Origin of the sequence: Bacteroides sp. 2201st1_D9_2201SCRN_220225, assembly GCF_040928965.1 — a bacterium.
In the GTDB taxonomy this organism is placed as follows: domain Bacteria; phylum Bacteroidota; class Bacteroidia; order Bacteroidales; family Bacteroidaceae; genus Bacteroides; species Bacteroides stercoris.
The window spans coordinates 1-57,671 of sequence record NZ_JBCODG010000019.1; the positions used below are offsets into that span (position 1 = coordinate 1).

General features: G+C 47.8%; 32 protein-coding genes, 1 tRNA gene and 1 pseudogene (1 of these 34 running past the window's edge). 8 read left to right on the forward strand and 26 right to left on the reverse strand.

All coding sequences use genetic code 11. The annotated features are described in order from the left end of the window. From AB5903_RS08120 to AB5903_RS08155, 8 genes and pseudogenes are all read right to left on the reverse strand, one after another. A pseudogene (locus tag AB5903_RS08120) lies at window positions 1-452 on the reverse strand (beta-glucosidase); the annotation flags it as partial. 177 nt (window positions 453-629) lie between these two features. After that, a complete protein-coding gene (bglX, locus tag AB5903_RS08125; protein WP_368117756.1) occupies window positions 630-2,963 on the reverse strand; it encodes a beta-glucosidase BglX in 2,334 nt (777 codons plus the stop codon). Window positions 2,964-3,222: 259 nt separating this feature from the next. Next, window positions 3,223-4,746, reverse strand: coding sequence for a RagB/SusD family nutrient uptake outer membrane protein (locus tag AB5903_RS08130; RefSeq protein ID WP_117901905.1), 1,524 nt, complete (start codon window positions 4,744-4,746; stop codon window positions 3,223-3,225). A gap of 62 nt (window positions 4,747-4,808) precedes the next feature. Continuing rightward, window positions 4,809-7,847 (reverse strand): SusC/RagA family TonB-linked outer membrane protein, encoded by a 3,039-nt coding sequence (locus tag AB5903_RS08135; RefSeq protein ID WP_368117757.1) that lies wholly within the window; start codon window positions 7,845-7,847, stop codon window positions 4,809-4,811. 379 nt (window positions 7,848-8,226) lie between these two features. Next, window positions 8,227-8,308: transfer RNA gene (locus AB5903_RS08140), tRNA-Leu, on the reverse strand. Between the two features lie 72 nt (window positions 8,309-8,380). Then, window positions 8,381-9,436: a S41 family peptidase gene (locus AB5903_RS08145; protein ID WP_368117758.1), complete on the reverse strand. Its 1,056-nt coding sequence runs from the start codon at window positions 9,434-9,436 to the stop codon at window positions 8,381-8,383. Window positions 9,437-9,452: 16 nt separating this feature from the next. Further along, complete coding sequence (locus tag AB5903_RS08150; protein WP_368117759.1) at window positions 9,453-10,298, reverse strand: DUF3316 domain-containing protein; 846 nt, start codon at window positions 10,296-10,298, stop codon at window positions 9,453-9,455. Beyond that, window positions 10,285-12,999, reverse strand: a complete 2,715-nt coding sequence (locus tag AB5903_RS08155) for a DNA gyrase/topoisomerase IV subunit A (protein WP_117858008.1) — start codon at window positions 12,997-12,999, stop codon at window positions 10,285-10,287. The genes AB5903_RS08150 and AB5903_RS08155 overlap by 14 nt, the downstream gene beginning before the upstream one ends. Before the next feature lie 299 nt (window positions 13,000-13,298). On the opposite strand from AB5903_RS08155, the gene AB5903_RS08160 reads away from it, so the two are divergent. The 3 genes from AB5903_RS08160 (at window position 13,299) to AB5903_RS08170 (ending at window position 16,196) form a co-directional block, all read left to right on the forward strand. Further along, complete coding sequence (locus tag AB5903_RS08160; protein ID WP_005656180.1) at window positions 13,299-13,769, forward strand: HU family DNA-binding protein; 471 nt, start codon at window positions 13,299-13,301, stop codon at window positions 13,767-13,769. Between the two features lie 103 nt (window positions 13,770-13,872). Further along, a complete protein-coding gene (locus tag AB5903_RS08165; protein ID WP_005656181.1) occupies window positions 13,873-15,414 on the forward strand; it encodes a glycine--tRNA ligase in 1,542 nt (513 codons plus the stop codon). A gap of 110 nt (window positions 15,415-15,524) precedes the next feature. Further along, the gene (locus tag AB5903_RS08170) at window positions 15,525-16,196 is read left to right on the forward strand and encodes an FKBP-type peptidyl-prolyl cis-trans isomerase (RefSeq protein WP_016661119.1); all 672 of its coding nucleotides are present in this window, start codon (window positions 15,525-15,527) and stop codon (window positions 16,194-16,196) included. Between the two features lie 84 nt (window positions 16,197-16,280). Here the strand turns inward: AB5903_RS08170 and AB5903_RS08175 are convergent, their stop codons facing one another. From AB5903_RS08175 to AB5903_RS08255, 17 genes are all read right to left on the reverse strand, one after another. Beyond that, a complete protein-coding gene (locus AB5903_RS08175) occupies window positions 16,281-18,110 on the reverse strand; it encodes a serine hydrolase (RefSeq protein WP_005656184.1) in 1,830 nt (609 codons plus the stop codon). Window positions 18,111-18,273: 163 nt separating this feature from the next. Further along, window positions 18,274-19,089, reverse strand: coding sequence for an N-acetylmuramic acid 6-phosphate etherase (gene murQ / locus AB5903_RS08180; RefSeq protein ID WP_016661120.1), 816 nt, complete (start codon window positions 19,087-19,089; stop codon window positions 18,274-18,276). A 36-nt stretch (window positions 19,090-19,125) separates the two neighbouring features. Continuing rightward, window positions 19,126-19,965: a BadF/BadG/BcrA/BcrD ATPase family protein gene (locus tag AB5903_RS08185; RefSeq protein WP_005656190.1), complete on the reverse strand. Its 840-nt coding sequence runs from the start codon at window positions 19,963-19,965 to the stop codon at window positions 19,126-19,128. A 27-nt stretch (window positions 19,966-19,992) separates the two neighbouring features. Then, the gene (locus AB5903_RS08190) at window positions 19,993-21,183 is read right to left on the reverse strand and encodes an acyltransferase family protein (RefSeq protein ID WP_016661121.1); all 1,191 of its coding nucleotides are present in this window, start codon (window positions 21,181-21,183) and stop codon (window positions 19,993-19,995) included. Between the two features lie 17 nt (window positions 21,184-21,200). Beyond that, entirely contained in the window at window positions 21,201-24,164 is a 2,964-nt protein-coding gene (locus AB5903_RS08195) for an FAD-binding and (Fe-S)-binding domain-containing protein (protein WP_016661122.1), read from the reverse strand. Window positions 24,165-24,306: 142 nt separating this feature from the next. Next, window positions 24,307-25,545 (reverse strand): exo-beta-N-acetylmuramidase NamZ domain-containing protein, encoded by a 1,239-nt coding sequence (locus tag AB5903_RS08200; RefSeq protein ID WP_016661123.1) that lies wholly within the window; start codon window positions 25,543-25,545, stop codon window positions 24,307-24,309. A gap of 33 nt (window positions 25,546-25,578) precedes the next feature. Next, window positions 25,579-26,901 (reverse strand): MFS transporter, encoded by a 1,323-nt coding sequence (locus AB5903_RS08205; RefSeq protein WP_016661124.1) that lies wholly within the window; start codon window positions 26,899-26,901, stop codon window positions 25,579-25,581. A gap of 27 nt (window positions 26,902-26,928) precedes the next feature. Next, window positions 26,929-28,308, reverse strand: a complete 1,380-nt coding sequence (locus AB5903_RS08210; protein ID WP_016661125.1) for a SpoIID/LytB domain-containing protein — start codon at window positions 28,306-28,308, stop codon at window positions 26,929-26,931. 28 nt (window positions 28,309-28,336) lie between these two features. Next, a complete protein-coding gene (locus AB5903_RS08215; RefSeq protein ID WP_272709915.1) occupies window positions 28,337-29,269 on the reverse strand; it encodes a DUF4922 domain-containing protein in 933 nt (310 codons plus the stop codon). 3 nt (window positions 29,270-29,272) lie between these two features. Continuing rightward, window positions 29,273-30,739 carry a glycosyltransferase family A protein gene (locus AB5903_RS08220; protein ID WP_117940890.1) on the reverse strand — a complete coding sequence of 489 codons (1,467 nt, stop codon included), beginning with the start codon at window positions 30,737-30,739 and terminating at the stop codon, window positions 29,273-29,275. A 26-nt stretch (window positions 30,740-30,765) separates the two neighbouring features. Further along, on the reverse strand, window positions 30,766-32,646 hold the full coding sequence (locus AB5903_RS08225) for a PQQ-binding-like beta-propeller repeat protein (protein ID WP_272709917.1): 1,881 nt from the start codon (window positions 32,644-32,646) through the stop codon (window positions 30,766-30,768). 29 nt (window positions 32,647-32,675) lie between these two features. Further along, a complete protein-coding gene (locus tag AB5903_RS08230) occupies window positions 32,676-35,765 on the reverse strand; it encodes a hypothetical protein (protein WP_016661129.1) in 3,090 nt (1,029 codons plus the stop codon). Between the two features lie 17 nt (window positions 35,766-35,782). After that, complete coding sequence (locus tag AB5903_RS08235; protein ID WP_016661130.1) at window positions 35,783-37,237, reverse strand: sodium:solute symporter; 1,455 nt, start codon at window positions 37,235-37,237, stop codon at window positions 35,783-35,785. A 56-nt stretch (window positions 37,238-37,293) separates the two neighbouring features. After that, entirely contained in the window at window positions 37,294-38,460 is a 1,167-nt protein-coding gene (locus tag AB5903_RS08240; RefSeq protein WP_272709919.1) for a DUF1343 domain-containing protein, read from the reverse strand. A gap of 218 nt (window positions 38,461-38,678) precedes the next feature. Next, complete coding sequence (locus tag AB5903_RS08245; protein WP_005656215.1) at window positions 38,679-40,547, reverse strand: RagB/SusD family nutrient uptake outer membrane protein; 1,869 nt, start codon at window positions 40,545-40,547, stop codon at window positions 38,679-38,681. A gap of 13 nt (window positions 40,548-40,560) precedes the next feature. After that, window positions 40,561-44,049 carry a TonB-dependent receptor gene (locus AB5903_RS08250; RefSeq protein WP_117740738.1) on the reverse strand — a complete coding sequence of 1,163 codons (3,489 nt, stop codon included), beginning with the start codon at window positions 44,047-44,049 and terminating at the stop codon, window positions 40,561-40,563. A gap of 417 nt (window positions 44,050-44,466) precedes the next feature. Further along, window positions 44,467-45,315 (reverse strand): hypothetical protein, encoded by an 849-nt coding sequence (locus AB5903_RS08255; RefSeq protein ID WP_005656219.1) that lies wholly within the window; start codon window positions 45,313-45,315, stop codon window positions 44,467-44,469. A gap of 584 nt (window positions 45,316-45,899) precedes the next feature. Here AB5903_RS08255 and AB5903_RS08260 point away from each other — a divergent pair. The 4 genes from AB5903_RS08260 to AB5903_RS08275 all read left to right on the forward strand — a co-directional run bounded on the left by AB5903_RS08260 (window position 45,900) and on the right by AB5903_RS08275 (window position 54,275). Further along, window positions 45,900-49,385, forward strand: coding sequence for a SusC/RagA family TonB-linked outer membrane protein (locus AB5903_RS08260; protein WP_368117760.1), 3,486 nt, complete (start codon window positions 45,900-45,902; stop codon window positions 49,383-49,385). Between the two features lie 12 nt (window positions 49,386-49,397). Beyond that, on the forward strand, window positions 49,398-51,257 hold the full coding sequence (locus tag AB5903_RS08265; RefSeq protein ID WP_117740799.1) for a RagB/SusD family nutrient uptake outer membrane protein: 1,860 nt from the start codon (window positions 49,398-49,400) through the stop codon (window positions 51,255-51,257). A 48-nt stretch (window positions 51,258-51,305) separates the two neighbouring features. After that, entirely contained in the window at window positions 51,306-52,715 is a 1,410-nt protein-coding gene (locus tag AB5903_RS08270; RefSeq protein WP_034535840.1) for a DUF4623 domain-containing protein, read from the forward strand. Window positions 52,716-52,814: 99 nt separating this feature from the next. Beyond that, window positions 52,815-54,275 carry a glycoside hydrolase family 10 protein gene (locus tag AB5903_RS08275; protein ID WP_117666025.1) on the forward strand — a complete coding sequence of 487 codons (1,461 nt, stop codon included), beginning with the start codon at window positions 52,815-52,817 and terminating at the stop codon, window positions 54,273-54,275. 130 nt (window positions 54,276-54,405) lie between these two features. On the opposite strand, the gene AB5903_RS08280 is transcribed toward AB5903_RS08275, so the two are convergent. Then, a complete protein-coding gene (locus tag AB5903_RS08280) occupies window positions 54,406-55,413 on the reverse strand; it encodes an aspartate-semialdehyde dehydrogenase (protein ID WP_005656230.1) in 1,008 nt (335 codons plus the stop codon). Window positions 55,414-55,565: 152 nt separating this feature from the next. Here AB5903_RS08280 and AB5903_RS08285 point away from each other — a divergent pair, with 152 nt between their 5' ends. Then, on the forward strand, window positions 55,566-57,671 hold the 5' portion of the coding sequence (locus tag AB5903_RS08285; protein ID WP_005656232.1) for a cation:proton antiporter. 18 nt of this gene lie beyond the right edge of the window; only the first 2,106 of its 2,124 coding nucleotides appear in the window; the start codon lies at window positions 55,566-55,568; the stop codon falls past the right edge of the window.

Below are 57,671 nucleotides of genomic sequence, written 5' to 3' on the forward strand. Positions count from 1 at the left end.
GTTTCTACGAGGTCGCCGCCATTGTCTTTTTGTCCGAAAGGCTTTACCCGCCCCGTATCGCCATACCACCAGTGGGGGTAGGCGCCGTGAAAGCGGTCGGCGGTTTCGAGGAAAGAAACGATGCGTTCCATACGTGCCAGGCCTTCTTCACGGGTGACGTAGCCCCGGTGGATACCGGCAAGCACTGCCATGATGCCGAAACCGCTGCCGCCGGATGTCACTACGTTTTGGTCGTTTTCGGGATATACGCCGTCCATGTGGATGCGTTCGCGTGCCAGTCCGCTGTTGGGTTCGGCTCCGTCCCAGAAGTAATTGAAGGTCCGGTGTTGTACGGTGTCCAGCAGGGCGTCATCGCTCAATGCTCCGGATGCACCGTCGGATTTCTTTGTACCGCAGGCTCCTGCAAAGAACAACAGCAGGAGAAGCGGGATATATAGGTTTACTGATTTCATTCTGTTTTACGTGCAATGATTTATATACTGTTGGGAGAATTCTGTTTCCCTGTAAGGAAACGCCCGTTTCCTTAGGGAGAAACTCCCGTTTCCTTAGTGGGAAATTTCGGTTTCCCCTGAGGGAACTGCGCGTTTCCTTTGGCGAAACTGTCAGTATCCTCAGGCGAAACCGCGGGTTTACTTCAAGGTAATACGAGCCGTCCTGGCAGCCTGACTGCTTCCACCGATGAAAAGGTCGAAATCTCCAGGTTCGGTTACGTGGTTCAGGTCGTAATCATAGAAGCGTAGCAGCTCCGGAGTAATCTTGAAGGAAACGGTTTTGCTTTCGCCGGCGCGCAGGAAGACTTTTTCAAAGCCCTTCAATTCGCGCACGGGACGGGTGATGCTTCCTACAAGGTCGCGGATGTATAGCTGTACGACTTCGGCTCCGTCCCGTTTGCCGGTGTTGGTAACGGTGACTGCGGCGGTTATGGAACCGTCCTGTCCCATCGACGGGGTACTCAGAGCAATGTCACTGTACCGGAAAGTGGTGTAGGATAAGCCGTATCCAAAGGGATAAAGCGGCTCGTTGTCCACATCCAGGTAGTTGCTGCGGAACTTCTCGAACCATTTGCCTGCCTGTAGCGGGCGTCCGGTATTCTTGTGGTTGTAGAACAGAGGTATTTGCCCTACGTTCTTCGGGAAAGTCATCGTCAGCTTTCCGCTGGGGTTGACATCTCCGAACAATACGTCGCCGATGGCATAGGCGGCCTCGCTTCCGCCAAACCATACGTTCAGTATGGCGGGTACGTTTGCCTGCTCCCAGGTCAGCGTCAGCGGACGTCCGGTGAAGAGGGTGAGCACTACGGGCTTGCCCGTCTTCAGCAGGGCTTCCAACAGCGAGCGCTGCACGTCGGGCAGGTCGAGGTTGGTACGACTGGAGCTTTCGCCGCTCATTTCGGAAGATTCGCCGAGTGCGGCTATGATAACGTCTGCACCGGCGGCTGTTTTCAGGGCTTCGTCCAGCAGTTCCTTGTCCGTACGGTTGTCCCGGTTCAGGGAGCGGCCGAACATGGTGGCGCGTTCTTCGTAGGCGGCGTCGCCGATGAGGTTGCTGCCTTTGGCGTATGTGACGTTCACTTTGCCGGACATCATCTCTTTCAGTCCCTCATACAAGGAAGGATAGTCGTTGAGGCGGGCGGCTACGCTCCATGTGCCGGGCATATTGCTGCGTGTGTTGCCCAAGGGACCGATAACGGCTACGGTTCCTTCTTTTTTCAGCGGGAGCAGCGGCTGGGGCAGAGAGCCGGGATGTAGCCCGATGCTGTCGTTCTTCAGCAATACGAAGCTCTCGGCGGCAATGCGGCGTGCGGCGGCGCGGTGCTCTCTGGTGAAGATGTCGCGTGCGGGACGCTTCGGGTCGCAGTATTTGTAGGGATTGTCAAAGAGGCCCAGCTTGTACTTGGCTTCGAGGATGCGGCGGCAGGCCGTGTCGAGGGTCTTCATGCTTACCTTGCCCGACATGACGGACTTTTTGAGCGTGCCCACAAATCCTTCGCTCACCATATCCATATCTATCCCGGCATTGAGGGCACGGGCGGAAACTGCTTGCAGGTCGCCGATGCCATGTTCTGTCATCTCGGATATGCCGGTAAAGTCGGTCACTACAAAGCCGTTGAAGCCCCATTGCTTGCGGAGCACATCGGTCATCAGCCATTTGTTGGCTGTGGCAGGTACGCCGTCTATCTCGTTGAAGGACGCCATTACACTGCCCACACCTGCCTCTACGGCGGCCTCATAGGGGTACATATATTCGTTGAACATGCGGTTGCGGCTCATGTCTACCGTGTTGTAGTCACGGCCCGCTTCGCCTGCCCCGTAGAGGGCGAAGTGCTTGACGCAGGCAAGGATTTCATCGTTGCGCTTGAGCTGGTCGGAGAGGTTGGCTCCCTGATAACCGTATACCATCGCTTTGGCAATTGCTCCGCCAAGGAAAGGGTCTTCGCCACTGCCTTCGCTGACACGTCCCCAACGCGGGTCGCGGCTGATGTCCACCATCGGGCTGAATGTCCAGGAGATGCCGTCGGCACTGGCTTCGATGGCGGCAATACGTGCGGATTCCCGAATGGCTGCCATATCCCAGGTGCAGGAAAGCCCCAAAGGGATGGGGAAGATGGTTTCGTAACCGTGTATCACATCCATGCCGAAGAGCAGGGGAATGCCCAAACGGGAGTTTTCCACTGCCTGCTTTTGCACGTCGCGTATCTTGGCCACTCCTTTCAGGTTGAAAAGTCCGCCGACGAGCCCTTGCTCGATTTTCTTGGCTACGTCACTGCTTTTGGCTTGCCCGGTAGTGATTTCACCGGTAACGGGCAGGTTCAATTGCCCTATTTTCTCCTCTACGGTCATTCGCTTCATCAGGGCATCGATAAAGCGGTCCATGTCTTGAGGAGATTTCTGCGCTTGTATGGCAGCGGTGCCTATAAAGGCGGCTGCAAGTAGCAGACCGGTTCTTTTGAAAAACTTCTTCATAATATGTTTCTTTTAATATGTATTTTCTAATACGGTTCTTTACACATGTTTTTGCATATGCTTTTATAGATACTTTTTAAGCATGGATAATGCATATAGGTCTTTCTAAGTTAAAGCCGGAAAGGCTTTTATATATTACAGAAGATTAACATGCACCCTATAAAGGCAAAATCCTTGTGTATAAATTGTAGATAAAAAACTTTCAGCCTTAGGTGCATTATCATGCCGTATGGTACTAATCACTAACCACTAATTATCGTTAATAATCAGGATTCTGTTTCAGCACCCCGTTCGATTTGTCAATTTCTTCTTGGGGCAATGGCAGCAAGGCATTCTTGTCCTGATAGTTCTTTCCGGCAGCTTGAAGCACCTCTTTGGCAATGCCCCAGCGCACGAGGTCGTAGAAACGGTCGGGTTCCAATGCCAACTCAACGCGGCGTTCGTGGCGAATGGCATCACGCAGTGTGCTTTGGTCAGTGGACGTGACTTTGGGCAGTATGCTGCTGTCCGCACCGCGTGCATGGGCGCGGACCTGCTCCAGATAATCGATAGCCTCTCCCGGAATACCTTTCTCGTTGGCGGCTTCGGCAGCCATCAGCAATACGTCCGGGTAGCGGATAATGCGGATGTTTACCCAAAAACCGTCTTTGGTATATTTCTTACGCAGTTCGGGTTCGGTATACGCCTTTTTGTTGAAGTAAGCCCCCATAGCGGTGGATACGGGAGATTCACCGTAAGGCTTGTTGGTATTTTCCGGAGTGACAGGGTCGCTGATGCTCCGGCGGAAATAAAGCAGGGTGGCATCTTTGCGGGGGTCACCGGGCTCGAATGCCCCGCCTAACAGCGTAGTACCCATATGCCAGCCCCAACCGAGGTCCCAATCGCCTGCGCCGCGCACGCCTTGTACCTGGCAGAACTGACTTCCGATGACATCACTGTTTTTCAGGGCATCGGTCGATTCGCATTGCAGTTCGAACACGCTTTCGCCGCAGTTCTCGCCCTCAACGGTGAAGACTTTATCTACGGGTGTGTTCAGGTTGTAGAGGCCGGACTTGATGACTTCGGTGGAAGCGTCGTACATATTGTCCCAGTCGTTGCGCATCATGTAGGTACGGGCATGCAGTGAGCGGGCGGCTCCCCAGGTGATGCGTCCGGTATACTCGGAAGTCCATGTCAGCGGCAGGCATTTCTCGGCTTCGGTCAAGTCCTTGTCTATCTGTTCGTATATCTCGTTCACAGCAGCTTTGGGTACGTTGGCGTCGGATGCTTCTTCCACTTTGAACGTTACCAGCGGCACTTCTCCCCAGGCACGTACAAGGTTGAAGTAGCAGTAGGCGCGGAAGAACAGGGCTTCGCCTTTGGTACGTACATTCTCCAAATCATCCTTGTTTCCGCTGTTCTCCAGGTCGTCGAGGATTTCGTTGCACTGGTAGATGATTTTATAGTTCTGTCCCCAATAGGCACTGAGCGTACCGTTGGAGGCTGTATACTGGAAATCGTCCCACATGGCTGCCTGGTCGGCGCCGTCGCCGGCATCGCTGCCTTTTTCGGAGTCCTCGCTGCGTACCATGTGTATCATGAAGGCGGGTATTCCGGCAGTGATGTTATAGCTGCGCATCAGGTAATATACGTTGTACATCTTTCCGCCGATAAGGGCGTTGGGAGCATCGTCTTCGGTGAACTGCCCCAGCGGGTCGCGGTCGAGGAAGTCGTTGCAGGATGTCAGGGCAAAGGTGGTGAGTGTACCTGCTATCAGAGTTAGAATCTTATGTTTCAGTTTCATGATTATTATTTTTTGGTTCATCGCAGCAGACACCGGGTTGTGTGCTCTGCGGTGAATTGTTTTTAGAATGTCAGATTAAAGCCGAATGTATAAATGGCAGGCATCGGATAGCTGCCGTCGTCTACGCCGAAAGCAATGGCCGTACCGCCCAGTTCGGGAGTGTAACCGGTATTGTGTTTCCAGGTTTTCAGGTTCTGGATGTTGACGTAGAGCTTCAGGGCCTGCATACCGATTCTGGATATCAGGGTCTTGTCGAAGTTATATGCCAACTGTACGTTGCGGATGCGGAAAAAGCTGCCGTCTTCGATGTAGTACTCGGAATTCATATTGTTGATGGTATGCTTCGTGTTGAGCAAGGGTTGGGTATTGCTTGTGCCCGGTCCGTGCCAGCGGTCCATGCGTTGTTCCATGAAGTTGAACTGGCTCCAGTTGTAGTTGTCCCATGTACGGAATATCTGGTTACCGCCTTGTCCCATCATGTCGATGCCGAGCTCCCAGTTCTTATAGCTTACGCCAAGGGCGATGCCGTAAGTGACATTCGGGGTAGGGTCGCCTATCAGGGTACGGTCGGCAGTGGTGATTTCACCGTCACCGTTCACGTCCTTGAATTTCAGGTCGCCCGGAGTCACGGTGGCCAGGGTATTCTTGGGCGACCGGGCTATTTCTTCGTCCGTCTGGTACACGCCCTCTACCTTGTAACCGTAGAAGTAACCGATAGGATAGCCGGCCATTGTGTAACTCTGGCTCTTGTCGCCTGCGATAATCGAGTAACCCTCCTGTACAAGGCTCAATACCTTGTTCTTGATGGTAGTGAGGTTGAAGCCTGCGCTATAGCCCCAGTCGCCAATCCGGTCGCGCCAGTCGATGGCGAGTTCCACGCCTTTGTTCTCTATGGAACCGAGGTTGCCGATGCCCGGCACCGTGCCGGAGATGCCCGGAACTTCCGCCAGCAGGTCTTTGGTGGTTTTCTTGTAATATACACCCTCGAAGTGCAGGCGGTTGCGGAAGAAGTTGGCTTCTGCACCCGCTTCCCAGGCTTCCACCTTTTCCCAGCGGAGATGGGGATTGGGCAGGTAGGACAACTGGTAGCCCGGATAGATGGCGGACGGCTTGCCGAATACGGCGGAATAGGCATTGGTGAGCAACGGTTCGGCAGGATAGGCCTTGTCCAGATTCTGATTGCCGAGCGTACCCCACGAGCCTTTCAGCTTCAACATATCCAGCCAGGTGATGTCTTTCATGAACTCCTCTTCGGACATCAGCCAGCCTGCGCCGACGGAGTAGAAATTCTGCCACTGGTTTCCGGTGTAGGAGAATGCGGAAGAACCGTCGCGGCGGAACGAACCGTTGAACAGGTATCTGCCTTTATAGTTATAGAGCACACGTCCCAGCATGGATACGGTGCTGCGCTCCCATTGCTTGCTCTCGTTGGTGGCTGTTGCCGCATCGCCGATGCTGATGTACCACTTGTCGGGATTATCGGGGATAACCAGGCCTACGCCCTGCGTACGTTCTCCGCCCAGCATCTCCAGCTTGTTGTAATAGGTGGTGAAGCCGGCGGTGGCGGTCAGGCTGTGGTCGCCCCAGGTATTGGTGTAGGTCAGCAGGTAGTCGCTTTGTACTTTGGCTTCGGTTTCTTTGGACTGTTTCACGCCGGTCTTACCGTTGCCGAGGGTCACGACGTTGCCTTCCACGCTGCTGTCGAATACGTTGATAACAGGCGTGTAGGTGCGGCTGCTGTTGGAAGCATAGTCCATGGAGTACATTACTTTGAACTGGAAGTTCTTCAGGAAGTCCCATTGGCCGTATACATTGCCCGATGCGCGGTAGTTTTCTGCACGGGTGGTATTGGCTTTCAAGTCCACATCGACCATAGGGTTGTTCATCTGCGCTTTCTGGAAGCCGGGCAGGGTGGTGTACAAGCCGTATTCGGCATTGTATACGGGGGCTACCGGGGCTGCGCGGAGAGCTGTTGCCACACTTTTTGTATCGGCGGGCAGTATGCGTGCGCCGTTGAACTGGAAGCCTACTTTGAAGTTATCCGTAACTTTATAGTCGTTGCTTATGTTCAGTGTGACCTTGCTGTACTTCTCGTGCTTGATATTGCCTTGTTCGTAGGCATAACCGGCGCCGAGGTAGAAGCTGTGCCTGGCGGAAGCGCCCGTAATGCTGACATTGTTGTTGGTGATGAATCCGGTCTGGAAGATTTCATCCTGCCAGTCGGTATTGCCCGTCCACGGGGTGAAATCAAATTTGGGATTGCCTTCATTTCTCAACTGTTCGTTGTAGAGTTCCTTGAACCCGGCGGCGTCGACCATTGCAATCTTGTCCGTTACACGTTTGAAGCCGAACGAGCCGTTGATGTTGACACGCGTCTGTCCTTCTTTGGCTTTCTTGGTGGTGATGATGATGACACCGTTGGCGCCGCGCACGCCGAAGATGGCGAGGGACGACGGGTCTTTCAGGATTTCCATGGACTCGATGTCCTGCGGATTGAGGAAGTTGATATTGTCATTGAACAGGCCGTCTACTACATACAGCGGTTTGTAGCCGTTAATGGAGTTTGTACCGCGCACGCGTATTTCAGGGTCTGCTCCTGCCTTGCCGGAATTGATAACCTGTACGCCGGCTATCTTTCCCTGCAGGGCGGCTACCGGGTTGACTACGGGTTTGTTGGCAATCTCATCGCCTTTTATGTTGGTGATAGACCCGGTGAGGTCGCGTTTCTTGGCGCTGCCGTACCCGATGACGACCGTTTCGGCAAGCATCTGCGAATCGTCGTTCATCTGCACGTCGATAACACTCCGATTGCCTACTTTGACGGCTTGCTTTACCATGCCTACGTAGGAAAACTCCAGAGTGGCTTCGGGCGGCACTTGGATGGAATACTTTCCGTCAATGTCCGTAATGACACCGTTGGAAGTGCCTTGTTGCAGTACGGATGCTCCGATGAGCGGTTCGCCCGTAGCGTCGGTCACCGTACCGGTCACTGTCTTGTTTTGAGAGAAACCGGGAGTTGCCGTAAAGAGCAAACATGCTATCAGAAATAGATTTTTCAGCCAGAAGGCTTTCTCCATAGAATGTTTAGGTTTTTTCTTCATTGCATAAATTTTTAGTGGATAACTAACTTGATTGTCTCCTCTGAAACAATCGGAATGCAAAAAAGATTTGGGCGTTTTGTATATCTCCGGTTTTTAACATAATCCGGAAGATTTCTTCGGGCGCTTCGCAGTCCGTTCGATGATGAGGTTTGTCTCTTTGTCCTGTAATCGTAACCCGGCAATACAGTGGTGCCATGTTTTCAGTGCCTCTTCTCTTTCTCAACCAAAAGAGAACACTGAAAGAAAGAAGCAAGCCATGTCACCGAAAAGGTCACCGAAAAGGTGTCTGTTTTTTTCGTAGTGCCTTGGTATATGCAATAAAAAACCCACTAAAATTGCAGTTTTAGTGGGTTTTTGTCTATAAAAGACTGTATGTGTGTGCGGGTGATAGGACTCGAACCTACACGCCTCACGGCACCAGATCCTAAGTCTGGCGCGGCTGCCAATTACGCCACACCCGCAAGGGATTTTCCCGTTAAGCGGTGCAAAGATAAGAAGTTTTCTTGGTTTTACAAGTAAAAGTTCAAAGAAAGTTATTCGCTGACTGCCGGAGTCCATTCCCCTTTAAGGAAAGCCCGGGCTTTTTCGATGATAGTGTCTATATGCTTTGCTTCATCCGTTTCGTCCATATTGACTTTGATGTCGGGCTCTATTCCCCATTCTATCTGCTCCATGTCGGCGTTGAAATGCGGGCTGGCGGAGAAGCGTACTGTCCATCCGTTAGGCAGTTCGGAAGTGAAAGGCATGCCGGAGCCGCCACCGGTTTTGTCACCCATGATAGTGACATTGGGCAGACAGCTCATCTGATTGACGAAATCGTTGGTTGCGCTGTAGGAGCGGCGGTTGGTCAGCACTACTGTTTTCTTTTGCCAGCGTATGCTGTTGCTGGGTTCCAGTTCTATGGGGTAGGGCTCGGAGAAATCATTATGTCCCTTGCCGGTTTTGTGGCGGATATACCCGGTCAGCACTTTCTCGTTGGTGAAACGGGCGGCGATGCGTTCGGAGTTGGTTACGTTGCCACCGCCATTGTTGCGTACGTCAATGATAAGTCCGCTGCATGGGGCAAGATAGGAGAGTATCTCATCCAGGTTTCCGTTGCCTATGCCCGAAGAGAAACTCTCGTAACGCATATAGCCGATGTTGTCTTCGAATATCTTGTACTTGATACCTGCGGCAGTGCGGTAGTCGGTACTCGCCTTGCCCAGATAGAAGTCTTCCACAATGTCTTCGCGGAAGTTGCGCGGATAGTCCTGATACCAGGCATCGTAATACGAAACATTGTGGGCGGAAGCTAAGTTTACATGCCCGTCCTGCAGTTCGTTCAGCATGTTTCCCAACACTTCAAACAAGCCTTCGCTGCTCATGCTGCCGGTAATCAGCCTGCTGTATTCGTCGTGTATGGCATCCCAGTCTATCTGTTTGTATTCCAGGAAGCAGTACTGCTCGTCGATAATCTTCCAGAGGGCTTCAAAGTTTCCCTGCGGAGAATTGGCAACTTCGTCTTCGCGGATGCAACTGCCCAGCAAAGGAAGCACGGCAATCAGAACCATTATATTTTTCAGAAACCTTACCATCTTGTCATTCTTCATTTATCACTCCGCTTCTTTATTTCTTTCTCTTGTTTTTCAATAAATACAGCTCCTTCACGAATCCCACCATGAATACGTGCGAGTAGGTGTGTGTCTTTATATCGTTCACGTGTGACTGCTGCGCGTCCCATATATAAGCGAAACGCATTTTGGCACGTCCCACCGGAAAGTCTGCCGTAAGCATTTGCCGCAGTGACGGCTGGTTGTGCAATGAGGTGAATTTCACCACTCCGCTGCTGTTGCCCAACGAGAAGATTTCGTAATAGGATTGCCCGTAGTGCGGTGAGAACATAACGCCCATTAACGGCAGATTGACCTGGTAGCGCAGTGTCAGCGGATAGTTCTTTATGCGTAAGTTCCAGATGGCCATGCCCGATACGTCCAGATTGATATAGGCGCGTGCCGATGCCGGATTGTTGGTATTGCGCAGGTTGTAGACAAAACCGCCGTTCAGGTCGGCAAGACCGCCGGCGAGCAACTTGAAATTGTCTGTAATGGGGAAGTTGTAGTGCAGGCCGTAGTTCCAGTTTGCCAGTGCGGAGAATGTATTGTTGTTATCCGCTTTGTTGCGGGTATATCCCAAATCGGCCTGAAAGAAACTCTGTAGGGAGAGCCTGCCATCCATCCATCTGGTCATGCGCATGCTTTCGCGTGAGACGCGGAAATCAATACCGGTGTGTTCCTGGGGAGACAGATAAGTGTCGAATACATTCGTAAGACCTACGCCGTACATGGTGGCGCGGGTTACGAGGCGGCTCTGTTCCAAACCTTCCGCTGTGGCGGGAAGCTGTGCCTGCATGGCACTGCTGCATAACAGCAGTACCGTACAGATAACCGGTATTATCGGTTTAGGTAGTTTCATGTTCCTTGCTGTCATCATTATCGGAGAACAATTTCATTTGTCCGGTCAGCTCGTCCAGTATGTCGCTTTCACTCTTTCCGTGGTCCGGGTCCAGAATTTCGGGTTCTTCCTCATTCTTGCTTTCCGGGATTTGCGGAGTTTCCGGCTGGCGGGTAGGTTCTAACTCGTTGATAGTTTCCAGCGTATAGGTAGTCAGTCGCTTGCCTTTCGCCTTGAAACCTTTTACGGCGATAAATTCGTCTGCATCGACCACCAGCGGTTCGCGGAATTTGTCATGCCCGCCGAATACGACTTCCAGTCGGGGATAGTATTCATCGGTCAGCAGGATGAGGCGGTTATTCTTGTTTTCGCCCAGGTAGTTCTGCTTGCGGCTGCTTGCTTCAAAGCAGAATCGCTTGATGTACGGATACCCCTGCTGGTCGGCATCATAAAGGACTGCCGTCCACACCTTGTTCGGGTCATATTTCTCCAATACCCGTATATTGTCTTCGTAGTGGTTGTTCACATCGAAATTGCTGGTGTAGAACTCGCCGTTGTTCAGCACTATCAGGATTTGCTCGTCGCTTTGGAACTCACCGAGGTATTCTCCGCGGTTGTCGTAGTTGAGGCGCAGGACATCTTGGTCGAACCATACTTTCCGTCCGCCCAATGTGGAACCGCCGCGCTGCTTCAGGGCTATCTTATGAACCGGGTTACGGGTAAGTATATTACCCATGGCCTGACGTCCTTTGATGTTTATCTGGCTGAAATCTTCTTCGAAGATAATGCGGCGTATGCGCGGATTGGGCTTGAGCGTCACTTTGATGATTTCGGCCTCACCGTTGGGATTGGCTGTGAAATACACGATGCGTGAGTCGGGTGTGCCTTGTGTCACGTCGTATTCGCGGTCGCGCACTACGGAAGTCACGGCGAAACGCTTGATATAATGCGTGCCTTCTTTCCCGTCGCGGTAAACAACGTTGTAGATGGTACGTTTGTCGTTCTTCTTGAAGACATTGGCATAGAGTATGTTCTTGCCTACGAATTTCTTGTCTGCTACCGGAGTGATGATGTAACGTCCGTCGCGGAAGAAGATGATAACATCATCGAGGTCGGAGCAGTTGGCTATGAATTCATCTTTCTTCAGGCCGGTACCGATGAAACCCTCTTCGCGGTTGATGTACAGTTTCTCATTGGCTTCCACCACTTTGGTAGAGTCGATGGTGTCGAAGTTGCGTAATTCGGTACGGCGCGGGAAGGCTTTGCCGTATTTCTCTTTCAGCATGCGGAACCAGTCCACCGTATATTCCACGATATTTGCCAGGTGGCGGTCTATCTCCTCGATGTCCGCTTTCATGCGGGCAATCAGCTCTTCTGCCTTGTCGGAGTTGAACTTGAGGATACGCGCCATTTTTATCTCCATCAGCTTGAGGATATCCTCTTTGGACACCTCACGGATAAACGTGGGATAATAAGGTGTCAGACGCTCGTCGATGTGTTCGCAGGCGGCATCCATGTTCTTGGCCTGTTCAAATTCCTTATCCTTGTAGATACGTTCTTCGATGAATATTTTCTCCAGCGATGAGAAGTGCAGGCTTTCCAGTATCTCGTTCCTGCGTATTTCCAGTTCCCGGCGCAATAAGGCCAATGTATTGTCCACCGACTTCTTCAGTACATCGCTTACGGTGAGGAAGTGCGGTTTCTGCTCGTCGATGACGCAGCAGTTGGGCGAGATGCTGACTTCACAATCCGTAAAGGCGTAAAGTGCATCAATTGTCTTGTCCGATGACACGCCGGGGGCGAGATGGACTAATATCTCCACGCTTCCGGAAGTAAGGTCTTCTACTTTCTTTATCTTGATTTTTCCCTTTTCGCTTGCTTTAACGATGGAATCACAGACACTGGCCACTGTTTTCCCGTAAGGTATCTCGCGGATGACGAGTGTTTTGTTATCCACCTTTTCAATCTTGGCACGTACCCGTACGGCTCCACCGCGTTCACCGTCATTGTACTTCGATACATCAATATTGCCGCCTGTCTGGAAATCGGGATAGAGCTTGAATTCTTCCTTATGCAGGTATTTTACGGATGCGTCGCAAAGTTCATTGAAGTTATGCGGTAATATTTTGGAAGAAAGCCCCACGGCAATACCTTCCACACCCTGTGCCAGCAGCAAGGGGAATTTGACGGGCAGCGTCACCGGTTCCTTGTTTCGTCCGTCGTACGACAGTTTCCATTCGGTTGTTTTGGGGTTGAATACTACATCGAGTGCAAATTTGGAAAGGCGCGCTTCGATGTAACGGGGGGCGGCTGCGCTGTCTCCTGTAAGAATATTCCCCCAGTTTCCCTGGCAGTCGATGAGCAAATCCTTCTGGCCGAGTTGCACCAGTGCGTCACCGATGCTGGCATCACCGTGCGGGTGAAACTGCATGGTGTGTCCCACGATGTTTGCCACCTTGTTATAGCGTCCGTCTTCCATGCGCCGCATGGAGTGCAGGATACGCCGTTGCACGGGTTTCAGTCCGTCCATGATGTGGGGTACGGCACGTTCCAGGATTACGTACGAGGCATAATCCAGGAACCAGTTCTGATACATGCCGCTCAGTTGGTGCTTGACGTTTGCATCATTGGTATCCGCAGGTTTATAATCCGAATGCCCTTCGCTCCCCTTCGGGAGTTCTTTATCCAAATCATCTTTTGTTCCTTCAAAGTCTTCGCTCATATTTGTTCGGGAGTTGTCTATTCATGAATAACCGCCGGTTGGGCAGTTGCAGGCAAAAATACGAAATTTATCGGGAAAACAGGCAAATTGCATTAAAAAAGGAGCAAGGAAGTCGTTTCTGATTTTCTTTATTCGCAATAAAAGTTTATCTTTACAGCCGGTTTGGTATGTACGACACCCGGGTGTTGAACATACTGACACCCGGATGTCGGACATACTGAGACCCGGGTGTCGGATGTGCTGACACCCGGGTGTCGTACATGTTTATAATACTAACGTGAAAAATTAATGGTACTGTCATGACTATACCCTATCTGGTAAGAAAGAAAGCGGACTTATCGTCCGGCAAGAGGAAGGAACAATGGTACGCCGTTCAGAAGAAATTGCAGGAACGCGGCGGAGTGGATTTAACGAAACTGGCGGAACTGCTGTCCAAGCGCAGCCATTTTCCACAGGGGATGATTATGGGTATCCTGTCGGAATTGGGAGATACGATTGAGGATATTCTCAGCATGGGACAGTCGGTGACCATTCCCAACCTGGGGACGTTCCAGACCGCTCTTACCAGCCCCGGGTTTGACCGCCCGGAACAGGTGATGCCCGGCAAGGTGAAGCTCTCACGCGTGTATTTTGTGGCAGACCGCGGGCTGACTGCACGTTTGAAAGAGGTACAACCGTTTAGGATACCTTTCAGTCTGTATGTTCCCGAAAGTCAGTTGACGCCTGCAATGCGGCGGGCGGACAAGAATCAAAAGACGGGCGAAGAATAAGATAAATTAATACCCCCGTTGCCCTACATATAAGATAAATCCCTATCTTTGTGGCGCTTTTTAACTGAACAAAGATTTCAAATTAATTAAGATACAATAAAAAATGGCACAGGAAGACGTTTTTAAGAAACTCGTATCACACTGCAAGGAATACGGATTCGTGTTCCCTTCCAGCGACATCTATGACGGACTGGGAGCCGTATACGATTACGGTCAGATGGGTGTGGAACTGAAAAATAACATCAAACAATACTGGTGGCAGAGCATGGTGCTGCTGCACGAAAACATCGTAGGCATCGACTCGGCTATCTTTATGCACCCTACAATCTGGAAAGCAAGCGGACACGTGGATGCGTTCAACGACCCCTTGATTGATAACCGCGACTCGAAGAAGCGTTATCGTGCCGATGTATTGATTGAAGACCAGCTCGCCAAGTATGACGACAAGATAAACAAGGAAGTGGCGAAGGCGGCCAAGCGTTTCGGTGAGGCTTTCGATGAAGCGCAGTTCCGCAGCACGAACGCCCGCGTACTGGAGCATCAGGCCAAGCGCGACGCTTTGCACGAACGTTTTGCCAAAGCGTTGAACGACAACAATCTTGAAGAGCTTCGCCAGATAATCCTGGACGAAGAAATCGTTTGCCCTATCAGCGGTACGAAGAACTGGACGGAAGTCCGCCAGTTCAACCTGATGTTCACTACCGAAATGGGTTCCACTTCGGAAGGTGCGATGAAGGTTTACCTCCGTCCGGAAACGGCTCAGGGTATTTTTGTGAACTATCTGAACGTGCAGAAGACAGGACGTATGAAGATTCCTTTCGGCATCGCACAAATCGGTAAGGCTTTCCGTAACGAAATCGTTGCGCGCCAGTTCATCTTCCGTATGCGCGAGTTCGAGCAGATGGAAATGCAGTTCTTCGTAAAACCGGGCACTGAGCTCGACTGGTTCAAGACTTGGAAGGAAACCCGTTTGAAATGGCATAAGGCGCTGGGATTCGGCGACGACCATTACCGCTATCACGACCACGACAAACTGGCCCACTATGCAAATGCCGCTACCGACATCGAGTTCCTGATGCCGTTCGGCTTTAAGGAAGTAGAGGGTATCCATAGCCGCACCAACTTCGATTTGTCCCAGCACGAGAAATTCTCCGGCAAGAACATCAAGTACTTTGACCCGGAAACCAATGAAAGCTATACTCCGTACGTTATCGAAACCTCTATCGGCGTAGACCGTATGTTCCTTAGTATCATGTCGGCTTCTTATTGTGAGGAGCAACTGGAGAACGGAGAAACCCGCGTGGTGCTGAAATTGCCTGCTGCGCTGGCTCCGGTGAAACTGGCGGTTATGCCGCTGGTGAAGAAGGACGGTCTGCCCGAGAAGGCTCGTGAGATTATCAACGACCTGAAGTTCCACTTCCATTGCCAGTACGACGAGAAAGACAGCATCGGCAAGCGCTACCGCCGTCAGGACGCTATCGGTACGCCATACTGTGTAACCGTAGACCACCAGACGCTGGAAGATAACTGCGTAACGCTGCGCAACCGCGATACGATGCAGCAGGAGCGTGTGGCTATCTCCGAACTGAACAATATCATTGCAGACCGCGTAAGCATTACGTCTTTGCTGAAAACGCTGCAATAAGATAAAATGTATTTTGTTTGTCCCTGCCGTTCAGAGCGTAGCGAAAAAGCTGTGCCCTGAATGCCGGGAGACAAATGCCGAATAATAGTAATCCCGTAATTTATAATCAGATGAAGAGACCGTTCCTTTTGTTTTTACCCTTCTTGCTGTTCATAGCAGGTGCGTTTGTGGCTTGCGAAGAAGTGGAGGAGGCCGGAAAATATGATAACTGGGTACCGCGTAATGAAGCTTTTATTGATTCCATAAAAGGTAAGACCGGCGATAATATCGTGGCTTCGCTTGAAGATGCCGAAAAGATGGAGATTGGCACGTTGTATGCCATATCTGTGCCGACCAGCGGTACCGGGGTCAATGGTACTTTACGTCCTCAGTATGTGTATTGCAAGAAGTTGTGGAAAACAGATAGCGGGGCATACCCGTTGTTCACGGAAAAGGTAAGCGTTTTCTATCGTGGTACTTTCATTACTGGAGAAGAGTTCGATGGCAATTTTGACGGTTTCGGAGCGACAGACCGCGAAATTCCGTTGCCTTTATCAGATCCCTTGTCCGAAAACTCTCCCGAATCCAAATGGCCTACGGCGTTTAATTCTCCTTCCGAATTTGTGGTATCCAAAGTTATTGCAGGCTGGACATGGGCTTTGCAATATATGCGGGTCGGTGAGCGTTGGATGCTGTATATTCCCTGGCAGAGCGGATATGGTGCAAGCGGTAGTTCATCCGGTGATATTCCCGGTTATACGTCATTGACCTTTGATGTATGTTTGGAAGGAATTGCAGACTGATTGATTGGATATAAAAAACAGAAAAGGTGGTAAAGTTTGTTCTTTATCACCTTTTTCCGTTTATATGCGTGTCATGTGTCTTTTCTAAATCTTTTTCCTGAGGGCTTTCGCCCATATTTTATAGCCTTCTTCTTTCAGGTGTAATCCGTCTGTTGTCAAATCGGCACGTAATACATTGCTTCCTTTCTCGGTGAATAAAGGGAAGAGATTAATGTACGTCAGGCCCTTTTCTTTGGCAAGTGCTTCCAGTTGTTTGTTGATTTCGGGTATCATATTTGTCTTGCCTGCCAGTCTTTTATAACGGCCGAAACTTTCGTTGATAGGAAGCAGGCTTTGCAGGTAAAGCCTGGTGTCGGGAGACTCTTTCCGGATGCGCTCTACCGTCATGCGAATCATACCGGCGATGCTGTCGGCTGTCAGGTCGTGCGAAACATCGTTTACGCCAATAAGCAGGAATAGTTTGGCAGGTTGTCCTGGCAATATCTGGTGCAGGCGGTCGTACACACCCATTACCTCATCGCCGATGATGCCGCGGTTGCGTACGTGCTTGTTGCCAAGGCGGGCGGCCCAGTCACCACCGTTTTCCGTCAGGCTGTTGCCCAGCATGACTATATCTTTGCTGCCGATGGCTGGTTCGTCCATGAACTGGAGAAAACGTTTGTAATAATGGTCCGTATATGTGCGCGGAGCGGGATACAGAGAGGCTGCCACTGCGTTGGCTACCAGTGAACGCAGGCGTACCACGCTGTGTCCGTCTTCCGGATGCACGGCGTTAGTCAGCAGGATTACGGACGTGTCATTGTCGGGGTCGATTACGACAGATGTACCGGTGTAACCCGTATGCCCGTAGGTATTCGGACCGAAGAAATCGCCGGCATTGGATGCGTAGGGGCTACATACATCCCAACCCGGGGAGCGACCCAGATCTGCTGTAGCACGGGGTACGGTGCGCATGGTCTTTACGCCTTGCGGGCTGAGAATGCGATGTCCGTTCCACTCTCCGCCATTTTGCAGGGCGGCGCAAAGTATGGCAATATCTTCGGCGCAGGAGAATACGCCTGCATTGCCGCTGATGCCGCCGTTGAGAATGCGTGCAAGCGGGTCGTGTACCTGTCCGCAAAGAACCTGTCCGTCGGGTTGTTTCTCTGTTGGAGCAATGTTCTCCGGTAGAGGAACGGTATTTATCCACTTGCCGTTCTTGTCGCGTAGGCAAGGGAGATAATCGGTATGCTTCATACCCAGTACGTCGAAGACGTTTTCACGGGCAAAGTCGCGCAAGGATTGTTCGCTGACGGCCTCTATGATGTGTTGCAGGGTGATGAAGTTTAGGCAACTGTACTGAAAGCCGGTTTGCGGCTTGAAATCGCGTTTGCATCCGGCGATGTACTCCATCAGCCCTGCCGGGTTGGGAGAACCGTATTTCTGTTCCAGCTCCGCAGCCGAGGCATAAGGCGGGAGTCCGGAACTGTGTGTCAGCAAATCGGCTATGCGGATTACCTTTTTGTCTTTTCCGTCTTCGCTCTCCCAGTCCTTGAAGTCGGGGATGTAGCGGCTTACAGGGTCGAGCAGGCGTATTTTTCCGCGTTCTGCCAGAATCATGGTGCATACGGCTGTGGATATGGACTTGCTGCAGGATGCCATATCGAAAACGGTATTTACGGTCATAGGTTCCGTGTCCGGATAAATCCGTTTGTTGCCGTATGCCTTCAGATAGGCCATTTTACCGTTACGTACCACTGCAAGTACGGCGCCGGGAATCTCTTTGCCGGCGATGGCCGTTTCAATGGCTTCATCGGCATACATCAGTTTGCGGGAATCCAGTCCCGCCTGTTCGGGAGCTACCCGCTGCAAAGGCTGTGCGGTGGCTGCCTGCAGACCGAACAGAAGTACAAGGATACTGGTAAGTGTTTTCATATCTTGTTTGCTATAAGTGGATTTTCGGACAGAAGAACCGGGAACATAAACAGTGCGGAAGGTGCCGCATGCGGCAAGGCAGAGTCTGTTCTTCCGTTCTTTTGTTCTTCTGTCTGAAAACCGGGTGAGATCTCTGTGTGCTCTGTAGTGAATCTGCCAATTGTCATTCCCTGGCCCGGTAAGCGTCTGCCGCTTTCTTCACCGAGCCGTGCATCAGCAGGAGCGCCTTGGCTTTTCCGTAGTCAAGCCCCAGTTCCTCGACCAGCATACGCGTGCCACGATCCACCAGTTTCTTGTTGCTGAGCTGCATATTCACCATCTTGTTGCCTTTCACACGACCCAACTGTATCATTACGGAAGTGGTAATCATATTCAGAATCATCTTCTGTCCTGTACCCGACTTCATGCGCGAGCTTCCCGTAACGTATTCAGGCCCTACAATCATCTCGATAGGTACATCGGATTCCGCAGCCATTGGCGAATCGGGATTGCTGGTGATGCAAGCAGTCAGGATGCCATGCTCGCGGGCTTCGTGCAGCGCACCGATAACGTAGGGGGTTGTGCCGGATGCCGCTATGCCGATAACCGTATCCTTGTCCGTAATATTGCGTTCCACCAGCTCTTCCCAGCCGCGTTGCATGTCGTCTTCCGCATTTTCCACGGGATTACGCAGGGCGGTGTCTCCGCCGGCTATCAGGCCGATAATCAAGGTAGGCGGCATGCCGAATGTCGGTGGTATTTCGGAGGCGTCGAGTACGCCAAGGCGGCCGCTTGTGCCGGCGCCCATATAGAAAATGCGTCCGCCCTGTTTCATGCGGGGTACGATTTGTGTCACTAATTTCTCTATTTGCGGTATTGCCTTTTGTACGGCAAGCGCCACTTTCTGGTCTTCCCTGTTGATGTCTTCCAGTATTTCACGGACAGACTTCTTTTCCAAGTCGTTGTAGAGCGAAGGTTGCTCTGAGATTTTTACAAACATAAGGCTATTTACGAGTTTACGGTTTACTATTTGCGATTACTTGTGATATTCTATCAGACCTTCCATCGGGCTCTTGATGACCGTACCCAGCCGGATACCCATTTCGCTGGCAGCTTCGGCCAATATCGTCTTGTAATAGAAAGCCACGGAGCCGATAAAGTGTACCTTGCTTTCACGGTAGTTTTCGTACTGCATCACGTTACGTTTGAGGAATGCCTTGAAGCTGTCCGATACCAGTGTGCGTATGCAGGGTTCGTCCAGGTTCTGTGCAAGGAATGGAGAGAGGCTTGCCAGAAAACGGTTGGGGAACGGCTTGCGGTATACACGGTCGATGATATCGGCGGGTGTCAGGTTGAACTGCGTGAGGAACTTCTCCTTCAGTTCGGGGGTCATCTGGTTTTTCAGAATATCGCCCACCAGCAGCTTGCCCAATACGGCGCCGCTGCCTTCATCTCCGAGGATGAATCCCAGTGGAGATACGTTGGATACAATCTGCTTGCCGTCATAGTAGCATGAGTTGGAGCCTGTACCCATGATGCAGGCAATGCCGGCATCGTGCTGGCAAAGTCCGCGGGCTGCCGCCAGCATATCTGTGTTTACTTCCACTTCTCCCTTTACCCGGAGATGCTTGGTGATGGCACGGTGAACCATGGCTATCTTGTCGGGAAATCCGCATCCCGCACCGTAGAAATATACAGCATCCAATGCATCGGTCGTTAACCGGGGCAACAGTGCTGTCGCAATCTCATTACTGATTTCCTCTTCCGATTGAAAGAAAGGGTTGGTTCCTTTCGTAAATATCTGCCGGATGAGTTGTCCGTTCTCTACAACACACCAGTCGGTCTTTGTAGAGCCACTGTCTGCTATTAGAATCATATTATTACTTGTTTTGAGTTTATCCGATTATAGTTTGATATAAATCTTCCGTTTATAGAGTTGGTAGCCGATGCACCAGTTGATGCCGACGAACAGCAACGCATACGCCAGCGAACCGCCGGTTTCGCCGAATACGGGCATTAACAGCACTTTGTACAGAAATCCGTGTATGCTGATGCTACCTTCGCCCCACGGGAAGCAGATGCTGCCGAAGAGAATGCCGAGCACACCGCCCAGCACATACATGAATAAAGGATTGACACCGAACGACTCGAAGAAGAGGCTCCATTTCTTATAGCCTTTCACGTCGATAATCCAGATGAGCAGCGCCAGGAAGCTGGAAGCCAATCCGCAGGTAGCCAGTACGAAGGTAGGCGACCATATTTTCTTGTTGATGGGGCATCCGTAACTCAGCAGGAAGCCGGCGAATGTAAGGATGGTACCGGCTAAAAACAGTTTGATAAGATGCGAGTTCAGCATACTTTCACGGTTTTCATCAGCCTTGCCTCCTTCGAGCATCATACGGCCTACGCAGAAGCCCAACAGTACATGGGCTATGGCAGGGATGGTGCTTAGTAAGCCCTCCGGGTCGATGCCGTTATCCTTGTACATATGTGCGGGGGTAAGGATGGCACGGTCTACAACAGAAAGGATGTTCGTATCGTTGTAGGCAAATCCATTGCCACAAACCAACAGGATGAAGTAGCCTGTCAGTAGGGTAGCAATGAGATAGGGGATGTTGCGGTGCTTCATGGTCAGCGCAATGATAGCGGTAGCACCGTAGCAGAGGGCCAGACGCTGCATGACACCCAGGATACGGATGCGGTCGAATGTCCATGCGGCTTCCCACAATTGGGCGCCGAAGCCGATGCCCTCCGTGGGAGAAGTCCAGTAATAACAGAACCTCGAGAACCAGCCGATACCCATACCAATAAGGAAGATGAGTATGGTACGTTTCAGAATCTTCATGCCGGCGGCACGGCTGAATTCGAAATTATACTTTTTCAGAGAGATGTATGTGGAAATTCCCATGATGAACATGAAGAACGGAAATACAAGGTCGGTGGGGGTAAGACCGTTCCATTCCGCATGACGCAGGGGGGCATAGATATGCGCCCATGTACCGGGGTTGTTAACCATAATCATGCCTGCAATGGTGACACCGCGAAGGATGTCGAGGGCAAGGATGCGCTTGTTTGTTTTTACTGTACTACTCATGATTTTTGTGTGTTAAGTTAGTTGTTGAGTTTAACGGTTGCGGGTTGGGTACATTCATCTACCAGGTAGACTATGGACACATACGGAATACCGGAGTTGGTTGTCAGCCCGATTTCACAGGTACGGCTGTTGGAATATCCGATGCTTACGCCGGCTGCTTCTATCTGGGGGCGGAGTTTGCGCAGGGCGTATGCGTTCAGTTCGGGATATGTGAAGCCGCGGTCGCCGGCAAAGCCGCAGCAGCCTACTTCTTCGGGTATGATGACTTTGGATGAGCAGAGACGTGCCAAGGCTGTAATCGTATCGGCAAGCCCCATCTTGCGCATGGAACAGGTGATGTGAACTGCCACAGGGCGGTCGGTAGGGGTGAATACCAGTCTGTTACGCAGGAATGTATATATGAACTCTGCCGGTTCGTAAAGCTTCATTTTATGGATGGTCTCGCGCATCCGGTGCAGGCACGGGCTTTGGTCGCACAGCACAGGATACCTGCCCTGTTCGCTGGCTTTCCACAAGGCTGCCTCCAGTTCGGCAGATTTGCGGTCGGCAATGTCAAGCATTCCCTTGCTTTCCCAGATTGTGCCGCAGCAAAGCTTTTCCATGTTTTCGGGGAAGATGACTTCGTAACCGCCTTTTTGCAACAGGGCAATCATTTTGCTCGCCAATGCCTGCTCCACAGGCGATTTTTTTGGCAGTCCCATTGTCTGGTTGATGCAACTGGGGAAATAAACCACTTTCAATTGACCATTAGCCGAACTGTCTTTGTCTGCGTTCTTATTCCGCAGGGTATCGTTGTCAATTGTCAATTGTGAACTTTTAATTGAATAGGCTTTGGGCATTGCCGGCGTCCAAAGGGGGATGCCGAGAACGTTGTGCATGCCTTTGGTGATGCAGCTCATCGCTTTGGTTCCCAATACGGAATGACCGAGGTTGGCAAGTCCCAATACGGGACGCAGTGCACTTTTTATGCCGGCGAAGTGATTGGCGGCGAAATTGCCGGCCTTATATCCTATGCTGCCTTGCGGCAATTCTTTCTGGCGGATGATGTGTGTCAGGTCACCCGTATTGATTCCCATAGGACAGGACATGGAACAGAGACCGTCGCCGGCACAGGTCTGGTTGCCAGGATAGCGGTATTGTTTTTCCAGCAGGGCGAGACGTTCGGGGGCTTCGCCGCTCTGTTGAAGGCGGGCTATCTCCCTTTGCAGTACGATGCGCTGTCTTGAGGAGAGGGTGAAGCCGCAGGACAGGCAGTTCACTTCGCAGAAGCCGCATTCGATGCAGCGGTTTACTTTGGCTGCCGGATTTTGGGCATCCAAAGGAATCAGCGGAAGCGGTTTGAAATTTTTGATATGGCATTTCGGGTCGTCATTGAAAATAACGCCCGGATTCAACAGACCTTTCGGGTCGAACAGGTTTTTGACGGCTTTCATCACCTCGTAGGCTGCATCTCCCCATTCGTGGCGTACAAAAGGAGCCATGTTTCTGCCCGTACCGTGTTCTGCCTTCAGCGAGCCGTCGTATTTGTCCGCAACCAGTGTCTTGACATCATTCATCAGGTTTTCGTAGCGTTTCATTTCGGCTTCGCTGCTAAAAGACTGATTGAGGATGAAGTGGTAGTTCCCCTCCAGCGCATGTCCGTATATACAAGCATCCTCGTAGCCGTGACGGGCTATGAGTTGCTGCAATTCGGCGGTTGCTTCGGGTAGGTCCTCGATGTGGAAAGCCACATCTTCGATGAGGCACGTTGTTCCCGGTTTCCGCGTCCCGCCCACGGAAGGGAAGATGCCGGAGCGGATGGCCCAGTACTTTGAATACTCTTCGGGCTTGTCGGTGAAGCATACGGGTGTGTAGGTCTGGAAAGCGGAGAGGCATTGTTCTATTGCACGGATGTTCTGCCGAAGTTCTTCCGTGCTGCGGGCTTTGGTCTCGGTCAGCACGGCGGTCAGTCCGGTTTCGTCTCCCGGTTCTACGCCGGGCAGGGTGGATGAACATATTTCGCCCTTATACTTCAGGAATACGGGGTCGCTTACCGATGCCAGAGATTTCCAGTCCAGCAGCTCTGCTCCTTTTACGGTCCACTCACCATTGGCGCCGGTTAGTTTTTTCATGGCTACCACAGCACGGCAAGCTTCTTTTATGGTCTTGAAGTAGAGCATGGCACTTGCCTTGCAAGGGTAGTCATACTCCGTTTTCATAGTCACTTGCGAGAGGAATGCGAGTGTTCCCTCCGAACCCACCATAAGATGGGCAATGATATCGAACGGGTCGTCGAAGCGGACAAAAGGGAGCAGGTTCAGACCGGTTACATTCTTTATGGAATATTTGTAGCGGATGCGTTCCGCCAGTTTCTCGTCGGCACGCACTTCATCGCGGAGCGTGCAGATGCGCCGGATGAAATCGCGGTGTGTCACTTCAAATGCGGCGCGGCTTACGCTGTCGCCGGTGTCGAGTACCGTTCCGTCAGCCAGTACGATGCGGGCGGAGAGAAGCACCTTGTCGCTGTTGGCATGCGTACCGCAGTTCATGCCCGAAGCGTTGTTCATGACGATACCGCCCACCATGGCGCTTTTTACGGAGGCAGGGTCGGGAGCGAATTTCCGTCCGAAAGGAGCCAGCAATTCATTGACCCGTTGCCCGATGATACCGGGCTGCAGGGTGATTTCTTCATGGTCGGGAGATATGCTGTAGCCTTCCCAATGTTTGCCGGCTACAATAAGTATGGAGTCACTGATGGCTTGTCCGGATAAGCTGGTTCCTGCTGCCCGGAAAGTGACGGGCAGGTTGTGGCTGCCGGCAAGTTTCAGCAGCCGGGAGATTTCCTCTTCTCCTTCCGAACGGATTACGATTTGCGGGATGAGGCGGTAGAAACCGGCATCTGTTCCCCAAGCCAGCCGACGGAGTTCGTCGGTGTAAATCCTTTCCTGCGGAATGAATTGTCTCGCTTCCTGCAGGAAAGCCATGTAGTTACTCTTTTCCATAATGTATAGATCTTTTTACTCCTGTGCTTCTTCCCGCAATCCTTGTCGCAATAACTTGTGAAAGAACTTTATAGGGAAGCACATTCAATATACAACCGAATGATATTCAGTATGCGACTTACCGTTTTTTATACTTGTCAAATTATTTATATAAATAATACTGCTTCGACAGTTTACGGAACTCCTCAACGTCTTTGTACCAATAGTCGCGGATGTCTTCCCAACGGTTGCGCTTGCTGAAGCGTTCGCGTATCTGTTTTGAGCCGCTTACCTTGTCGAACATGGCGAAACGGCCTTTATCCGCATGGTCAAATACGGCACGGTCGGGATAGAGCGCGGCTACTTCCTGCATTACGAGGAACTGTATCTCGCTTAGCGGTGCTTTGCCGAAATCCATGATGTGCACTTGCACGCCCTGCAGCAACTCTCCTTTACCTACGGAGTAGAACGGTTTCAGGTACATCGGTCGGAAGACGATACCCGGTACGTTCAGCCCGTTCAGGTTTCTGGCAAGTTTCTCGGCTTCCACCCACGGGGCAGCGAACATCTGGAACGGAATCGTGTAACCTACTCCGATAGACATATAGCCCAACTCTCCCAAAATGCCGCTCACGGGATAGAAAAATGCGGAGTGCGGGTGCGGAATGTGCGGAGAAGAAGGAACCCATTGCAATCCGGTCTGTGTATAGTCCATCTTGCGCTTCCAGCCTTTCATCTTTACAACCTGCAATTTGCATTGCTTGCCGTCTTTCAGCATCTTTTCCCCATTCAGCATGAAAGCCAGCTCACCGCAAGTGAGTCCGTAAAGGTACGGAATTTTAAATTGGCTGACAAAGGAAATGCAGTCATCTTCCGTCAGATTACCCTCTATCTTCAATCCGCCTACGGGATTGGGGCGATCCAGTACGATAAATTCCTTGTTGTTCTCGGCAGCGGCTTCCATGGCAAGTCCCATGGTACTGATGTAGGTGAATGAGCGGCAGCCGATGTCCTGAATGTCGTATACCAGTACATCAATGTCCTTCAGCATCTCCGGAGTCGCTTTGCGTGTCTTGCCGTAGAGGGAATAGACGGGCAGTCCGGTTGAGGCATCCTTGATGTCCGTTACGTGATCGCCGGCATGTACATCACCACGTACGCCATGTTCCGGACCGTAGAGTGCCACGAGATTCACGTTCGGCGCTTCGTGCAGAATATCGATGGTGGATTTCATGTGATTATCTACTCCCGTAGGATTGGTAATCAGTCCCACACGTTTACCTTCCAGGCATTTGAAGTTTTGCTCTTTCAGCACTTCGATGCCGGTCTTTATTTTTATTTTCTGTGCGTATGCCATGCAGCAAAGGGTGCAAAGGATACAGAGAACGAGATGTTTTTTCATAATGGGTATCTTTATGGTTCGTTTATCAATCTTTTATTTCTTGCCGTATTCGGGGTCTATCCGCCTGTCGGCAAAGACGGTGACTATCACGGTGGCAATGCAGCATGCGATTACCATCCAGAAGAAGTTGGTATAGCCGATAGCTTCCTGAATGTAACCGGCAAACATGCCCGGAATCATCATGCTCAGCGCCATGAATGCGGTGCAGATAGCATAGTGTGATGTCTTGAACTCGCCTTCGGAGAAATACATCATATAGAGCATATAGGCTGTGAAACCGAAGCCGTAGCCGAACTGTTCGATAGCAATCGCCGTTGATATGGCAAACAGGTTTTCGGGCTGGCAAATGGCCAGGTAGACAAAAGTCAGGCAGGGAAGTGTCATACATGCCGCCATCCACCAGATGGATTTCTTCAATCCGATGCGCGATGCGAATATGCCACCGAGAATACCGCCCAATGTGAGGAATATCACACCGATAGTGCCGTATACGATGCCTACTTCCGCCGTGGAAAGCCCTAAGCCTCCCGCTTCTTTACCGGCAACGAGGAAAGGCATGCACATCTTGATGAGGAATGCCTCGGGCAGGCGGTAGAGCAGCATGAATACAATGGCAAGCAGTACACCCGGTTTGGTAAAATAGGTGGCGAAAGTGCGTCCGAACTCCTTGAAAATAGCCTTGGCACCGGCTGTTCCCGGAGCCAAGACCGATTTGTCTGAAGACGGTTTGGGTATCATGAAAAGGTGATAAAAACTTACTGCACTGAACATAACGGCCGTAACCAGCATCGTGATAGTCCACGACAGCGGAATATTGTCGTATTTCAGTTCGATGGCACCGGCAATGGCTACGAGCACTCCTTGTCCGAAGATAGACGCAAGGCGGTAGAAAGTGCTTCGGATACCGACAAACTCAGCCTGCTCGCCCGATTTCAATGCCAGCATATAGAACCCGTCTGCGGCAATATCGTGTGTGGCGGAAGCGAATGCCGTGATGATAAACAGTATCAAGGTTACGGTGAACATACTGATAGGAGTCGTGCCCGCTGCCATGGTTGCTTCGTCCGGATGCGGAATGGTCAGGGTCAGCAGGATGAAAGCTATCGACATAAGAATCTGCATGGAAACTACCCACCATCTTTTGGTTCTGATAATGTCTACAAACGGGCTCCAGAAAGGTTTGATAGTCCATGGCAGATACAGCAGGCTGGTAAATAGCGCCATGTCTCCATTGGGTACACCCATTTTGGCAAACATCAGTACGGAGATGTTGTTCACGATAAAGTAGGGGATACCCTGTGCGAAATATAAGGTAGGGACCCATGCCCAGGGGGATATTTTCTTGATATTGTTCATTCTGTCAATTGTTTTTCTGTTATAGGATTAGTCATATAGTTGGTCGATACTGGCGCCGATGTAGTAATGCAGCAATATCTCATCGTATTTGTATCCTTGTTCTCCCATTACGGCAGCACCTATCTGGCAGAGACCTGCGCCATGTCCCCATCCGGCTCCGGTGAGGATGAAACGCCCGGGGATGCCGGCCTCCGACACTTCTGCGCGGTCTACGACAAAGGCGGAGCTGTAAAGGTGTGAAGGAGAAAGCGTCCGGCGGATTTCCAGCTCTTTCCCGATAGTCAGCGTCTTCTTCGTACCTACGATTTTCAGTTTCCAAAGGCGTCCGGAGGTGCCGCGGGCCACGGGAACAAGGTCGATTATCTGCCCGTAGTCTATGCCGGAGCGTTTCAGTATGAGGGCGGAGAGTTCGTCTTGAGTATATTCTACTTTCCAACGGTAGAAATCGGTGGTTTCCTGGTCGTAATTGTTGAGAACCTGTGACAGGATTTTCTTATCCGTGGTATTGCAGAATGCTTCGGGGGAAGTACGTATCCAACGGTCGGCTTCGGACTCCTGAGTCAGGTCGGGCAGTTCGGGAGCAGTCTTTTCATTTCCTGTCAGATAATCGCGCTGTTTGGCAAGATAGGGATATTTGATATCTTCCCAGCAATACTGGAACTCTTCGAATGCTCCGCCGCAGCATTTGGAGAAGCGGGCATCGCATATTTTGCCTTCTGAGATAAGTACCTGTCCGCGGGTGGCGGCTATCGCCTGGCGGACTATATCGGTGGAAGCGCGGGTTATCCCCTGATAGCGCTGGCAGTGGTCGTCCGCACATACGTCGAAATGGGTATGGGAGTCGCGCTCATACCATTTCAATTGACAGTCGGCAGTTGACGGTTGGCAATTGGCTGCGTTGTCTTGGTTTGCGTTTTTATTCCGCATGGTATCATTACCAACAGGCAGTTGTAATTTGTCAGTTTGCAAACCGGAAAGGTTTGCAAGCAGCCAGCTGCGCGAGATGACTGCATGTGCCTTCAGCAGTTCCAGAGAAGCGGTAGCACTCATCTCGCTGGAGATGACGCTGGTCAGGTAATCCTCCACGCGGATGACATTGATACCAGTCAGCTTGCCGTTTTCTACGATAATCTTTAAAGAACCCTGGAAGCGTTGGTCTTCTTTGCGTTCCCAGTGGAAGTTTATCCCGATAGTCACATCCAGCAACTCGAATGACGCAACGGATTCTTGCAGGGGTTCAAACATTAGTTCGTCATATTGCCTGCCGTTCCAAAGGATTTTACCTTCGTCGTAGGTAACAGTCTGCTTGCCGTTGACTTCCTTGCCGGATACGTGGTAGGGGGTAAGCAGGATAAATTCTATCTGTGGCTCGAATAGGATGCCGACTTCTACTTTGGGTTCTTTCATACTTGTTTATTTAAAGGAATGACGGATATTACAGTTGTTCCTGGATGCGTTTCCGCACCTTTTGAAAATCTGCGGGAGAAAGGCATACTTCACTCAATATCTGTGCGATGTCTTCTGCCGTTATTTTGATGAAATCTTTCTCGACGGGGGTGATGAATACGCCGCCTAAGTCTACGGAGGCAGGACTGCTCAGCAGGTTGGCGTCGCCTTCGGCCGTATAACATGCCGGACGATGCTTGGCACGAGGAAAGACAAATACAATCCATTTGTTGTCTTCGTACATTACAAGGACATTCATCATCGGTTCGTCTTCACCGGGCTGTATGTCCAATGAGTGATAAACGGTGTCGAACAGCTTAATAGCCGTCTTGCGGTCGGCAGATTCGATGACGAGCGTAGTGCGCGGGGCATCGTTCAGCCACCATAGGGTGGCCTGACCGTAGTCGGCTACTTTGCCTGCTATCTGTCTACGCCAGTCTTGTTCAATAGGCATGAAGCCTTTGTTGCCAGCCTGGAAGTGGGCGTGGTCGGGAGCGGAAGCGCCGCATTTGGGACCATTGTAAAAAATGGTGTAGTCGGTCAGTTGCCGTGCCAGGTCCAGCATATCCCCGAAGCGGGGAGCTATGCGCTGGGCGACATGTGCGGTTTCCGGTACCGTCAGATGACGGGGGAATATGGGAAACGGGTTGACCAATATGTTGTAGTGCCCTTCGAACGGGATGCCTTTTTGCACTGCCGGCAAGTTGGCGGGACAGAGAAAGCATTTACGTTCCTTAATGGACTTTGCATCTACTTTGGCTCCGGAAGATACGATACGTGCCGGATTGAACTGTACTTTATAAAGGGTGCCGTTTACATTCAGTTCTTTCATCTGCACTCCGGAAAGGGCGGCGTAGTTATTACGCGCCGTTTCCCAGGAAGCAAGCTGCTCGGTTAGAAGATTGTGTATGGTCTGATTCATAGGTCATTTACCGTTTTTCTTGTTCATAGCGATGCGTGCCTGCAACTCCCACGTGCGGATACGGTCTTTGTAAAGGTTGTGCCCGTTCATCTTGACGATGTCCAATGAGGCATCCGAGTTGTCGTCCCAGCGGCGGCAGTTGTAAACAACGTCATAGACACGGCCTATCTGGTATTGGCGGGAGAAATTCAGTCCAAGGGCATAGTCTTCGCCATAGCTCGTATTGGGCACTTTTACTTCGCGCAGTACCGGAGTATAGAATGCGCGCGGCGCACCCAGACCGTTAATGCGGAGGGCATTGTTACGTCCGTTGTCCGGTGTCCACTCCTTGTGATCGATGATGCCCGGAGCAATCATGTTCATGTTGAAGTCCGTCATCATGTAAGTACCTACTACCATGGCGCAGTTCTGTTCGTAGAAAGCACGTACCATAGTGGCCAATGTATTTTCATCGGCATATACATCGTCGCTGTCCAATTGTACGGCAAACTTGCCGCATTTGGGGTGGTGTACGCCCATGTTCCAGCAACCGCCGATGCCGAGGTCGTTGCGTTCGGGGATGATATGGATGAGGCGCTCGTCATTCTTAAACTCGTCGATGGCTTCTGTCGTTCCGTCGGTAGAGTGGTTGTCGATGATGATAAGATTGAACTTGAAGTCTGTCTTCTGGTCCAGTACGGAACGGATAGCATCGCGGATGGTGCGTATACGGTTGCGTACGGGGATGATAACGGATGCCTCGTATTCGAAATTTCCGGCAGAGAACTCAATCTGCTTGAACTCCGGTTTCAGGTAGCCACCGATTTCTTTCAGATGTTCCGTGCATGCCGCTTCCATTTCAATCTGACGGTTACGGTTCTTCGGGTCGACGTAATCGAATATCTTTTCGCCGCTCTTACGTGTATCGTTTTCCACTTCACTGTACAGATATTCATTGATATGTACGAGGTCTGCCTTTTGGCTCAGCTTCAGTCGTAAGTCGTAAAGGCCGGCAAAGTTATAATCGCACTTCATGCGGCAGGCTGCCTCTTTTAGCTTTGAAGTATTGAAAAGGAGTACCGAGCCGAAATTGAAATCGTCTCTCAGCGAGCCGAACTGATAGTCGATGACAGGAGCATTCGTCTGCTTGCCGTCGGCTATCTGGTAATGGTCGGCATAGACCATTCCTGCATCCGAATCTTCTGCAATGTGCATCATGCGTTCCAAGGCGAACATACCCAGTTCAAGAGTCGTTTCTTTGGTGTATAGCAATGTATATTCAGCATCGGTTTTTTCGGCAATGGTTTTCATGGCAGTGCTGCTGTAGGGCATGTCTACGGATAAAATCTCACAGCCGGGCAATGGTTCGAGCGTAGGGTCTGTCGTTACTAAACGGATGTTGTCGATAAGACCTGTAGCCTGTAATCCTTGTACTGTCTTTTCAGCCTGTTCTTTTCCTGCAAAAGGAATAAAGCAATCAATCTTCTTCATATCTGTAAGGTATTATTTTAAAATTCTCATTTTTTTATTTTAAACTTCAGCATTCCGGTTTCTCCACTCGTGGCGGTAAACAGCACCCGGTTGTTGTCGAGCGGTACCACTGTGCTTATGAGCGAATTGCCTGTTTTGTGTTTCCACAGCACTTCGCCAGTCGCGGCTTCCAGCGCGAAGATAAGTCCTTCTTTGGTACTTCCGAATACGACTCCGTTTTTTTCTACCTGCATGGAAGGAGCATGCTCGTAGCCGAAGCCTACATTGGATGCCCACAGTTTGTGCGGTTGGTTACCTTTGGTGGAGTAGCATACGATACTGTCGTTCATGGTCTTGCTGTAAATACGTTCTTTATCTTCGGACAGTCCTATTGTCTCACGTACCATGGATTGGAAAGTACGCCATACAGTATTGCCCGTTTCTATGTCAATGGCGGTCATGGCACGTTGCGGGTCGGTAATGAATACCTTCCCATCGGCTGCCACCGGCCATACGGCGGCAGGGGAGAAGTGCATGCGCGTCAGTCCGCCTGTCCATTTCCATAATTCCTTGCCGTCTGCTTTATTTAAAGCATATAAGGTATTGTCCCATGCGCCGAAGATAACTTTATTGTCCGTTACCAAAGGTTTGGTCTCGATGTAGCCTCTTACGCCTGCAAAAGCCCATTTCACTTCTCCGGTACGAATGTTTACGGCACGGAAAGTGTGGTCGCTGGCACCGATATAGGCAATGCCGTTCTCTATTGTCACTGCTCCCAATACAGGTTCGGCAGCTTCTACTGTCCATAACAGATTACCGTTTTGGGCATCCAGACCATATATCTTACAATCGGCGGAACCGAATACGACAATTCCTTCGCTTACGGCAGGTGTTCCGACAATTCTTTTTCCGGATTGGAAACTCCATAGTTTCTTGCCGTTTTTAAGGGCATAGGCAGTGAGGCGTCCCAGGTCGTCGCCAACGAATACTTTGTCTTTTTCCACTGCCGGTGAACAGTAGATGCCGGCTCCGGTTTGCACTATCCATTGCTCTTGTACTTGTGCATACTCTTTGTTTACGGAGAAGTCGGGATATTTTTCGGCTTTCCCATTACGGTCATAGTATGAATCCGTCAGCGAGAATGCGGCCCATTGTCTTTTCGGTTCTCCGATGCGTTGTGTATAAACGAGGATGGAATCTTCTGTAATCTCATAAATGCCGTAGCCCGGCTTTTCATCCTTGTCGCGCAGGTTGCTGCGCATCAGGATACCCGGAATGCCGTCATAGCGCAAGTCGCGGTTGCGGTGGTAGTGTCCGCCTATAAACAGGCGTATGTTGTATGGTCGCACGGCATCCGTCACTTCATACCAGTTGTCCACATCGCCTTCCGTCATCGGATAGTGGGTAACAAGTATTACAGGTTTGTCCGGCCGGGAATTGCCGGCATTGTACCGGTCCATCGTTTCCGTCATCCAGCGGATATCCTGAGGGACAACATGGCCGTATGCCATACGCATCAGCGGGCCTGAATTAAAACCGAGGAACAAAAAGCCTTTGTGTTCGAATTCAAACCGTTCGCCACCGAATATCTCTCCGAAGGCAGTACAGCCGGAATCGCTCCATTTGGTCTCATGGTTACCCAGTGCTACGTAGTATTTCACTTTCAGCAGGTCGAGGCATGATTTTACTTTTTCCATGGTGGTGCGGTCGCCCTCTTCGGCAATGTCGCCTGTCACCAATACGAAATCGATGCTGTCGGTTGCATTAATTTGTGCAATGGAACGCAATAAATCTTCCGTAGGATTGGGGTTGTTCGGACTTAAGTGGATGTCCGTCAGTTGTGCGAAGCGGAACACGGCCTGCTGTGCCTGCACCATAAACGGTAGCAGGCAGGCAAACAGGACGCTGGTGAATAGTCTTCGGTTCATAAATGATGATTGGTTTTATAAATTATTCTTTATTTCTTGGTACTGTTGTTGAAAAATGTCAGAATAGCGTCCATCAGAGATGCTCTTTCTTCTGCCGTACGAAGCGATTCGAAAGGGAATCCTAAGACGCATGTCTTATATTCGCCCTGATAGGCAATTCCGGCACTCAGGTTATTCTCCGAATAGCGCATTATGGTATACGCTTCTTTCGTAGCAGGCTCGATGGCGTCAGGGGACTCCACTGCGTAAGAATCCGAATTAAGCTCATTATGGTAAGTATAGTTTCCCGAAAGAGAAGGGAAAGGGGAAGCTACGCACTTCGCTTTACCCATTGTGGAGGCTTGTCCTGTACGCCACTTATATTTCAGAACTTCCGTAGCAAATTTCTTGTCTTCTTCATTGGCGGGAATCAGGTGGTTATCCCATAAGTCGGTTCCTACATAGGCGCCTGATATAAGGATATTGCCGCCTTGGCTGCAGTAAGCTGTAATACAGTCTTGCATCGGTTTGCTGAATGTCTTGAACTCCAAAGGCTTTATTCCGCCTCTGCCTATCTTGGTCTGGCACTCTTTGCCGAGAATAAGGTCGGTGTATGTGTAGTCGTTCAGGACAACTTGTCCGCTTTCAACAGCTTCATCACTGCATGAAACGAAGGAGTAACCGGCCTTCAGTATGGCAGCCCCGTGCACTGCCGGGTAGTCGAATGTATTTCCGGCGATAACCTGTGTTTCGTAGTTGCCGTAGCAGTCGCCGAAACCGGATGCGTCATCGTCCATCCAGGGGATGGAACGGCGGAACTCTTTCATCTTTCCGATGTAACTGATGTCTTTGATATAAGGCACTCCATGGTCCAAATCGTCCAGAAAACCTGCAAGTAGCGTGTCGGCAGGTGCAGGGGCTACAAAGTCGGCGGGAGCACTGATGCGGTCGAATCCGTTGATGACCAATACTGCACCTTTGCTGTTGAAAGCCTGTCCTGCCGAAAGAATTTCAGAAGGGAAGCTCTCACCACCCTTGTTGAGGGCGGTTACCTTATAGCTGCATACGATACCGGCGGGAAGAACGGTGCGGTAACTGTTTTTATCCACTACTGTGCCGTTGTCGAAGTCACCGTTGCCGATACGCGTATAAACGATGTACTTCTCGGGAGCGGCTGTCGGTTCCAGCGGGTCGTTTACAGCTTTCCAGCTCAACTCGATTTCATTTTCACCGATCATGCGCAATGCCATGTGGTCTACAGGCAAGGGCTGTACTATATAATCCATACGGTATTGCGAACAGAGAAACTGCAACATTCCTTTGTAGATAGCGCGGCTTACCGTAAATCGGAAGCGCGGGTCGATGCCGTAACGCATATCGGCAAAGTTCTGGTGAGAAAGCAACTCAAGTAACATGGTCGGTACGCGTGGAACGCGGGCTTCATAGTATGATTGATTCCATTTGCCGCGGCGGGTCCATCGGGGTTCATACAGTGTGCGGATATCGCGTACGATATTGGATTGAATCAGGTCTGTCAGGTCGTGAGACAAGTAGCGTGATGCCCCATTGGCAAATACTCCGTTGTAGGCATCGGTCTGATAGATGCCGAGTGTTCCGATGATAGAGTCGTTGAGGGTAGTTCCTGCATCCGAGTGGAAGGCAAACGCCAGGTCTACCGGAATATTCAACCCCTTTTCCGTGGGGTTGGCGGCAGAACCGCCAGCCAGGTAGTTCACCCATATTCCACGGCTTTTATAGTCATCCGTGTAATCATTCTTTCCGTGGCTTTCGGAATATACGCTGTCCGGAATGCCGGCCCATTGCATCCAGTAACGGGCAGCCTCGCAAAAACGGGGATAACCGCTCTTTTGGTATTCGGTGATATAGGACGGTTGATATGCTGCCGGTATATTCTTTGCTGCATTTGATGCGTTGACGGTTTTGTCGGAGCTTTTCAAATTATCGGTTGCCCCTTCCTCAGAGATACGGCGGGCAATGTTTCCCATGCCGCCGCCAATCTTTACGGCATCGGCTGTGACTGTTTGTCCGGCTTTGGCAGAACGGTTGCTCAGAGTCACCTTGCAGGCATTGCTTTTTCCGGCATCAAAACCGAAAGTTCCCAGATAGACCCAAGTGCCGCCCCCCATTTTCTGGTTGACTTTGAATTGGGATACCCCGCCTTTATGATAAACGGTATAAAGGGCGTCGTCACTGCTGTTTGGAACAGTCTGATAAGAGACATAGACTGCATATTGTCCGTTTTGAGGTATTTCGGGAATCCATTCGGCCGTGCTTTCTTTTCCTTTTTTGACGGTTTCTGCGATACGGAATGTACCTTCTTTAAAAGGATTCTCAAAATCTATGTATTGCGGGCGAAGATGTGCGAAACCTTTTCCTGTGCCTTGCTGCCATACCTTGTCAGCGGTACGTTCGGCATAGGTAGAGCCGGTGTTAAGGCAACCGTCATTGTCGATAATGATTTCGGCAGTCTGGCAGTCGCGTTCACGCGGAAGCAGTACATTGGCTCCGGCGTTTTCCAGCATCGGAACAAGGTAGGGCAATACGAAGCTCTGTGTATACAGGTCTTCCACGGTTTGCAGACAGCGGGCACGCTGCCACTCCCAGCGGTTGAGTTTCGGTTCGTAGTAAAAACCGTGGCTTTGCCATAAGGCAATATGACGGTTTTGCAGTCCGTTGGTTGGAGTATAAGGTCTGGAAACTTTGGTTACCAGAGGCTTTTCTACATCCTGGCTGAATGTAAGAGCCTTTTTGTCTTTTTTCGAACGCAACGCTTGGGGAATCAGTTCTTCGATACTATGTCTGTTGGTGCGTAGCTGTAGCCTGTACTTTGCAAATTCGGTGGGCAACAAGGCGCTGATGCCTTTGTAAATTTCGGCTACATTGTCCTCACGGAAAGGAATGTAGGAACAGTTCATGTTGGCAAAGAGTTGCAGGGTGTTGCCGTTTATGGCAACAGAGTCAACGGTGATGTGTCCTACGGATATTTCTTTTCGTGCAGTGGCATCCAGAAACTTGCCTATTTCCCGGCGGGTTTCTGTCGGAAACTCTTGCGCACCGCCCGTTTGGGGGATAAGGGCGGTGGCAAGCATGCTGAACAAAAAGTGGAGTCTTACACTCATGATGATGATGTATTAAGTTAAATGTTCTTTTTGTCTTTCTTTATCAGTATGCAGAGTCCGATGAAGGTGAACAGTGCATTGAATATAAGCAGCTCATAGCTGAACTGATAACCGTTGAACCATGCTTCCGAGTTCTTTTGCAGGATGAAGCAAAGAAGCGGAGAGACGATGGCCACTAACGGTATGTATTTGTCCCGTACCTGCTGCTTCATGAAGATGCCGAAAGCGAACAGTCCCAAGATAGGGCCATAGGTGTAGCTTGCCAGAATATATACGGCATCGATTACACTGGTATTGTTCAGCAGGTTGAATACAAAAATCGTAATACCCATTATTACGGCCATTCCTATGTGTACCCGTTTCCGGATTTTTACGATTTCCTCTTCCGTCCTTCCTCTTGTGCCGAGAATATCTACGGTGAAGGATGTAGTAAGGGCTGTCAGTGCGGAGCCTGCTGCCGAGTAAGCCGAAGAAATCAGTCCGATAATAAACAGGATGCCTACAACGGCGGGGAAGTAATTTCCTGTAGCAATTAAGGGGAAAAGTTCATCACTTTTCTCCACTTGTATTCCTTGGCTGCCGGCAAATATGTAGAGCAGTACACCCAGCATCAGAAACAACAGAATGACGAAGAATTGCGAAATGACGCTGGTAATCATGTTTTTTTGTGAGTCCTTGAAATTCTTGCAGCTGAGGTTGCGTTGCATCATGTCCTGATCCAATCCGGTCATGGCTATCATGGTAAATGCTCCGGCAAAGAACTGCTTGAAGAAGTATTGCTTGCTGTTGACATCGTCGAAGAAAAATATGCGGGACATATCGCTGTCGGCAATTGTACCGAGCATACCGGTGAAAGACAAATTAAGGTCGGAAGCTATATAACAGATGCACAATACAACCGATACCACAAGGCAGAACGTTTTCAAGGAGTCCGTCCAGATGAGCGACTTTACGCCTCCACGGAAAGTGTACAGCCATACCAAAGCTACGGTGATGGCCACATTCAGAATAAACGGTAATCCGAATGGCTCGAATACCAGCAGTTGTAATGTCAGGCAGACGAGGAACAGCCGTACTGCCGCTCCAAGCATTTTGGAGATGAAGAAAAACCAGGCTCCTGTACGGTATGAGGACATGCCGAACCTGTTCTCCAGATATTCGTAAATGGAAACCAGATTCATCCGGTAGAATAAGGGGGTCAGAACAAAGGCGATGATTAATTGTCCCGCAATAAATCCCAGTACCATTTGCAGATAGCCGAAGTTACTTGCGGCAACCATGCCGGGCACGGATACATACGTTACTCCGGATATGCTGGAGCCAATCATTGCAAATGCCACCACATACCAGGACGATTTGCGGTTGCCCACGAAGAAACCTGCATTGTCTGCTTTTCTGCCGGCAATGTAAGAAACTGTGAAGAGTATTGCAAAATAGGCTGCAATGGTGATGATAACGGATAACGGGCTCATTGTATTGATTGGGTATTAGTGTTTACTGGTTAATAGGTTCCGGTTTGTATGAATAATCATTCTTGATAAAGCAAATAGGGCTTACGCTGTTCCTTGAACTTTTTCACATCGCCTTTCCAACGGCTTTTGATTTCTTCGGCGCTCTTTCCTTCTATTATCATCTTGCGGACATAGTCTGTTCCTACCAGCAATTCGAAGAATGGACGGAAGAAGTGGTCGCCTATGTTCAGGTTCTTATAAGCGTCAATTACGTAGCTCAGATCCACACCGCGCTTCCAAATTTCTTCATCGCTCATATTACTGAGGTTTACGCCGTGGCATAGCTTGTTCAGTTGGGGCGGATTTTTGGCGCCGGGAACACTTTTGGGAGTAAAACTGTAATCATAGCCTGTCATATTGGGATGTCCGTATACCTGAAACGGGAGTGAGGTCCCTCTGCCCAGACTGACGGGAGTGGCCTCAAAATAGCAGGTAGCCGGATACAGATAGACGGCTTTCATGTTCGGCAGGTTGGGAGAGGGGGGAATGGGTAATGTGTATTTTGTCTGGTGCGTATAATTCTTGCAGGGTATGACGGTAAGGTCGCACACGCGTGAGGCCGGTAACCAGCGTTCTCCGTTTACCATTAATGCCAGTTCGCCCAGTGTCATGCCATGTACAATGGGAATAGGCAACCAACCCACTCCGGATTTGTATTTCATGTCCAGTATTGGTCCGTCTACATAATGTCCGTTCGGATTGGGGCGGTCCAGCAACAATACCTTGCGGTTGTACTCGGCGCAGGCGTCCATCAGTCGGCACATTGTTATATAATAGGTATAGAATCGCAAGCCTACATCCTGGATGTCAATAACCAATATATCAAATTTTCTCATGGATGCTTCGCTCGGTTTCTTGTCTTTCCCGTCGTAAAGAGAAAGGATAGGGACGCCCGTTTTCTTGTCGACCGAACTGGATACGTGCTCTCCTGCATCCGCATCTCCGCGAAAACCGTGTTCAGGTGAAAAAATAGCTACTACATTGAATTTGTTTTCCAGCAGTATGTCCAGTAAATGCTTGTCTCCCACCATTCCGGTGTGATTGGAGAAGATTGCAATCCGTTTTCCTTTCAGGATTGGAAAATACTCTGAAGTTTGTTCATCGCCTAAGACAATGCGCTCTTTTTGTGCCTGACACAGTAATGAGCTACATAGCAGGATGGTTAATAGTAGCAGTTTCTTCATAATAGTATTACTTAAGGAGAATTTGTATGGAACAAAGATACTTTTTATTTTAATATCAAAAACACTTATTTGGGAATATTTAGTATTATAATTATTAATTCACAATTACGACAAAACGCTCTTATCTGGTATTCAGGTATATATAGGAAAGAGGTGTATCGAGAAGAAAAACTTTCGTTCTTGATACACCTCTTGTTGTGAGTTATGCTTTTTTTCTGTTACCAGAGAACGGTTTGTGTCAATTTATATCCTTTAGCATTGTACTCGTTGATTTGAGCTTCTCCTACCGGAGCCAGATATGAACGATCGCTGAAATCGTCTCTTGCTTCGGCTGCTTCCGGCACATAGAAACCTGTCATCTCATCGGCGTTGGTTCCGTCATAGACTATGTATTTATATCCGTTACCATCGGGAACTGCTACGGTGGTGATGCCTATGTTGTCTTCTTCAAGATAATTGGGCAGTTCTTCCTCAAGGTTCACCCATAAGCCGAGCATTGTGTCCGGATATGTTTTGTTGTTCATATAATGCAGTTTCTTCCAACGTTTCAAATCAAGCAAACGGGAGTGCTCGTATACAAACTCCATGCGGCGTTCGCGGCGGATTTCCCAAATCAGCGGATCTACTTCGTAATCTCCTGCTACCAAATTGCCTTTGTCTCTATCTGGGTCGAAGTCGGCAGTGATGTCACTTAACATCATAGGTGCGGTTTGTTGCAAGCCTTTTTTTATTGCCGTTTCATCGAGAGGACGCTTGCGGATTTGGTTGATTGTTTTTTCGATGTCATCTTGAATGATAGGGTCACCGCCCATCAAAGCCAGTTCGGCTTTGGCCTCCAGCCAGTTTAACATGACCTCTGCCAGTCGCATTACCGGATAATCATTGGTATTAGTTATACTTTTATATTGAGGAGGATAAGTCTTGCCAAAATAGGTCGGGCCTACACGGTCAATGAATTTCCAGCTATAAAGCAAGGTACCTGCCTGGATACGAGGTTCATCCCAGAATGTAGCTTCAAAACGCGGGTCACGGGTTTTGGCCATGTTCTTGACATCAAGTTCGTCTGCTCCGGCAACAGTTGATTTTTTGTACACCTTACCGTCATTGCAGATGAATGATTTGGCTAATGCCAATGTTGCGCCACCTTGGCTTTCCGTACCGTTGGAGTAAGAAGCCACACAGTGAGTTACGTTGACTCCGGCATCATAGTGTCTGTACATCAGTACCTCTTTATTGCTGCTTAGGTCTGTTGAGCCGAACAGACTTTTGAAATCACCGGAAATCTGCCATTGGCTGTTTCCTAATACCTTGTCTCCTGCTTCCTTGGCCATAGTCAGATACTTCTTTGCAAGTTCAGTATCGTTCTTATGATATTTCTGCCAAGTTCCTTCGAATAACATCAGTCTGCTGACGAAACCGGCTGCAATAAATCTGTTCAGATATTGGGCTCCGTCATTTTCACGGATATTATTTAATGCAAAGTCAAAGTCATTGTACACATGTTCCATGACTTCGTTGCGTGGCGTGCGGTCTTTATACATTTCATCGGTATCTGCATCGCTAATGGATTTTCCATAATAGGGTACATCACCAAAGGTTTCTACCAGACGGCAGTATTCAAATCCACGGAAGAATCGGGCTACTCCCATCCAGTGGTTATAGGTTTCTTCTTCCAGCGCACTTTTATACTTCTCCAGTTTGTCAATCATTATATTCCATTTGCGTACCCAGGCAAAGTTCCAGTTGCCGGCTGCGTATTGGGAAATCCAGGAGTTGGCGAGGTCGCTGGTGTTGTAACTTCCGCGGCTGGTGGGAACGGTATTCTCAAAAGAGGTCTGTTTTCCGGATGAAGCATTGTCATCAGAAAAATTGTATCCTCTTAAAGGAGCGTATGCGCTGCCCCAGCTATTGTTGTAACCCACAAAATAAACGGGGTATGCTTCGTTGACATAGAGTCGGTATTCGTTATCTGTCTTTCCATACGTTTCGTCCAGTGGCTTTGTCAATTCCGGACGTTCCAGGATAGAGTCGCACCCGCTTGTCATAAAGGTTGCGGCAGAAAGTAAAGCAAATATATATTTTTTCATATAATTCAGTTTATTAGAAGTTCAATTGTACACCTACTGACACACTCTTGAAAGTCGGGGTTCCTACACCGGTACGGCCGCTGTTATAGTTCTCTGCATTGAACATGGAGTAACCGGAGATTGCTTCCGGATCAATAGGAAGTCCGTTCAGGTTGTCAAATGTAAAGAAGTTTTCTAGCGCCAGATAGATGCGTGCCTTTTGCATGCGTACTTTCTTTATGATATTTTCCGGAAGAGAATAACCTAATGTGATATTCTTGATGCGGAAATAAGACATATCCAGCAGATAGCGTGACTGTTTGTAATAGTTGTAAGCATCGTTCGATCCGGATTGGTTCCATGGACGTGCATAGAAAGCTCCTGTGTTCTCTTCAGTCCAGTAGTCACTTGCGATAGCGTCAGGAATAGCACCGTCGGCAGTATTATAACCGGGAATGGCAAGGAAACCGTTACCCCATATCTGACGTTTGCCTACACCTTGCATAAAGATAGAAAAGTCAAAGCCTTTATAATCTGCGCCCAGACGGATACCGTATTCAAATCTCGGTGTTTCATTACCAATTATTTCCTTATCGCCCGGGTCTTCTACAGTGCCGGCGCCATTACCCAGTTTTCCGTCTCCATTCAAGTCGGCATATTTTACGTCGCCCGGACCAAATTTGAAGTCACCGGATTGCAGGAAGTCCTGATATACTCCGTTCGGGTCTTTCAGTTTGTTCATTTCTTTAGCACCCGGAGTGCCTGCTGCCACTTCTTTTCCGTTCAAAGCCCATACAGTAACCAGTTCGCCGTTATTGTCATATACGAAATCATCTTTCTGATACAAACGTTCTGTTCTATAGCCCCATATTTCGCCATATTTCTTGCCTACATAATAATCGCTGATTAAACGCGTATCACTGTATTCTGTAATTTCAGTTTGGGCATCAGACAACGTGAACATGGCATTAATGCCTAATCCGTTGTTGAAACGGTGGTTGTAATCCAATGAAACTTCCCAGCCACGTGTTCTTAAAGAACCGTAGTTGCCTTTGGGAGCGGCTGCACCGAATGTATAGGCAATGCCCGAACCCGGTACAATCATATTACGTGTATCGCGTTGATACCAGTCGAATGTTACACCGAAATCACCGTGGAAGAAACGCGCATCAAATCCCAAGTCGAGTGTGGCTATGTCCTGCCATGTAATAGAAGAAGCAACGGCAGAAGGAGTACCGCGATAGAATAATTTCTGACCATCGGCACCCAGCCAGTTTACTTGTCCTGTGCCGAGAGAGGATACATACAAGCCGTTATCTACGGTTTGGTCGCCAATGATACCCCATGAACCGCGAAGCTTCAATGAGTTCAATGCGGGTTTTGCCCATTCCATAAAAGCTTCTTCACTTAAGCGCCAACCGGCTGAGAATGAAGGGAACCAACGCCATTTCATACCAGAGGGGAACTTGGATGTACCGTCATAACGTAAATTGGCTTCCAACAGGTACTTTTCTTTGTAATTATAGTTGATACGACCGAAGTAACCCATTTGACCTTCCCATTTTTGGTTTCCGCTTGCGGTCTGAGTGCCAACTGCGAGGTCGAACTGCGGGTTGGTGATATCTGTCAAATCTGTAATTTGTGACCAGTTGTCTTCATAGTCATAAGTCACCAGATTCATACCAAGCAGAAACTTGAAGTTGTTATCGTCGTTTATTTGCCAGTTGTAATCGGTGGTTGCATTGAAGGTATGGCGACGTGCTCCCGAAGATTTTCTGTAGATATGGTCGGGATTTGAACCATGGGGAGTATATTCTTCGTACGGAAGTTTGTATGCGGGCATTGCACCTTCGGCTGCTGCGTCTACTTGTTGTCCCAGGTTGTTTACATAAATCTGATTGCCGTTGGCATCGGTTCTCGGTACACCGGCACTCCATGCGTTTGCTGCGCTATATCGTGTTCCGGGTTTCTTGATAACTCCTGTTTCGTTGGCATATGTATAGTCAAAATCAAATTTCCAGTCTTTGGTCACATTTACGGTTGTACCCAAGCTTATGTTGAGGTAATTATCTACTTGTGAAGCTGTATTGGCTTGTTTTGTTTCAGACCACGGACTGCGCAAGTCGTTTCCGTCTTCATTGACACCTAACGGCATGTTAGGACCCCAGCGATACAAGTACAGCCACGGGTCGGCAGTAGTGGATGAGGTAGAATAAGGGTATCTCTTGTCACGTGAGGAGAAGATAGAACCCGCACGTATAGTCAGATATTTGTTGATTTCGGTGCTTAAACGTACGGATGCGTTGTAGCGTGTAAAATCGTCTTTCTTGGCAGGCTTCATCATACCGTTCTGATGCAGATATCCTAAGCCGATGTTGTAAGTTGTCTTGCCACTTTTGCCGTTGATTGAAACGTTGTGTGAGTGAGTCGGTGCCCATTCGCGTATCATATAATCATACGGGTCGAAAGTTCTCAGACCGATATTTCGTCCATTGGCATCCACATACCAGTCTCGCCCATATACATAAGGGTCGTCGGGACCTAACTTGCCGCCATATTTGTTTTGCCATTCGCGGGCACGCTCCAATCCGGATTCTGTCATAAAGAATGAAATACCGCCGGTGGCTGTTTTTCCGGAGCGCTTCATTGCTTCTACGCTATATTCCAAAGCATTGAACTGTCCCATTTTCATCTCTTTTGCCATGTTTTGGAAAGAGAGATTGCCCTGATAAGAAACATTGACCCTATCACTCTTGGCGCCTTTTTTCGTTGTAATCAATACTACGCCGAATGCTGCTTTCGCACCGTAAATAGAAGCAGATGCAGCATCTTTCAGTACAGAAATGCTTTCTATATCATCGGGGTTGACCATTTGGATAGAAGGTATTTCTACGTTGTCGAGCAAAATCAAAGGTGTAGCTTCTCCTTCGATGGAACCGATTTGTCCGCGTATCTTAATAATCGGGTCAGAACCGACTTCGCCGCTTGGTACCTGGATGGATAAGCCCGGGGTGGTACCTTGCAAACCACGACCGATATCGGCAATAGGACGTCCTTCCAATGTCTGATTCACGTTAACGGAAGCGACTGCTCCTGTCAGGTTCTCTTTTTTCTGTGAGCCGTAACCTACGACTACTACTTCATCCAATAATTCAGTGTCGTCTTTCAACACTACCCGTAGATTAGGAGTGGCCTTTATTTCTTGAGTGGTATACCCCACAAAAGAAATCTGTAAAAGTGCTCCTGCTGTAACATTCATTCTGATTTTTCCATTGATGTCCGTAATGCCGCCATTGGTAGTACCTTTTTCTACAACGTTGGCGCCAATGATAGGCTCGCCTTGGGCATCTACTACTAAAACATTTACAGCGACAGACTGCATCTGCTCTGTTACGCCATGGTTTTCATGGGAAGTAGATCGGGCAGCAAAAGTGTTACTGCTGCCAAGAAACAGTGCACAGATAGCCACTGTCATGAGGATTTTATGATTTTTAATTCCTCTTTTTTTGCGATCTTCATTCATAAGTGATTGATGATTTTGTTGTTAATAAAAATAGTTTTTCAGTTAGGTAAAAAAAAGGGAGGATTAAGGGGTAAAATGAACTGTATATCCTCTAAGTCTCTTCATTGCTTCATAGGCATTTCTTCAATTTAAGGGTTCATAAATGATATGTTGTATCTCTTTTTTCTCTAAAAATCCAAGTTCACCGGGAACTTGGTATATATTAATTTTAAACTAAATCCAGTTAATTTCTTAACCTTGCCAGTCGTTTTAAGAGATAAATCTTATTATTAACAAAGGTGATAAAGTATTTTGTGTACTTCACACGTAACAAAGATATTATATTATTCAATATCAAGAACATTTCTTTGCATTTTTTTAATCTTATACTTTTAAATTTGCAAAGGCAGTCTTTATATACCTTATATATATTAGAGTTTAAGGTTCTTCTATATTTAAAGAATGAAATTCTATCAGTCCATTCATCGGAGTTTCTTCAATTACGTCGAGCTCAATTCCAAACTCACCGGCAACTTCTCTTAAGATGTCCGCATAGCTATAGGCCAATGAGCCAACAAATCTGATGGGATAATTCTTATAGTCGTACTGGCAGACATTACGAGTGAAAAATCCTTTTAAATTATTAGTTATCAGTTCAAATACATAGTCATCGTTTGTATAGTCTGCCAAGAAGTAAGAAATTGTTGAGAGGAAACGGTTTGGGAAAGGACGGTTATATACCGATTCCATTACTTCATTAGAGCTGATACGAAATTTTTCAAAAAAATCGGCCATTACATCCTTAGGTGCCAAGCCTTTTAACACATCAGACAGAAACATTTTGCCTAACACAGCTCCACTGCCTTCATCGCCCAGGATATAACCACCTGCCTTGACGTTCTTGACTACTATTTTCCCGTCATAAAAGCATGAATTAGAGCCTGTTCCCAAGATACAGGCAATGCCGGCTTCACATTTAAACAGACCGCGTGCCGCTGCAAGCAGGTCACTTTCAACCTGAATAGGGGTCTTGAATTGTGCTACTAAAGATGCACCCAATATATTCTTTTTTTCATAAGAGGTACATCCGGCTCCATAATAATATACTTGTTCCAATTTCTTTTTGAAAAAAATATCGGGCAATCCTAAACGTACACTCCGGCTAATTTCTCTTCTTGTTTGAAAAAAAGGATTCAATCCCTCGGTAAAAACACGCTGTATCAAGTGGTTGTCTTCAACCAGTGCCCATTCAGTTCTTGTAGAACCACTTTCCGCAATCAGTTTCATAGCTAATTAGTTTTAGAATTGAATACAAATATATAGTTATTTTTAATATTCTTGCGATAATTCTTCAAAAAGTTTACTTCATGGTTCATAGTTCGTATCCGTCGTTGTAAGTTGTCCTTTCTGAATAAAATATTTGTAAGGTGATAACTGTTGGTACATCTGCTGTAAATAAATAGTTGCTTGTTTATTTTTAATTCGTTAGACAGTTGTTGCCCTTTCGTTAGACTAAGGTTTAACGAAAGGGCAACAACTGTCTAACGAAAGAGTAACGGCCGTTTAACGAATTGCTATTTGCAGCCGTAGAGAGTAAAGGATATGAAAAGATATGCAAAAAGCCACTATTCGGGCACTTAATCTTTTCTGATACCACACTGAAAATAAAATGTTCCGCCCAAGTTCCCGGTGGACTTGGAATTTTAGAGAGAAAAGAGATACAACATACCATTTATGAACCCTTAAATTGAGAAATGCCTATGGAAAAGTGAAAACACAAGAGTTTGGGTGATTCTATCCTACTCTTATTAATTTCTATCTTACCATTTTTGGAAAAAACTATTTTTAATTAACAAAATCATCAATCACTTATGAATGAAGATTGCAGAAAAAGAGGATTGTCTAATAAAAAGATCCTCACGGTAGTAGCAATCAGCACCTTGCTATTAAGCAGCGGAAACGTGATAGCTACTCAGACTACCATTGACGGTTCTTTGAGAGTGACAGAACAGTTGCAAACTCAAATAGTCAATGGTTTGGTTGTAGATGTAAACGGAGAACCGGTTATCGGAGCTAGTGTGGTAGAGAAAGGTACGACAAATGGTGGAATAACTGATATTAACGGAAAGTTTACATTGAATGTAAAGCCGGGTTCAACCTTACAAATCTCTTTCGTTGGCTATCAAACTCAAGAGATAAAAGCAACCAAGACGGTAAAGGTTGTTTTAAAAGAGGATAGCGAGTTACTTTCGGAAGTTGTTGTGGTGGGCTATGGAACTCAAAAGAAAGCTAATTTAACAGGTGCAGTTGCAACAGTCGACGTAAATAAAACATTGGACAGTCGTCCTATTGCGGATATCGGTCGTGGACTTCAAGGTTCAGTGCCGGGTGTTAATATTACAATTCCAACGGGAGAAATCGGTTCGGACCCTTTGATTAAAATTCGCGGTCAAATTGGATCCATTTCGGGAAATAATACTCCGCTTATTTTGTTGGATAACGTGGAAATTCCAAGTATTCAGATGGTTAATCCCAACGATGTCCAGTCTATTTCCGTATTGAAAGATGCAGCTTCATCTTCTATTTATGGTTCAAAAGCTGCGTTTGGCGTTATTTTGATAACAACTAAATCGGGAGCGCAAACAGATAAATTTGAAGTTAGCTATTCCAATAACTTTTCTTGGCAAGATCCTGCCAAAAGCATTGAAATTGGTGGAATTGAAGCCTTGCAGTACACATTGGATGCTCAAATAAACAGAGGAGAACCGATGCCGGCGGGTGGCTTTTGGCGTATTAGTCCCGAAAGCCTGGAGAAAGCCATAGAATGGCAGAAACAGTATGGAGGAAAGGTAAAATGGAATGATCCGGTAGTATATGGCCGTGACTGGTATTATGACGGAAAAGATAAATATGGATATAGACTCTATGATGCGGCTAAAGCTATGGTCAGGAACTGGGCTCCGACCATGAGTCATAATTTATCGGTAAATGGTAAAAGCGGCAAGACCAGTTATAATATAGGATTGGGGTATTTGGATCAGAGTGGTATGTCTAAGACTGCCAAGAAGGACGACTTCAAACGATATAATGCATCGGTCAGTGTAACATCGGAATTGAATAAATATCTTACAGTGAGAGCTAGTTCTATCTATTCCGACCGTAATAAACGTTATCCGGGTATTGGTAATACTTCTGCTGACCCTTGGTTGTATATGTATCGTTGGAGCCCATTGTTTCCGATGGGAGTGACAGAACATGGCAATCCTTTGAAAGAGCCGTCGTATGAAATGGCTGCATCAAATACAGATAATCTGCAAAATAAATATTATAACGTTAACCTGGGTTTTACATTGAATATTACGAAGAATTGGGATGTTAAATTTGATTATACTTACGACAGACAAACTTCGGAAACAAATTCGTCTGTAACCCAATACGAGGCCGGTGCTACATGGTATGCGCCTACGGCGTGGATAGAGAACGGCAGTCAGGTCTTTGTCAATGAACAAGGCGAAAGAGTAGACACGGGAGGTATGCCGGCATACCGTTTCCCTGTAGAAAAATATTATAACAGTTCGGGTCCGGGAGCTAGTCAGGTCGGCTATCAGAATAAATCGGTAGATAATAATACGTTTAATATTTATACCACCTATAACCTGCAATTGGGAGCTGAAAAAGAGCATGCCTTTAAGTTTATGGTGGGTATGAACAGGGTTACCAGTAAATGGAGTTTGCATAAAGGGTGGAAAACAAATCTTATTGATTTGACAAACCCGCAATTTCCATTGGCATCCGGTGACCAGTTCATTGAAGGAGACCGCAACTGGGAAGCTCAATTAGGTTTCTTCGGACGTCTGAATTATTCTTTTGAAGACAGATATTTCTTAGAAGCTAATATACGTAGGGATGGTTCATCTAAATTTCCGAAGAATTTGCAGTGGCGTTGGTTCCCTTCTTTTTCTGCCGGTTGGGTGTTTACCAATGAGAGTTTCATGAAACCGGTTGAAAATATTTTGAGCTTTGGTAAGTTTAGGGCTTCATGGGGTAGTATTGGCGATCAGACGGTATCCAATACCTTGTACAAAGCCATATTGGCTGACGGCCAATCGTCATGGTTGGACGGAAGCGGTAATAAGATGCCTTTGTACGGTACTCCTTCGTTAGTGGACAGTGATATCAGTTGGCAAGAGATTGAGACTTTGGATTTTGGAGTAGACCTGCGTTTCTTTAAGAATAAATTCGGAGTAACTTTCGATTGGTATCGTCGGGATACGAAAAACATGATTATTGAAGGAGAAAGCTTGCCGGTGACACTTGGTGCTACAGCTCCTAAAGGTAATTACGGTAGTTTGAGAACCAAAGGTTGGGAGTTGTCGGCTGATTTTACCCATCGTTTTTCCAATGGATTGGGAATTAATGTTATGGCTTCTATTTCCGATGCAACTACCTATATAACCAAAGGCGCGGACTATCTGACTCCATGGGAAGACCGCAAATTAGGGACAACCTATTCTACCGGAAGACGATATGGCGATATTTATGGTTTTGTGACAGATAGATTGTTTCAAAAGGAGGACTTTGTTTACGGAGCAGACGGACAAATAGAAAAAATTACTGTCATTTATAACGGGACAGCGCATACTACCAATAAACAATCTTCCCCATATCCGGTGTATCAGGTACATTATGAAGACAATAACAAATTGATTTTTGCACCGGGTGACGTTAAGTTCGTGGATTTGGACGGAGACGGTTATATCACGCCGGGAACAGGTACGAATGGTAATCCCGGTGACCAGACTGTGATTGGCAATTCTACTCCTCGTTATGAGTATAGCTTCCGTTTGGGAGCGGATTATAAGGGGATTGATTTTTCAATCTTCTTCCAAGGCATCGGCAAGCGTCAGATTTGGGGTAGCGGTCAGTTGGCTATTCCCGGATATAATGCCAAAGAGGGTGCTCTTCCCAAAACCTTCATAACCGATTATTGGACAGAAGAGCGTACGGATGCATTTTATCCGAGAGCATGGAATTTGGGTGGAAGCAATACTGGTTTCAGTATGCAGAAACAGTCACGCTATTTGCTGGATATGTCTTACCTGAGAATCAAGAATATAACGTTGGGATATACTTTCCCGGAGAATCTTCTTTCAAAAGTGTATATATCCAAGGCCAGACTCTATATGTCATTAGAGAACTTCTTTACATTTGACAAGCTGAACGGATTGCCTATCGACCCGGAGGCTATCTCAGGTTATTCGATGTTCAGGTCTGACTCAAACTATAACTTGGGACGTACGGGTATGGGCACACCTGTTTTCAAGACTTTATCATGTGGCGTTCAATTAACCTTCTAAAAAAGAATAATTATGAGATTTAAAATATATATGATTTTAACCGGAATCATCTTCCTGTTTACGAATTGTAATGATGTGCTGGACCGTCCTTCATTGACTACATCGGAAGATGATGCTTACTGGACCAGTGAGGATAGGGTACGTTTGTATGCCAATGCCTTTTATACCAACTTCTTTGTAGGATATGGATTGAAGTATGAAACGACGTATGCTCCTAATGCAAATTATACTTTTAATGATGATGCAGTGAGATTGTCCACCCAAACGCAGTTTGGACGGACTGTCCCTACATCAAAAGGCTCAACGAGTCTGGATATGATGTGGCAGAGCGAATTTACCGGTCCGACATGGAATTTTGCTTGGATAAGGAAGGCGAATGTCATGCTTGATCGTGTGTCTGCCAGAATGAAGGATATTCTGACCGAAGAACAATACAATCATTGGATGGGAATAGGCCGTTTCTTCAGAGGAATGGAGTATGCTCGTCTGGTCAATGTTTTTGGTGATGTCCCTTATTACGATACAGAGGTGTTGAATACGGATAAGGATGCCTTGTATAAGGATCGTACTCCGAGAAATGAAGTGATGGATGCCGTTTATGATGATTTTGATTTTGCCATGAAGAATGTCCGTTTGGATGACGGGGATGCACAATATGTGAACCGTTATGTGGTGGCTGCTTTTGTTTCGAGATGGGCATTGTTTGAAGCAAGTTGGCAAAAATATTATTATAAGAATGATGAACGTGCGAAGAAATTTTTTGAGCAGGCTATTACTGCGGCTGACTTGGTAATGAGCAGTGGAAAATATGATATTGTGACTGATTTCCGCTCTTTATTCGGGTCGACGAAAAGTACGAAAGACTGTATCCTGTATCGTACCTATGATGCGGATAAGGGTGTGACTCATTCCATAGCATCGACTTGTAACATGAATGACCCTACCGATGTCGGTCCGAATTTGGATTTGATTAAGGCGTTTATCTGTACGGATGGTAAGGACTGGCAAACTTCTGCAGTTGCCAACGCAGCCGATTTTACTTTAAGTAACCTGATAAAGACAAGAGATGCCAGATTTGAGGCAAGTTTTTACAATAAGCCGACTCCCAGAGCTAAAAGCTGTTATTTGTATGTAACTAAGTTTATCCCTCGGAGTGCATTGGAGTATATTGAAAAAGGCGGTTCTCCGGCTCCGGAATTCCAGGGTGAAAAGAATGTGACTGGCTATCCGGTAATCCGCTATGCTGAAGTTTTATTGAATTGGATTGAGGCTAAAGCGGAACTTGCTACATTGGGAGGGCCGGCGGTTATCCAGACTGATATAGATGAGTCTATTAACAAGATCCGTAACAGACCGATTGCCGAGGAAGCAAAAGCGTTGGGTGTTGTCAAGACAGCAGACATGAAATTAGATGCTCTGCCTGATGATCCGGGTAGAGATGTCACGGTATCTCCGTTACTTTGGGAAATCAGACGGGAAAGAAGAATGGAATTTGCTTTTGAATTCTCACGTATCGTCGATTTGAGACGTTGGAAAAAATTGGAGTACATGGATACCGATAGAAATCAGGATTTGCTGGTAGGTACTTGGGTAAATTTCAAGGATGAGGTTCCCGAAGAACTGAAATCAGAGAATAGCAGGAAAATCAGGGTTATGGGCAAGGATGGAAGTCTGACCGTTTATGATGGCACTAATGCTGCTGCTATGAAAGGATTTTTCTATCCGGAACAGAATAAAGGACGACTGCCCTTCTTGAATGTGCCTAATGTAAACCCATATCTCTCACCTATCGGAATTAATCAAATTGAAGATTATAAGAGTAGAGGGTATACACTTACTCAAACGGAGGGATGGCCGGCAAGTTTGAATTGACGGATACATCCGTGAGTTAACAATGGTTTTTAATTAAAACATGAGATTATGTATAAATTAATAAAAAGTTTAGGATTTATGGCTGTATTGCTTGGTATTAGTCTTGTCTCTTGTGAGGAGGATTATCCTAAAAGCCATATAGCACCTTATGATACGGAGCTTTTAGCAATAAAGATAGTTAATGCCGGGGCAGACGGGAAAACAGTGGTGGAAGGAACAATTGATGAAGCCAATAAGACAATTAATTTTCCCCGTTTGGATGTTGAGACTAATTTTTCAGCTTTGAGCTTTGAGGCGGAACTTTCTGAGGGCGCGGAGCTTCAAACTCCGGTCATGGATTTCTCAATGGATGAGGAAACTTCCGACAAGACTTTGATACTGCGGATTGTAAATAATAAGAGGTATAAGGAATATTTTGTTAAAGTCCGGAAAAGAGTTCCTGTGTATGGGGCTGATTTTGAAAAGCCTACTGTATATAATTTTTCAGGAGATAACATTTATAGTGATTATGCCGATGCTGCATCTACCCGTTGTGCTTCTTATGATGGCGAACATGTATTGGTTGTCAGCAGAGCTACACAACCTCATCTTCTTAAAGTATCGGATTTGAAGAAGGGGGAAATCAACCCGATTCTGCTGGATTTGACTGGAGTTAGCGGTGGTACTTTCTCTTATAACATGGGTGCGTTGAGTAATGGTCATGTATATCTTTCAAGTTTGTCGGGTGCCAAAGCTTCTCCTCTTAAGATTTATCATTGGGAAACACCGGATTCCCAACCGGAAACGATAGCCAATATTAATGTTGGAAGTATCTCCGGAGCAGGAAACAGACATGGTGATAATGCCTCTTATAATATAGATGAGAATGGTAACGGATTTATATTCTTTGGTGATAATGCAGCTACTGATTTTCTAAGAATACCCGTAAGCGGCTATAAAACAGTTGATGCCACTGCCATTAAAGTATTACCGTCAAAATCTGATGCTACGATGGTGACCAATGTATATAGAGTGGGAAATACAGACCAGTATTTATGGTCGGGTGTCAGAATTCCTGTAACATTGGTCAATGAGTCTGTAGGCGAAATATATGCGTCGAGCATAAAAGGAGAGGCTGTGGCTCCAAGGATAATCAACTTTAATGAGGAGCGTTATCTGTTGGTTTGTACCGCTGGTCAGGGTAGTGCATCTACTGCAACCATTGCTTTGGAAATTTATGATTTGAGCAAAGGAGCTACCATAGAAGAGGCTTTGCGGAAATTTGACGAAGGAGACAATCACAATCCTTTGTACCAATTTAAATTAGGTGGAAGTGGAAATGGAAACGCCCTGGCGCAGACAGATTATTATATAGAGAAAGATGAGAACGGGAAAGATGCCAAGCTTTGTGTGTTTGCATCACGCACAGGATCAGGATTTGTAATATGCGAGTTCCCTATTAAGCAGGAAGAGGAATAATATGCTGATTTTCTACATTTAAATTGAATTTTTATATTGTCAACTTGAAAGCCGTCTATTTTAAAATTATCAGGCGGCTTTCTTATTAGAAATTTAAGGATGAAACATTTGAACTATATATATATAATCATTTTACTTGTGCTTGTCGCAGCATGTAGTAAAGACGATGAAGGCATTTTGGATGACGGCACCCATTCTCAGGGAGAAGGTCAGACCTCTTCGTCTGTTCTGCCCGGAAAGGAACTGAGAGGAGTATGGATAGCTACGGTATGGGGGCTTGATTGGCCTATGGAAAAGTATAATGCCGATGTTCAGAAAAAGTTGTATACAGATTATCTGGATTTATTGGTCGGGTATAACATGAATGCGGTATTTTTCCAAATCAGAGGTATGGCAGATGCGTTTTATGAATCGGAATATGAGCCTTGGAGTAAGTATATTACAGGAAGTGCAGGAGTAAGACCCGATTATGATGTTTTAGGATTTCTTGTTGAGGAAGCTCATAAGCGAGGTATCCAGTTTCATGCTTGGTTAAATCCATACCGTATAGCTACGCGTGCAAATAAGAATGCTGCTTTCCCAAAACTGGATGCCAAAATACCCATGGAACTGGTTAAGGATTATGAGAAAATCAGAGTTTATAATCCTGCTTTGCCGGAAGTTCAGGAACGGATTGTAAATATTGTCAAGGAAATTATTACCAAGTATGACGTTGACGGTATTCACATGGATGATTATTTCTATCCGTCATTGGAAGCTTCTGAGACAATGAATGATGGTGCGGAATTTCAAAAATATGGGAAGGATAAATTTAAGAATGTCGAGGATTTCAGGCGTAATAATGTAAATACCGTAGTTAGGAATATCCAGAAAACTATTATTGAGACTCGTCCGGAAGTGATTTTCTCTATTAGTCCGGCAGCTGATATGGAGCGTAATTACAACACATTGTTTGCAGATGTCAATACGTGGGCAAAGGAAGGCTGGGTGGATGTGGTTATTCCGCAGCTGTACTTTGCCACAGGTAATGATGCTACCAGTTTTAATCTGAGGTTGGATTTATGGTCGCAATATACATATGAAAACCACTTATTGATAGGATATGGCATTTATAAATTTGGTGATTCGCAATATGGAAGTAAGTTTCAATCGTCAGATGACTTAATGAAGCAGTTTGAACTGGCAAGTGCAAAGCCGAAGGTAAAGGGAAGTGTATTGTACAGTGCCAAGAACTTGGTAGAAAATAAGGTTGGTATTGCAGATGCGGTCAAGGCTATATATGGAAAGAAAGTATTGCCTCCTTATTTAGGACGAACTGCTGCAGTGCTTCCTCCGACACCGGACAATATCAGGTTGAATGGGGCTGATTTGTCTTGGGGAGCGGTTTCAAATGTTGCTTATTACGCTATATATAAAGATAATGGGAAAGAGCGGAAAGCCGATTTGGTAGGTATTACCCAAGGAACGTCATTTAAATTATCGGAAAAGGGAGTTTATTTTGTGACTTCGTTATTCAAAAATAATGCAGAAAGTGAGATTTCAGAAACTGTGTCTTATTGATATACTTAAAACGACTTGAAATCGGAAGTCTCAAGCAACATAGTCAAGGGTGTGTTAAAAATGAATGCTGTAATAGTAATGACATTCTATTTTTGACACACCCTTATCGGTTTATGGATTAGGAGAAATTTTAAAGCGCTTTCTCTCTAATCAGATACTCTGCAATCTGTACCGCATTCAATGCAGCGCCTTTTTTGATCTGGTCGCCCACAATCCAGAAAGTCAATCCGTTCTCGTTGGTGAGGTCCTTGCGGATACGTCCTACATATACAGGGTCTTTTCCTGCGAGGAACAGCGGCATCGGATATTCTTTCTCTGCCGGATTGTCCATTAATACCAGTCCGTCACCTTTGGCAAATGCTTCACGTGCCTCCTCGATAGAGATGGGCCGTTCTGTCTCTACCCAGATACTTTCCGAATGCGAGCGGAGGGCAGGTACACGGACACATGTTGCGCTGACTTTGATGTCGGAGTGCATAATCTTACGTGTTTCGTTGTACATCTTCATCTCTTCCTTGGTATACCCGTTTTCAGTGAATACATCAATCTGGGGAATCAGATTGAATGCCAGTTGATAGGCAAATTTCTCCACGGTCACGGGTTCACCCGCCAATACTTGGCGATATTGTTCGTACAACTCATCCATAGCAGCGGCGCCTGCACCGCTTGCAGCCTGATACGTGGATACGTGTACGGTTTTTATATGAGAAAGCTGTTCGATGGCTTTCAGTGCCACTACCATTTGGATAGTAGTACAGTTAGGATTGGCGATAACGCCGCGCGGACGGTCTTTGGCATCGGCGGCATTGACTTCGGGTACAACCAAAGGAACATCGGCATCCATACGGAAAGCGCTTGAATTGTCAATCATCACAGCGCCGTGCTTGGTGATTGTTTCAAGATACTCTTTAGAGGTGCCTGCGCCTGCGGAAGTGAAAGCAATGTCAACCCCTTTAAAGTCATCGTTGTGTTGCAAGAGTTTAACCTCGATCTGTTTACCGCGGAAGGTATATTTAGTGCCGGCACTGCGTTTAGAACCGAACAATACTAACTCGTCCAACGGGAAATTCCTTTCATCGAGCACTCGCAGGAACTCTTGTCCTACGGCTCCGCTTGCTCCAACAATAGCTACTTTCATTTTTCTTTTGTTTTAATTTAGTTTATAAAATAGTTCTAATCTATCTATAAATGATAGAGTTGGCTGCAAATTTATAACAAATTGCTGTATGACACCGCATAAAGTGAAAACTTTTTCGTTATTTTGCAGTTAAAACCTAAAACTCACTGCGTATGGACTGGCTCAATTTCAGTTTGACACTTCCTGTAACAGACCCTACATGGATATTCCTCCTTGTACTCCTTATTATATTGTTTGCGCCCATATTGCTGAATAAATTGCGTATACCGCACATCATCGGTATGATTCTGGCGGGATTGGTGATTGGCGAGCATGGCTTCAATATCTTGGTGCGCGACAGCAGTTTCGAGTTGTTCGGCAAGGTCGGACTTTATTATATCATGTTCCTGGCAGGGTTGGAAATGAATATGGGCGATTTCAAGAAGAATCGCGGAAAGGCTGTGATGCTGGGATTGCTGGCTTTCGTCATTCCGATAGGCATAGGCTTGGTTACCAATATGATGTTGCTGAAGTATAGTCTCGTGACGTCCATATTGCTGGCAAGTATGTATGCCTCGCACACGCTGGTGGCTTACCCGATTGTAATTCGTTACGGTGTGTCCCGTCATCGCAGTGTAAGTATTGCTGTGGGCGGTACGGCTGTGACGGATACGCTTACGTTGCTGGTGCTGGCAGTGGTGGGCGGTCTGTTTAAAGGGGAGTCCGGTGGACTGTTCTGGCTGTGGCTGGTGGTTAAGGTCATATTCCTCGGAGCGCTGATTATGTATTCGTTCCCACGCATCGGACGCTGGTTCTTCCGCCGCTATGATGATAACGTGATGCAATTTATTTTCGTGCTTGCCATGGTTTTTCTGGGAGCGGGTTTAATGGAGTTCGTGGGAATGGAAGGCATCTTGGGAGCATTCTTGGCAGGGCTGGTCTTGAACCGCCTCATACCGCATGTATCACCGTTGATGAATCATCTGGAGTTTGTCGGTAACGCTCTGTTCATACCTTATTTCCTGATAGGGGTGGGCATGCTGATTGATATTCATGTCATCTTCGGGCAGGGAGACGCTTTGAAGGTGGCTGCCGTTATGATTGTTGTGGCGCTGGTGGGCAAGTGGATCGCTTCCTGGCTGACGCAGAAAATTTATAAAATGGCTCCCATAGAGCGTGAGCTGATGTTTGGCTTGAGCAATGCACAAGCAGCAGCTACGCTGGCGGCGGTATTGGTGGGTTATAATATCATCTTGCCGAACGGTGAGCGTTTGTTGAATGAGGATGTGCTGAACGGTACGGTATTGCTGATTCTTGTGACATGTGTGGTGAGCTCCTTTATTACGGAAAGGGCCGCACGCAAGATTGCCATGTGCGAGGCGCATCTGGAAGAGGAGCGTACGGTTGAGGCGGAAAGGATTCTTATTCCGGTGGCGAATCCGGATACGATTGAATATCTGATGAACCTGTCCTTGTTGATACGTGATACCAAACAGAAAGATAATCTGTTGGCTTTGAACGTAATCAATGACAACAATACTTCCGAGGGTTTGGAGCTTCGCGGTAAAAGGTATTTGGAGAAGGCAGCCATGATTACGGCTTCTGCCGATGTGCCGTTGCGCCAGATTACACGGTATGACTTGAATATTGCTTCGGGTATTATCCATACGGCGAAAGAATATGAGGTGACCGATGTGATTATCGGTTTGCACCGTAAGGTCAATATTGTAGACTCTTTCTTCGGTATGCTTGCCGAGAACCTGCTGAAAGGACTGCATCGCGAAGTTATGATTGCCAAATTCCTGATTCCGATTAATACGATACGGCGAATCATCATAGCCGTTCCTCCCAAGGCGGAATACGAAGCAGGCTTTCAGAAGTGGGTGGAGCATTTTTGCCGGATGGGCGGTACGTTGGGCTGCCGGGTACATTTCTTTGCAAACGAGGAAACAACTGTACAGTTGCAGGCATTGGTGAAGAAAAAGTATGGACAGACCTTGACGGACTTCTCTCGTCTGGATGATTGGGGGGATTTGCTGATATTGACCGGGCAAGTGAATTACGACCATTTGCTTGTAGTGATAAGCGCACGTAGGGGATCCATTTCTTACGACAGCTCCTTCGAGAAGCTCCCGGCGCAGTTGAGCAAATATTTTTCCAATAATAGTTTGATTGTACTTTATCCCGACCAGTTGGGCGAACCCCAGGATGCCGTCTCTTTCTCTAATCCGCGAAATGAGGCGCAGCATTACGAGAAGGTAGGAAAGTGGGTTTATAAA

Excerpts from the sequence above, each read along its gene's own strand:
- bglX (WP_368117756.1), bottom strand. The coding sequence starts at position 2,963 with ATGAAGAAGTTTTTCAAAAGAACCGGTCTGCTACTTGCAGCCGCCTTT.
- AB5903_RS08130 (WP_117901905.1), bottom strand. The coding sequence starts at position 4,746 with ATGAAACTGAAACATAAGATTCTAACTCTGATAGCAGGTACACTCACC.
- AB5903_RS08135 (WP_368117757.1), bottom strand. The coding sequence starts at position 7,847 with ATGAAGAAAAAACCTAAACATTCTATGGAGAAAGCCTTCTGGCTGAAA.
- AB5903_RS08145 (WP_368117758.1), bottom strand. The coding sequence starts at position 9,436 with ATGAAGAATGACAAGATGGTAAGGTTTCTGAAAAATATAATGGTTCTG.
- AB5903_RS08150 (WP_368117759.1), bottom strand. The coding sequence starts at position 10,298 with ATGAAACTACCTAAACCGATAATACCGGTTATCTGTACGGTACTGCTG.
- AB5903_RS08155 (WP_117858008.1), bottom strand. The coding sequence starts at position 12,999 with ATGAGCGAAGACTTTGAAGGAACAAAAGATGATTTGGATAAAGAACTC.
- AB5903_RS08160 (WP_005656180.1), top strand. The coding sequence starts at position 13,299 with ATGACTATACCCTATCTGGTAAGAAAGAAAGCGGACTTATCGTCCGGC.
- AB5903_RS08165 (WP_005656181.1), top strand. The coding sequence starts at position 13,873 with ATGGCACAGGAAGACGTTTTTAAGAAACTCGTATCACACTGCAAGGAA.
- AB5903_RS08170 (WP_016661119.1), top strand. The coding sequence starts at position 15,525 with ATGAAGAGACCGTTCCTTTTGTTTTTACCCTTCTTGCTGTTCATAGCA.
- AB5903_RS08175 (WP_005656184.1), bottom strand. The coding sequence starts at position 18,110 with ATGAAAACACTTACCAGTATCCTTGTACTTCTGTTCGGTCTGCAGGCA.
- murQ (WP_016661120.1), bottom strand. The coding sequence starts at position 19,089 with ATGTTTGTAAAAATCTCAGAGCAACCTTCGCTCTACAACGACTTGGAA.
- AB5903_RS08185 (WP_005656190.1), bottom strand. The coding sequence starts at position 19,965 with ATGATTCTAATAGCAGACAGTGGCTCTACAAAGACCGACTGGTGTGTT.
- AB5903_RS08190 (WP_016661121.1), bottom strand. The coding sequence starts at position 21,183 with ATGAGTAGTACAGTAAAAACAAACAAGCGCATCCTTGCCCTCGACATC.
- AB5903_RS08195 (WP_016661122.1), bottom strand. The coding sequence starts at position 24,164 with ATGGAAAAGAGTAACTACATGGCTTTCCTGCAGGAAGCGAGACAATTC.
- AB5903_RS08200 (WP_016661123.1), bottom strand. The coding sequence starts at position 25,545 with ATGAAAAAACATCTCGTTCTCTGTATCCTTTGCACCCTTTGCTGCATG.
- AB5903_RS08205 (WP_016661124.1), bottom strand. The coding sequence starts at position 26,901 with ATGAACAATATCAAGAAAATATCCCCCTGGGCATGGGTCCCTACCTTA.
- AB5903_RS08210 (WP_016661125.1), bottom strand. The coding sequence starts at position 28,308 with ATGAAAGAACCCAAAGTAGAAGTCGGCATCCTATTCGAGCCACAGATA.
- AB5903_RS08215 (WP_272709915.1), bottom strand. The coding sequence starts at position 29,269 with ATGAATCAGACCATACACAATCTTCTAACCGAGCAGCTTGCTTCCTGG.
- AB5903_RS08220 (WP_117940890.1), bottom strand. The coding sequence starts at position 30,739 with ATGAAGAAGATTGATTGCTTTATTCCTTTTGCAGGAAAAGAACAGGCT.
- AB5903_RS08225 (WP_272709917.1), bottom strand. The coding sequence starts at position 32,646 with ATGAACCGAAGACTATTCACCAGCGTCCTGTTTGCCTGCCTGCTACCG.
- AB5903_RS08230 (WP_016661129.1), bottom strand. The coding sequence starts at position 35,765 with ATGAGTGTAAGACTCCACTTTTTGTTCAGCATGCTTGCCACCGCCCTT.
- AB5903_RS08235 (WP_016661130.1), bottom strand. The coding sequence starts at position 37,237 with ATGAGCCCGTTATCCGTTATCATCACCATTGCAGCCTATTTTGCAATA.
- AB5903_RS08240 (WP_272709919.1), bottom strand. The coding sequence starts at position 38,460 with ATGAAGAAACTGCTACTATTAACCATCCTGCTATGTAGCTCATTACTG.
- AB5903_RS08245 (WP_005656215.1), bottom strand. The coding sequence starts at position 40,547 with ATGAAAAAATATATATTTGCTTTACTTTCTGCCGCAACCTTTATGACA.
- AB5903_RS08250 (WP_117740738.1), bottom strand. The coding sequence starts at position 44,049 with ATGAATGAAGATCGCAAAAAAAGAGGAATTAAAAATCATAAAATCCTC.
- AB5903_RS08255 (WP_005656219.1), bottom strand. The coding sequence starts at position 45,315 with ATGAAACTGATTGCGGAAAGTGGTTCTACAAGAACTGAATGGGCACTG.
- AB5903_RS08260 (WP_368117760.1), top strand. The coding sequence starts at position 45,900 with ATGAATGAAGATTGCAGAAAAAGAGGATTGTCTAATAAAAAGATCCTC.
- AB5903_RS08265 (WP_117740799.1), top strand. The coding sequence starts at position 49,398 with ATGAGATTTAAAATATATATGATTTTAACCGGAATCATCTTCCTGTTT.
- AB5903_RS08270 (WP_034535840.1), top strand. The coding sequence starts at position 51,306 with ATGTATAAATTAATAAAAAGTTTAGGATTTATGGCTGTATTGCTTGGT.
- AB5903_RS08275 (WP_117666025.1), top strand. The coding sequence starts at position 52,815 with ATGAAACATTTGAACTATATATATATAATCATTTTACTTGTGCTTGTC.
- AB5903_RS08280 (WP_005656230.1), bottom strand. The coding sequence starts at position 55,413 with ATGAAAGTAGCTATTGTTGGAGCAAGCGGAGCCGTAGGACAAGAGTTC.